Annotated in this window: 54 protein-coding genes (1 of these 54 cut by a window edge); 8 read left to right on the top strand and 46 right to left on the bottom strand. The window is 41.2% G+C overall.

Annotated features, from left to right (window positions below):
* The 4 genes from infC to IHE35_RS02650 form a co-directional block, all read right to left on the bottom strand.
* Positions 1-445: the 5' portion of a translation initiation factor IF-3 gene (gene infC, locus IHE35_RS02665; protein WP_242789937.1), read on the bottom strand. Its footprint begins 107 nt before the window's first position; only the first 445 of its 552 coding nucleotides appear in the window; its start codon is at positions 443-445; its stop codon lies beyond the left edge, outside the window.
* A 5-nt stretch (positions 446-450) separates the two neighbouring features.
* A complete protein-coding gene (gene thrS, locus IHE35_RS02660) occupies positions 451-2,373 on the bottom strand; it encodes a threonine--tRNA ligase (protein ID WP_242789177.1) in 1,923 nt (640 codons plus the stop codon).
* A 238-nt stretch (positions 2,374-2,611) separates the two neighbouring features.
* Positions 2,612-3,769 carry an alanine racemase gene (locus tag IHE35_RS02655; protein ID WP_242789170.1) on the bottom strand — a complete coding sequence of 386 codons (1,158 nt, stop codon included), beginning with the start codon at positions 3,767-3,769 and terminating at the stop codon, positions 2,612-2,614.
* Between the two features lie 22 nt (positions 3,770-3,791).
* Positions 3,792-5,072, bottom strand: coding sequence for a D-arabinono-1,4-lactone oxidase (locus tag IHE35_RS02650; protein ID WP_242789168.1), 1,281 nt, complete (start codon positions 5,070-5,072; stop codon positions 3,792-3,794).
* Between the two features lie 482 nt (positions 5,073-5,554).
* Between IHE35_RS02650 and IHE35_RS02645 the strand changes: the two genes are divergently transcribed.
* A complete protein-coding gene (locus IHE35_RS02645; RefSeq protein WP_242789166.1) occupies positions 5,555-7,195 on the top strand; it encodes an acyl-CoA synthetase in 1,641 nt (546 codons plus the stop codon).
* A gap of 62 nt (positions 7,196-7,257) precedes the next feature.
* Here the strand turns inward: IHE35_RS02645 and IHE35_RS02640 are convergent, their stop codons facing one another.
* The gene (locus IHE35_RS02640; RefSeq protein ID WP_242789164.1) at positions 7,258-8,721 is read right to left on the bottom strand and encodes a phospholipase D family protein; all 1,464 of its coding nucleotides are present in this window, start codon (positions 8,719-8,721) and stop codon (positions 7,258-7,260) included.
* 106 nt (positions 8,722-8,827) lie between these two features.
* Positions 8,828-10,972: a zinc piracy TonB-dependent receptor ZnuD gene (gene znuD / locus IHE35_RS02635; protein ID WP_242789162.1), complete on the bottom strand. Its 2,145-nt coding sequence runs from the start codon at positions 10,970-10,972 to the stop codon at positions 8,828-8,830.
* Positions 10,973-11,113: 141 nt separating this feature from the next.
* Between znuD and IHE35_RS02630 the strand changes: the two genes are divergently transcribed.
* From IHE35_RS02630 to IHE35_RS02615, 4 genes are all read left to right on the top strand, one after another.
* Complete coding sequence (locus IHE35_RS02630; RefSeq protein ID WP_242789160.1) at positions 11,114-11,878, top strand: DUF4184 family protein; 765 nt, start codon at positions 11,114-11,116, stop codon at positions 11,876-11,878.
* Between the two features lie 162 nt (positions 11,879-12,040).
* Positions 12,041-13,825, top strand: coding sequence for an aspartate--tRNA ligase (gene aspS, locus IHE35_RS02625; protein WP_242789159.1), 1,785 nt, complete (start codon positions 12,041-12,043; stop codon positions 13,823-13,825).
* 274 nt (positions 13,826-14,099) lie between these two features.
* Positions 14,100-14,966 carry a lysophospholipid acyltransferase family protein gene (locus IHE35_RS02620; RefSeq protein WP_242789157.1) on the top strand — a complete coding sequence of 289 codons (867 nt, stop codon included), beginning with the start codon at positions 14,100-14,102 and terminating at the stop codon, positions 14,964-14,966.
* A gap of 117 nt (positions 14,967-15,083) precedes the next feature.
* Positions 15,084-15,302: a hypothetical protein gene (locus IHE35_RS02615; RefSeq protein ID WP_242789155.1), complete on the top strand. Its 219-nt coding sequence runs from the start codon at positions 15,084-15,086 to the stop codon at positions 15,300-15,302.
* 10 nt (positions 15,303-15,312) lie between these two features.
* Here IHE35_RS02615 and IHE35_RS02610 read toward each other — a convergent pair whose 3' ends face one another.
* The 12 genes from IHE35_RS02610 to IHE35_RS02555 form a co-directional block, all read right to left on the bottom strand.
* Positions 15,313-16,530 carry a glycosyltransferase family 61 protein gene (locus tag IHE35_RS02610; protein ID WP_242789153.1) on the bottom strand — a complete coding sequence of 406 codons (1,218 nt, stop codon included), beginning with the start codon at positions 16,528-16,530 and terminating at the stop codon, positions 15,313-15,315.
* Between the two features lie 16 nt (positions 16,531-16,546).
* Positions 16,547-17,404: a glycosyltransferase gene (locus IHE35_RS02605; protein WP_242789152.1), complete on the bottom strand. Its 858-nt coding sequence runs from the start codon at positions 17,402-17,404 to the stop codon at positions 16,547-16,549.
* A 4-nt stretch (positions 17,405-17,408) separates the two neighbouring features.
* Complete coding sequence (locus IHE35_RS02600) at positions 17,409-18,524, bottom strand: DegT/DnrJ/EryC1/StrS family aminotransferase (RefSeq protein ID WP_242789150.1); 1,116 nt, start codon at positions 18,522-18,524, stop codon at positions 17,409-17,411.
* A 7-nt stretch (positions 18,525-18,531) separates the two neighbouring features.
* Positions 18,532-18,948 carry a MaoC family dehydratase gene (locus tag IHE35_RS02595; RefSeq protein ID WP_004813054.1) on the bottom strand — a complete coding sequence of 139 codons (417 nt, stop codon included), beginning with the start codon at positions 18,946-18,948 and terminating at the stop codon, positions 18,532-18,534.
* A complete protein-coding gene (locus IHE35_RS02590; protein WP_004889958.1) occupies positions 18,949-19,497 on the bottom strand; it encodes a GNAT family N-acetyltransferase in 549 nt (182 codons plus the stop codon).
* A complete protein-coding gene (locus IHE35_RS02585) occupies positions 19,487-19,894 on the bottom strand; it encodes an FdtA/QdtA family cupin domain-containing protein (RefSeq protein WP_004813056.1) in 408 nt (135 codons plus the stop codon). The genes IHE35_RS02590 and IHE35_RS02585 overlap by 11 nt, the downstream gene beginning before the upstream one ends.
* Complete coding sequence (gene rfbA, locus IHE35_RS02580) at positions 19,891-20,775, bottom strand: glucose-1-phosphate thymidylyltransferase RfbA (protein ID WP_242789148.1); 885 nt, start codon at positions 20,773-20,775, stop codon at positions 19,891-19,893. Before rfbA ends, IHE35_RS02585 begins: the two co-directional genes overlap by 4 nt.
* Positions 20,775-21,833, bottom strand: coding sequence for a dTDP-glucose 4,6-dehydratase (rfbB, locus tag IHE35_RS02575; RefSeq protein ID WP_242789146.1), 1,059 nt, complete (start codon positions 21,831-21,833; stop codon positions 20,775-20,777). Before rfbB ends, rfbA begins: the two co-directional genes overlap by 1 nt.
* A gap of 87 nt (positions 21,834-21,920) precedes the next feature.
* Positions 21,921-22,691, bottom strand: a complete 771-nt coding sequence (locus IHE35_RS02570) for a glycosyltransferase family 25 protein (protein ID WP_242789144.1) — start codon at positions 22,689-22,691, stop codon at positions 21,921-21,923.
* A 10-nt stretch (positions 22,692-22,701) separates the two neighbouring features.
* On the bottom strand, positions 22,702-23,466 hold the full coding sequence (locus tag IHE35_RS02565) for a glycosyltransferase family 25 protein (protein ID WP_242789936.1): 765 nt from the start codon (positions 23,464-23,466) through the stop codon (positions 22,702-22,704).
* A 9-nt stretch (positions 23,467-23,475) separates the two neighbouring features.
* Positions 23,476-24,447 (bottom strand): stealth family protein, encoded by a 972-nt coding sequence (locus IHE35_RS02560; protein WP_242789142.1) that lies wholly within the window; start codon positions 24,445-24,447, stop codon positions 23,476-23,478.
* Positions 24,448-24,500: 53 nt separating this feature from the next.
* Positions 24,501-25,274 (bottom strand): glycosyltransferase, encoded by a 774-nt coding sequence (locus IHE35_RS02555; protein WP_242789935.1) that lies wholly within the window; start codon positions 25,272-25,274, stop codon positions 24,501-24,503.
* 185 nt (positions 25,275-25,459) lie between these two features.
* On the opposite strand from IHE35_RS02555, the gene IHE35_RS02550 reads away from it, so the two are divergent.
* Positions 25,460-26,629, top strand: coding sequence for a nucleotide sugar dehydrogenase (locus IHE35_RS02550; protein WP_242789141.1), 1,170 nt, complete (start codon positions 25,460-25,462; stop codon positions 26,627-26,629).
* The gene (locus IHE35_RS02545) at positions 26,626-27,648 is read left to right on the top strand and encodes an NAD-dependent epimerase (RefSeq protein WP_242789127.1); all 1,023 of its coding nucleotides are present in this window, start codon (positions 26,626-26,628) and stop codon (positions 27,646-27,648) included. Before IHE35_RS02550 ends, IHE35_RS02545 begins: the two co-directional genes overlap by 4 nt.
* 58 nt (positions 27,649-27,706) lie before the next feature.
* Here IHE35_RS02545 and IHE35_RS02540 read toward each other — a convergent pair whose 3' ends face one another.
* From IHE35_RS02540 to mazG, 12 genes are all read right to left on the bottom strand, one after another.
* A complete protein-coding gene (locus IHE35_RS02540; protein WP_108619521.1) occupies positions 27,707-28,633 on the bottom strand; it encodes a branched-chain amino acid transaminase in 927 nt (308 codons plus the stop codon).
* Between the two features lie 24 nt (positions 28,634-28,657).
* Positions 28,658-31,408 (bottom strand): bifunctional [glutamate--ammonia ligase]-adenylyl-L-tyrosine phosphorylase/[glutamate--ammonia-ligase] adenylyltransferase, encoded by a 2,751-nt coding sequence (glnE, locus tag IHE35_RS02535; RefSeq protein WP_242789125.1) that lies wholly within the window; start codon positions 31,406-31,408, stop codon positions 28,658-28,660.
* 78 nt (positions 31,409-31,486) lie between these two features.
* Positions 31,487-32,764: a HAMP domain-containing sensor histidine kinase gene (locus IHE35_RS02530; RefSeq protein WP_242789123.1), complete on the bottom strand. Its 1,278-nt coding sequence runs from the start codon at positions 32,762-32,764 to the stop codon at positions 31,487-31,489.
* Positions 32,765-33,394: 630 nt separating this feature from the next.
* A complete protein-coding gene (gene yjgA, locus IHE35_RS02525; RefSeq protein ID WP_242789121.1) occupies positions 33,395-33,928 on the bottom strand; it encodes a ribosome biogenesis factor YjgA in 534 nt (177 codons plus the stop codon).
* Between the two features lie 2 nt (positions 33,929-33,930).
* Positions 33,931-34,200: an HPr family phosphocarrier protein gene (locus tag IHE35_RS02520; protein WP_008303424.1), complete on the bottom strand. Its 270-nt coding sequence runs from the start codon at positions 34,198-34,200 to the stop codon at positions 33,931-33,933.
* The gene (gene rapZ, locus IHE35_RS02515; RefSeq protein WP_242789120.1) at positions 34,197-35,048 is read right to left on the bottom strand and encodes an RNase adapter RapZ; all 852 of its coding nucleotides are present in this window, start codon (positions 35,046-35,048) and stop codon (positions 34,197-34,199) included. The genes IHE35_RS02520 and rapZ overlap by 4 nt, the downstream gene beginning before the upstream one ends.
* A 14-nt stretch (positions 35,049-35,062) precedes the next feature.
* Positions 35,063-35,914 carry a pantoate--beta-alanine ligase gene (gene panC, locus IHE35_RS02510; protein WP_242789118.1) on the bottom strand — a complete coding sequence of 284 codons (852 nt, stop codon included), beginning with the start codon at positions 35,912-35,914 and terminating at the stop codon, positions 35,063-35,065.
* A gap of 1 nt (position 35,915) precedes the next feature.
* The gene (panB, locus tag IHE35_RS02505) at positions 35,916-36,725 is read right to left on the bottom strand and encodes a 3-methyl-2-oxobutanoate hydroxymethyltransferase (RefSeq protein WP_242789101.1); all 810 of its coding nucleotides are present in this window, start codon (positions 36,723-36,725) and stop codon (positions 35,916-35,918) included.
* A gap of 52 nt (positions 36,726-36,777) precedes the next feature.
* A complete protein-coding gene (gene folK / locus IHE35_RS02500; RefSeq protein ID WP_242789087.1) occupies positions 36,778-37,263 on the bottom strand; it encodes a 2-amino-4-hydroxy-6-hydroxymethyldihydropteridine diphosphokinase in 486 nt (161 codons plus the stop codon).
* Complete coding sequence (gene pcnB, locus IHE35_RS02495; protein ID WP_242789084.1) at positions 37,260-38,729, bottom strand: polynucleotide adenylyltransferase PcnB; 1,470 nt, start codon at positions 38,727-38,729, stop codon at positions 37,260-37,262. The genes folK and pcnB overlap by 4 nt, the downstream gene beginning before the upstream one ends.
* Before the next feature lie 136 nt (positions 38,730-38,865).
* A complete protein-coding gene (locus IHE35_RS02490; RefSeq protein ID WP_242789082.1) occupies positions 38,866-39,291 on the bottom strand; it encodes a ComEA family DNA-binding protein in 426 nt (141 codons plus the stop codon).
* Positions 39,248-40,063: a nucleoside triphosphate pyrophosphohydrolase gene (gene mazG, locus IHE35_RS02485; RefSeq protein ID WP_242789080.1), complete on the bottom strand. Its 816-nt coding sequence runs from the start codon at positions 40,061-40,063 to the stop codon at positions 39,248-39,250. Before mazG ends, IHE35_RS02490 begins: the two co-directional genes overlap by 44 nt.
* An 89-nt stretch (positions 40,064-40,152) precedes the next feature.
* On the opposite strand from mazG, the gene IHE35_RS02480 reads away from it, so the two are divergent.
* Positions 40,153-40,926: an SDR family oxidoreductase gene (locus tag IHE35_RS02480; protein ID WP_242789077.1), complete on the top strand. Its 774-nt coding sequence runs from the start codon at positions 40,153-40,155 to the stop codon at positions 40,924-40,926.
* Between the two features lie 8 nt (positions 40,927-40,934).
* Here the strand turns inward: IHE35_RS02480 and IHE35_RS02475 are convergent, their stop codons facing one another.
* The 16 genes from IHE35_RS02475 to IHE35_RS02400 form a co-directional block, all read right to left on the bottom strand.
* The gene (locus tag IHE35_RS02475; protein WP_242789072.1) at positions 40,935-41,591 is read right to left on the bottom strand and encodes a 4'-phosphopantetheinyl transferase superfamily protein; all 657 of its coding nucleotides are present in this window, start codon (positions 41,589-41,591) and stop codon (positions 40,935-40,937) included.
* Between the two features lie 108 nt (positions 41,592-41,699).
* Positions 41,700-43,112, bottom strand: a complete 1,413-nt coding sequence (gene der, locus IHE35_RS02470; protein WP_242789069.1) for a ribosome biogenesis GTPase Der — start codon at positions 43,110-43,112, stop codon at positions 41,700-41,702.
* Positions 43,113-43,289: 177 nt separating this feature from the next.
* A complete protein-coding gene (gene bamB / locus IHE35_RS02465) occupies positions 43,290-44,438 on the bottom strand; it encodes an outer membrane protein assembly factor BamB (RefSeq protein WP_242789067.1) in 1,149 nt (382 codons plus the stop codon).
* A complete protein-coding gene (locus tag IHE35_RS02460) occupies positions 44,435-45,133 on the bottom strand; it encodes a tetratricopeptide repeat protein (protein WP_163172127.1) in 699 nt (232 codons plus the stop codon). Before IHE35_RS02460 ends, bamB begins: the two co-directional genes overlap by 4 nt.
* Before the next feature lie 30 nt (positions 45,134-45,163).
* Positions 45,164-46,459, bottom strand: a complete 1,296-nt coding sequence (hisS, locus tag IHE35_RS02455; RefSeq protein ID WP_242789066.1) for a histidine--tRNA ligase — start codon at positions 46,457-46,459, stop codon at positions 45,164-45,166.
* Between the two features lie 3 nt (positions 46,460-46,462).
* A complete protein-coding gene (ispG, locus tag IHE35_RS02450; protein ID WP_242789064.1) occupies positions 46,463-47,584 on the bottom strand; it encodes a flavodoxin-dependent (E)-4-hydroxy-3-methylbut-2-enyl-diphosphate synthase in 1,122 nt (373 codons plus the stop codon).
* Between the two features lie 23 nt (positions 47,585-47,607).
* Positions 47,608-48,399 carry a RodZ domain-containing protein gene (locus IHE35_RS02445; RefSeq protein ID WP_242789062.1) on the bottom strand — a complete coding sequence of 264 codons (792 nt, stop codon included), beginning with the start codon at positions 48,397-48,399 and terminating at the stop codon, positions 47,608-47,610.
* Positions 48,390-49,190 (bottom strand): type IV pilus biogenesis/stability protein PilW, encoded by an 801-nt coding sequence (pilW, locus tag IHE35_RS02440; RefSeq protein WP_242789060.1) that lies wholly within the window; start codon positions 49,188-49,190, stop codon positions 48,390-48,392. Before pilW ends, IHE35_RS02445 begins: the two co-directional genes overlap by 10 nt.
* Before the next feature lie 14 nt (positions 49,191-49,204).
* On the bottom strand, positions 49,205-50,440 hold the full coding sequence (gene rlmN, locus IHE35_RS02435; protein WP_242789058.1) for a 23S rRNA (adenine(2503)-C(2))-methyltransferase RlmN: 1,236 nt from the start codon (positions 50,438-50,440) through the stop codon (positions 49,205-49,207).
* 122 nt (positions 50,441-50,562) lie between these two features.
* Positions 50,563-50,994 (bottom strand): nucleoside-diphosphate kinase, encoded by a 432-nt coding sequence (gene ndk, locus IHE35_RS02430; protein WP_122900270.1) that lies wholly within the window; start codon positions 50,992-50,994, stop codon positions 50,563-50,565.
* Positions 50,995-51,105: 111 nt separating this feature from the next.
* The gene (gene iscX, locus IHE35_RS02425; protein ID WP_242789057.1) at positions 51,106-51,306 is read right to left on the bottom strand and encodes a Fe-S cluster assembly protein IscX; all 201 of its coding nucleotides are present in this window, start codon (positions 51,304-51,306) and stop codon (positions 51,106-51,108) included.
* Positions 51,307-51,395: 89 nt separating this feature from the next.
* Positions 51,396-51,947, bottom strand: coding sequence for a phosphatase PAP2 family protein (locus IHE35_RS02420; protein ID WP_242789055.1), 552 nt, complete (start codon positions 51,945-51,947; stop codon positions 51,396-51,398).
* 70 nt (positions 51,948-52,017) lie between these two features.
* Positions 52,018-52,428, bottom strand: a complete 411-nt coding sequence (locus IHE35_RS02415) for a hypothetical protein (protein ID WP_346015087.1) — start codon at positions 52,426-52,428, stop codon at positions 52,018-52,020.
* Positions 52,429-52,440: 12 nt separating this feature from the next.
* Positions 52,441-54,774, bottom strand: a complete 2,334-nt coding sequence (locus IHE35_RS02410; RefSeq protein WP_242789049.1) for a fimbria/pilus outer membrane usher protein — start codon at positions 54,772-54,774, stop codon at positions 52,441-52,443.
* A 44-nt stretch (positions 54,775-54,818) separates the two neighbouring features.
* Positions 54,819-55,520 (bottom strand): molecular chaperone, encoded by a 702-nt coding sequence (locus IHE35_RS02405; protein ID WP_242789045.1) that lies wholly within the window; start codon positions 55,518-55,520, stop codon positions 54,819-54,821.
* A 115-nt stretch (positions 55,521-55,635) separates the two neighbouring features.
* On the bottom strand, positions 55,636-56,157 hold the full coding sequence (locus IHE35_RS02400) for a hypothetical protein (RefSeq protein ID WP_242789044.1): 522 nt from the start codon (positions 56,155-56,157) through the stop codon (positions 55,636-55,638).
* Positions 56,158-57,671 lie beyond the last annotated feature (1,514 nt).

Raw genomic sequence — 57,671 nt, 5'->3', positions numbered from 1 at the left:
ATTGAGCCAGACCCAACTGCTGGTGAGCCATCTCACGACCACGGAAACGAAGCGTGATTTTTACCTTGTTACCTTCTTCAAGGAACTTGATAATTGCACGTAGTTTTACGTTGTAATCACCTACATCAGTACCAGGGCGTAGCTTGATTTCTTTCACCTGTACTTGATGTTGTTTTTTCTTCGCTTCTTTCTGCTTTTGTTTAAGATCAAACAAATGCTTGTTAAAGTCCATGATTTTACAAACAGGTGGCTCAGCATTTGCTACGATCTCAACCAGGTCAAGATCAACGGCTTCTGCTGCACGTAAAGCTTCAGTTAAGCTTACGATACCTTTTTGCTCACCATTTTCGTCTACAAGACGGACTTCTTTAGCACGAATTTCATCATTCAACGCAGGACGGTTTGATTTGTTACCGCCCTGTTGATTACGGTCAGGCTGTTTAATCGCTGTTACTCCACAATGTACCGGCCGCGTTCGGCAACGGCTGTTTTTACCAGGTCAACGAAAGCATCGATTGACATGGTACCCAAATTTGTTCCTGAGCGTGTACGGACATTCACCGTACCTTCCTCTACTTCACGGTCCCCAAGTACCAGTAGATAAGGAATACGCTCTAAAGTACGTTCACGAATCTTAAAGCCGATTTTCTCATTTCTCAAGTCAGAAATCGCGCGGATACCGCTTTCTTTAAGTTTTGCGACGATTGACTCACAAGCCTCAGCTTGAGAATCGGTAATGTTCATGACACACGCCTGAATTGGTGATAACCAAGGTGGCATAAAGCCCGCGTAGTGTTCAATAAGTATACCAATAAAACGCTCGAAACTGCCAAGAATTGCACGGTGCAACATTACTGGCTGATCACGGTCGTTGTCTTCGGTCACATAAGATGCATCTAGACGTTCTGGAAGGTTGAAGTCACATTGAATCGTACCGCATTGCCATACACGGCCCAAGCAGTCTTTCAATGAGAATTCGATCTTCGGACCGTAGAATGCACCCTCACCTGGTTGCAGTTCCCACTCCAGACCAGCAGCATCTAAAGCATCTGCCAAAGATTTTTCTGCCATATCCCAAAGTGCATCATCACCCACACGTTTTTCAGGACGAGTCGACAACTTCATTTGTACTTCTTCGAAGCCAAAGTCTTTGTATACGTCTAGTGTCAATTTGATAAAATCTGCAACTTCTTGACCAATTTGCTCTTTGGTACAGAAAATATGCGCATCATCCTGAGTAAAACCACGAACACGCATAATGCCGTGTAAAGAACCTGATGGCTCGTTACGGTGACATGAACCGAATTCTGCCAGACGTACAGGAAGATCACGGTATGATTTTAAACCCTGATTGAACACTTGTACGTGACAAGGACAGTTCATTGGTTTAACCGCGTAGTTACGATTTTCAGAATGTGTCGTAAACATGTTGTCTGCATAGTTTGCAGCATGCCCTGACTTTTCCCAAAGCGTGAAATCAACCACTTGTGGTGTGCGGATTTCTTCATAACCATTGTCTTGCTGAACTTTACGCATGTATTGTTCAAGCACTTGGTAAATGGTCCAACCGTTCGGATGCCAGAACACCATACCCGGTGCTTCTTCTTGCATATGGAACAAGTCAAGCGCTTTACCAATTTTACGGTGATCGCGTTTTTCTGCTTCTTCGATACGTTTTACATAAGCAGCAAGCTGTTTTTTGTCCGCCCACGCTGTACCGTAAATACGTTGTAACTGTTCATTTTTCGCATCACCACGCCAGTAAGCGCCTGACATTTTGGTCAGTTTGAATGCTTTTAAGAATTTAGTATTTGGAACGTGCGGACCACGGCACATATCCAGATAATCTTGATGGTAATACAAGCCCATTTGTGTTTCTTCAGGCATGTCTTCGATCAAACGTAATTTATAGTCTTCGCCACGTTTGGTGAATTCTGCAATCACTTCATCACGTGGTGTCATTTTTTTGATGACATCGTAGTCTTGATCGATGAGCTTTTTCATACGCTCTTCGATTGCAACCATATCTTCTGGTGTAAATGGCTTTTCACTGAAGATGTCGTAGTAGAAGCCATCTTCAATAACAGGACCAATCACCATTTTTGCTTCTGGGAACAATTGCTTAACCGCGTGACCCACAAGGTGTGCACAAGAGTGACGAATGATGTGAACACCATCTTCATCTTTAGGCGTAATGATTTGTAGGGTTGCGTCTTCAGTAATTAAGTCAGATGCATCTACAAGTTGACCGTTTACACGGCCTGCAACTGTATTTTTTGCAAGACCAGGACCGATGCTTTGAGCAACTTCCATCACAGATACGGCTTGATCAAATTGTTTTTGATCGCCATTTGGCAAAGTGATAATTGGCATAAAAAATCCTTAAGGAGTGATGCCCCGTACAATAGAGCATGTCACCGCGAGATTATGATCGAGGAGAACCTCAAAAGATAAAAACGGTGGATAAATAAAAAATCGCCTAGAATTTTACACGTCTCGGACCGTTTAATAAACCGTTAATCCTTTTTTCTCGGCGGGAAACATACTTTACTGCCAATCCTTTGCAGGATATTCAGGATGACTTGGGAAATAATTGCCATGATCCATCCTGTTATTCCCTAAAATTCTCCCACTTTTGATATTGGCCCTGTTCATAAGCATACAGCGAAGCAAATTGCGGCAAAATCGATTCACTTTGGGCCGGCCGGAAAAATACATAATCATCGACCTGAATTCGGCAACTAGATGGAATCTGCAACAATTCCTGATTACTACTACGTCCATACAGTAAATGCGGCTTCGCACCTGGCGGATAGATACATTTCCCGCGCCAGTAACCGCCATAGATACATACTGCCCGTTGCCGTGGTTGAAACCGCTTTAATCGCTCTAGCCCAGGCAACTGGATTTGGTCCAACACTTTTAATACTGGTGCAGCAATCCACAAAGCAGGCTGCATCGGCTCTAGCCCTTCCAGATCAAAATCAGTCGGTTTAAGCAGCATGGAACCGAAGGACACATCATTACAAACTGTCTGAATAAAGTGGTGATGCAAAGTGCCACTTCCCGCTCCATTCAGACAAAGTGTAGACAGATCCAGTTCAGGCAGCATCTGGCACATAACCTCAATGAAGTTCATATAACATTGCTGGGATTTCTGATAACTCTGAATGGGAGGAAATAACGCACTAGGCAGTTTGGAGATGTGAGCATCGTAACCCATCAGCCCACTCAAAATCAGATGTTCAGAATGGCTTTTGATAATGGCCAGGCAATGCATAAATTGTTCCAGATCTGACAGGCCACCGCGATGCAGGCCAATATCAATTTCCAGATTGATCCGCAGCTGTAAATTCCGCTCCTTGGCATATGCCAGATAATTTTTCAGACGTTCAGCTGAATCAATGAGCCACTGCACTTTGGGCAGATGTTCGGCCTGATCCTCAATAAAGCTTTTCAGGCATTGCAAAGGCACAGGCTTGCCCATCAGAATATCTGCCTGTGTATAGGCTTGCAGGATATGCACCGCATGCGGAAGATGAAACACCATAAAAGACTGGGTGTTAAAGGCTTTCGCAATTCGTTTTAACAACATTGAATTGGCTAATGATTTCACCACCAGACGCGGTTTCAGATGTGCCGGGATCTTATGCTGCAACCAGTCAACATTTTGCTCTAGCGTAGACAAATCCAGAATCAGTTGTGGTTGCCCATTTCCTTGCTGGTGCAGACTTTTCTGGAGTTCCTGAAAATAGTCAAAATATACCATGCTGTATTCCTCCTCAGCTCATTCAAGATGGAATGAACAGGCGCTCCAGATAAGGATTGAGCCATTTATCCAGTGGATCAAGGGATTTTCGTAACTGCATAAACTCATCCCATTTTGGATAGAGGTCGCAAAGTTGTCGGGCTTCCAGTGAATGCAGCTTGCCCCAGTGCGGGCGTCCACCGTATTTCCTGAAAATCGGTTCTACCAGGTCAAAAATCACCTGATAGTCCTGCTTGTGAAACTGATGTACCGAGATCGAGACTGAATCCTGTTGATAAAACGGACTCAGCCAGATATCGTCCCCGCGTACATAACGAAATTCAATTGGAAAAAAGACCGGCGCTTTCTGCTGTTGCAGGACACCCATGACCTCCTCAAAGCATGCCAAACCCTGTTTCACCGGCAGCTGGTATTCCATTTCATTAAAACGGGTATTACGCACACTAGGAAAAATACGGCTGGACCAGTCCACTACTTTCGATGGTCGGATCGCTACATTTAACAGACGCTGCAACCAAGGATTTAGCCCTGGCCATATTCGGGTCAACTCACAGCACATGTTCAACATAAAGTCTTCATCCAGCCACCCATCCAGCCTCGCCTGTGCTTCTTCCTGAGTTTCATCCAGACTTTTTAGAATGACATTATCGCTATGGGTAAAGGCCCAAAACTCTATATGACGGTGCTGATGCTTCCATTTCTCGATGTTTGCATACAGGTCTGTGAGTGAGCAAAGTCGAATCTGCTCCTGCAACCGGTACATGGGCCGGTTTTGCAGCTGGATACGGGTCATAATGCCGAGACTGCCACATGCCACCCGTCCTGCAGTAAAAATGTCTGAATTCTGCTCAGGATTACAGCGTAGCAAGTTACCGTCCGCAGTCAGCAATTCAAATTCAGAAACCAATGCGGACAGACAAGGTAACTCCACGCCAGTTCCATGCGTGCCTGTAGCAATCGCACCTGCCAAACTTTGTCGGTCGATATCGCCTTGGTTTGCCAGTGCCTGATCAACGGTGGCCAGCTTCTCGCCCATATCATACAAACGGGTCCCCGCCCAAAAGGTACTGCGGCACTGTTCTCGATCGTAGTCACACATCCCTTTAAGCTGATCCAGACAAACCAGTACATCACTGGTTTTTGCCAAGGCACTGAAAGAGTGACCCGCGCCCACAACACGTAATTTTGGATAGACATGCACAAGCCCCTGCAGCATCTCAATACTGTAAGGATGAAAAATACTGGGACTGGATCGTTGGGAACCTGACCAGTTGGCCCACATCTCCGCGTGTGCTATCTCCATAGCGATTTCCTTTTACCCGATTTAAGTCAATAAAACCCGGGCTTGTATGATTGCTCTTATTCTTGTTGTTATGAACATCTTGTTATTTAAAAAATATCATGCGGCTATTTAGAGAAAGAAGTCAACTTGCTTGTCTTTATAAATTTGTAAAACTTGTTTTTTTATAAATACTTGCAAAATAATTTGATTTTATCAGTCACTAATCCACAAAAATAAAAACCAATAACTTTAGCTACTTGTGCTGGTCTTTGAAACTAAACTCCCCACCGGATTCTATCTAACCTAACTCTATTCTGTTTATTCTGATGACCGACATGGAAAGTAACAGTTCATTTTACATATTAAATTTTAATAAAAACAAAAATATAGCATTAAAATTTCTATCTATCATTGACACTCGACTAAAGCATAAATGTCAAAATAGCTAAAAATTGCTAAATTTAGAGCAATTACACAATAATTATTTATTCATGGAGTGGAACATGGTCAGTGCATATGATGAATTACCACGCACACCAGCAAACTTTGTAGCGCTTTCACCTTTACGCTATCTAGAACGTGCAGCCTATATCTATCCCAACCAGAATGCCATTATTCATGGCCAGCGTGAAATCACCTGGCATGACACTTATCAGCGCTGCCGTCGTTTCGCTCATCAGCTGCAACAACTTGGTGTAGGCAAGAATGATACTGTATCTGTCCTTTTACCAAACGTCCCAGCCATGATTGAAGCGCACTTTGCCGTACCAATGGCGGGTGCTGTACTCAATACTTTAAATACCCGTTTAGATGCCAAAACTTTGGCATTTATGCTGGAACATGCGGAAACTAAAGTTTTGCTCGTCGATCCTGAATTTACTGCGGTGGCGCACGAAGCGCTAGCACTAATCAAGCAGGATATTTATATCATCGATGTAGCAGATGAGAACTATGAACAAGCTGCTAACAGCATTGGTCAGATTGAATATGAAACCTGGCTGGCTCAAGGTGATGCCAATTTTGAATGGCACCTGCCACAAGATGAATGGGATGCGATCAGCCTGAACTACACGTCTGGCACGACTGGCAACCCGAAAGGCGTGGTTTATCATCATCGTGGTGCATATATTAACGCAGCAAGTAACATTATTGCCTGTGGCATGATGCCACGTGCAACTTATCTCTGGACCCTACCATTATTTCACTGTAATGGCTGGTGCTTTGCCTGGACCATGGCTGCCAACGGCGGCACCAATATCTGTCTGCGTAAAGTTGATCCTGAACTGATCTTCCAACTGATTGCTAAACATAAAGTGGATTATTTCTGTGGCGCACCGATTGTCCTGTCGATGCTGATCAATACACCGGAACAGAAAAGAACCAAATTCGATCACCGTGTGGAAGTCATGGTGGCCGGTGCTGCACCTCCAGCAGCCATCATTGAAGGCATGCGCAATATTGGGATCAATGTAACTCACGTCTATGGCCTAACCGAGACTTATGGACCTTCTGCGCTATGTGCATCTCAAGCTGGCTGGTCCGATCTCTCTATTCAGGAACAGGCCCAGTTGCACTCACGTCAAGGCGTACCGTATCCATTACAGGATGGTATGAAAGTGCTTGATCCTGAAACCATGCAGGAAGTGCCACATGACGGTAAAACGCTGGGCGAGATCATGTTCCGCGGTAACATCGTCATGAAAGGTTATTTAAAAAATCCGGAAGCTACGGCAGAAGCCTTTGCCGGTGGCTGGTTCCATACCGGTGACCTCGCTGTTTGCCAGCCAGACGGTTATGCCAAAATCACCGACCGCTCTAAAGATGTCATCATTTCTGGTGGCGAAAATATTTCTTCGCTAGAAGTGGAAGAAGTGCTGTATCAGCACCCTGCAATTCTGACTGCGGCAGTAGTGGCAAAGCCTGACCCACGCTGGCAGGAGGTTCCATGTGCGTTTGTAGAACTTAAAGAAGGTCAAACAGCCACCGCTGAAGAACTGATTGAGTTCTGCAAGCAGCATCTGGCACGCTTTAAAGTGCCTAAAGATGTGGTGATTACGGAAATTCCAAAAACATCGACCGGCAAGCTGCAAAAATTTGTGCTGCGTGAATGGGCCAAAGAACGCTCAACCGGTGAATTTAGTTAATCCATTGTTATGCGATTAAAAAAGGAAGTCATCTCGACTTCCTTTTTTAATATTGCAGAGTATTAGAACGTCGACCAGCCACTCCATTCCATAAAACGATACAGCCAATATTTAAAGAGCGAGTTTTCTGCATATTGTGTATAGTCCACACTCATGGAACGACCATTCAGATTTGACCATGCACCCTCAAAATATTGCTGAGCATCCTTGAACACTTCGGCCTGAGGCTGCCCCACTACGCGCATATTGGTTTCCAGATTATAGTTTTTCAGATTCCGTGCGGTGGAATTGGCCGAGCCTAAAATCATTTCAGCTTGCTGAGCATTGCGCTTGATCAGTATTTTACTATGGCATTGTTCACCCTGAGTATGACACCAACGTACCTCGATACCTGCCTTATGCAATTCTGAAGCCACTTGCCGATTTGGAATCCCATTCTTCTCACGGCCAAAGGCATCTTTATTGGGGTCAAGTAGAATCCGAACTTTAACACCGCGTTCATATGCTGCAATCAGACTCTTGATAATTTTGCGCTCGGACAAATAAAACATCGCCAGATCAATCTGCTCATTGGCTTTGGCTGTCTGAATCAGCTTTAGAGTCGCATCATAAATAGCTTTTTCAGTCAGCACCTGCACCTGTGGTTCAGTTTTCGCGGCCTCAAACTCACCGGCAATGACTGTCGGCATATTGGCACCCGACATCATCCCCACACTCTGTTCGGTCTGCAGGATATCCAGCGCCGTTTTGCCTTTAACAATCAGGGCGATATTGGAATGACGGGAACTGCCATCATGAGGGTTCATGGAAGTGACCAGACCTTTCCAGCCTTCATCAGTATCGACTACTAAAGTTTTGCGGTGATTGGCCTTAAAGTTCAGCAGGTTAAAATAGCTGCGCAGGGTAATTTTTTCATCGCCAAATGGATTGGGTAGCCAGCCTTTTTCCGGATTATTGCCAATCCCCTGACAGCACAGGTACCAGAACCCAGACCACATTGGATTGGAGGCGCGTAACGGTGTTAGATCAGTTTCAATCACATCGATACCATGCTGGCGCAATTGCCGGTAATGTTCAGGCACAATGCCCCCATAGACGGAATTAATCGGATCAGTAATAAACTTGATTTCGACTTCAGGTTGCAACAGACGTTTACTGATTAAAGCATCCGTGAGTTGTTGACTTAATGCCTGATGTTCCTGCGTAGATGCCCCTGTTTGCTGATTAAATAAAAACATATCAAGCACGATCAGCGATTTGGCTTCTTCAATCATTTTCAGCATTTCATTAAAAATGCGATGATCTAGCTGCTGCTTGCCTTGTGCATCCAGATAAGTCTGATCAGCCAGAAACTTGACTTCGGCATGACGCAGCTTGCCCGTATAATTCAGACCTTCCGGCAAAGGCTTATACGTGTGGTAGATCGCTGAAGCCAGATAACCCACGGCCAGCATACTAATGATCAAAGCCGCATAACGGCGATTCGACCAGTTCAATTTATTGTGAATTCGTTGAAAGATACGCATAAGAAAAAACCTAACCCAATAGGCTCAGGCTAGGTTTAATCTTATGATTTTTCAAGTAGATTTCAGTGACATCTATTTGATTTAGTCGATTATTTCATCTAGCTTATTAGAAATCATACTGTACGCCAACAGTAAAGTTACGCCCGACCTGCGGAATATTTGACAGGAAAGAGGTATGAGAATAGACCTGATCATCCAGCAAGTTATTGGCTTTGAAATACACCCGATAAGCATTTTTATCGGCAATCGTATTGGCATAGCTTAGGCCAAGATTAACCATATTGTAGCCTTGGGTTTCATCTTCATAACTGGCGATCTTGTCCTGATTAAAGACATGATAATACTCAGCCAGACCTGACCAGCCATCGGCAAAGTCTGCTTCGACTTTGGTGCCTAAGCGACCTGCCGGTACACGTGGGGCATTCTCGCCTTCGATTTTACCGCGCACATAGTCACCAAAGACACTGAGCTTATACATGTCATTGATCTGATAACCAGCTTGTGCTTCCGTACCATAGAATCGAGCTTTGTCTTGTGTATAGTCGACCAAGCGGAAGTCACCTTCACTATCAGTCGTTGAACCATAAATGTAGTTATCAAACCAGTTGTGATAGACATGCACATGATAGTCTAGCTTATCGCCTTCATAATGCAGACCTAATTCAAGATTATTTGATTTCTCAACATCTAAATCCTGATTCCCACGCTCATAAGTATTGGTGGCAAAGTGAACCCCATCTGCATAAAGTTCTTGCGCCAAAGGCAAACGTTGCTGATGCGAGCCAACCACAGAAAGCTTATAGTTTGGCGCAAATTCCCAATTGGCTGCTGCTGAACCTGAAACACCGGTATCTGAGTAATTTTTTTGAGTTGAATCCACATCAATTTTTTGATGTTCTACTCGTGCACCGAGTTCAACATGCACATCCCCGATCTGTTTGTGCTCAAGACCAAATAAACTATATTTTTCAGTTTTGGTATCTGCCATCAGAACACTACTATGGGAATGGCCCTCATGTTCCTCTGTACCACCGGCAAGATTAATTTTTTGCTGGCTATATTGAGTACCAATGACCCCTTCCCAACCAGCGACTGGTTTATGCACAAGTTCTAAACGAGCATCATAACCTTTACTTTTAAAGTTACTAATGACTTCATTTTCTTCCAGTTCATCGTGCTCATAGTCAGTAAAGCTGGCATGGGCACGCAACTTGTCAAAACCGGCAAATGGGTTATTTAACTCAGTGCGCATATCATAACGATGTGATTCCAGATCAACCCATGGACCACCATGTGCGTGTTCTTCTTCAACTGCATTTGGATCTGGTTGCGGTGCTGGGCCATGTCCGCCACAGTGCAATTCATTACCATGTGGATGACAGTCATGATATTCATGACTATGCCCTGGCAAACCATATTGGTCTTGACGGTTGCTATAAGATAGACCAACAAAACCACGATCATGAATCCATGATCCACCAATATTGACTGTTTGTCCTTCTGCAAAGGTATTATCTACACGGCGGGCTTTTTCACGATGAATTTCTTCAATTTCATTTCCATTTTCATCTTCTTCATGATGAGAATGTTCTGTGAAATAACCTGCATGAGCAATATAGTTATTAGCTTTACGTTTTGAACCTTCTACACGTAGAGCAAAGTTTTCACCAATACCCGCTGTCACACCAGCACTTGCCAGTTTTTCGTCACTACCTGAGTTATAACGCAGGCCGACTGTACCTTCCAGACCATCTGCCGGCATTTGGGTCGGAATTTTTTGATCGGTGACATTCACCAACCCACCGACTGTACCGGCACCGTAAAGTAATGTAGATGGACCGCGAATCACTTCTACCTGTTTCGCCAGAATCGGATCAACGGTGACAGCATGATCCGGAGACAAGGTCGAAACATCAGCAGTTTCTGAAGCATGCTGCAACACTTTCACACGTGGGCCATCCTGACCTCGAATGACCGGACGACTTGCACCTGTACCAAACTGATTTGAATAGACACCCAATTCATCTGCCAAGGCATCACCAATGGTGGTAGCACGTTCAGACAACGCTTTCTGATTCACGACCTGATCTGCAACCGCAAAATCTGCTGCGGTTTGTATCAATGGATGGGCCTGAACCTGGATGGTTTCCAGCGTTTGTACAGCTACTGTCGCTTCTTCTTGTTGTGCGAATGCTGATGGCGTAATAACCGCAAAAATAGAGAGTGTTATTAAATTCTTATGAAAAGACATGACCCAAGCTCAAAATGACTAAAATAGAATAATGTTATAATATAACATTTCATTATTTTTGCAATCGTTTACGATAACCAGTGATATATTTTATTAGAATGCTTTTTGAATATTTTTTTATTACATTAAAACATTATTTTTATGCCCTTTACCTTATCGCATGCTGTGCTTGCTCCACCTATTTCACGTTTAAGCGGTAATCGGCTACCGATTGCTGCGATGGCGATTGGCTGTATGGTGCCCGATTTACATCGACTCTTTACTTCGAGCAATTCAAATATCACGCATTTATGGTCTTCGCTGATTCATCCAGACCTCTGGATTGGGCTGGCTTTCTGTAGCATCTGGTATCTGGTTTACCGGCCAGTAATTTACCGTTTCATCGGCATTCAGCATGATTTAAAGATTCACAATATACTTTCAGTTATAAGATTTATCTTGGCGATGTGTCTGGCACTGATCATCGGCACAGCCACTCATTTAATCTGGGATGGTCTGACCCACGTCGATTTTCGGACTTTTGCCTTCCATGAAATCTTAGCGCAACAGTTTCAGTTATTTGGACAAAGTTATCCGCTGCACCGGATTTTACAGATCGGTACGTCCGTGATTGTTTTGCCGTTTATGCTGTGGATGAGTGTGCACTACTATAAAAAGCATCGCCAATATCTCGCAGTCAGTCTGAAAATCAAATCATTTGCCGGAGGCTTATTTTTCTTTTCTATATTAACCGCTCTGTTTTCAGTCTGGGATTATGCACGCTATATTCCTACAGACGTCTGGCAATCAGATCTCTACTATTTTACTGGACGATCTATTAATGAATTTAGTCAGGGCTTCCTAATCACATTCAGCCTAGGCTGTTTACTGTTTTTATTTTTAGACAGAGGTCGCAGGATGGGTTAGATAAAGCGCTGGCTTTTCGTCTATTCACTTTAAAATAATATTGTTTTTGACCCAGGTTCTTGTGACTATATGCCCAAAGAGGCATAATCCTACCTTTACGAAAAGCGGTACGCTGTTTACGTATTCGCTGACCTTAAACCATATAGTTGGATTTTTAACGCTATGATGCGAACTCATTACTGCGGTTCATTAACCGAAGCTCAAATTGACCAAACCGTAACATTATGCGGTTGGGTTCACCGTCGCCGTGACCACGGTGGTGTAATCTTCCTTGACATGCGTGACCGTGACGGTCTTGTTCAAGTGGTTATTGACCCAGATACTCCTGAAGCATTCGCAACTGCCGACAAATCACGTTCAGAATTTGTATTAAAAATTACAGGCCGCGTACGTCGTCGTTATGCAGGGACTGAAAACGCAAATATCACCAGCGGTCAAATCGAAGTTCTTGGTAAAGAAATCGAAGTTCTTGCTGCTTCTGAAACTCCGCCATTCCCATTGAATGACGAAAATACCAACATTTCTGAAGAAGTACGTTTAAAGTACCGTTTCCTGGACATCCGTCGCCCTGAAATGTTAGACCGTTTACGTTTCCGTTCTAAACTGACTAACCTGATTCGTAACTACTTCGAAGAAAATGGTTTCCTAGACGTTGAAACTCCGATCTTAACTCGCGCGACTCCTGAAGGTGCACGTGACTATTTAGTACCTAGCCGTGTATCAAATGGTAGCTTCTATGCACTTCCACAATCTCCACAGCTATTTAAACAGTTGTTGATGGTGGGTGGTATTGATCGTTACTACCAAATCGCCAAATGTTTCCGTGATGAAGACTTGCGTGCAGACCGTCAGCCTGAATTCACCCAGATCGACGTTGAAACATCGTTCATGAGTGACGATGACATCATGGATTTGATGGAAACATTAACCGTGAAGATGTTCAAAGAACTTCTAAACGTTGAATTCGACAAATTCCCACGTATGACTTATGCAGATGCCATGCGTGACTATGCATCTGATAAACCGGATATGCGTATTCCTTTGAAACTGGTTGACGTTGCAGACATGATGCAAGACGTTGAGTTCAAAGTATTCGCAGGTCCTGCTAAAGATCCTAAAGGCCGTATCGTTGCGCTTCGCGTACCGGGTGCAGGTTCATTACCACGTAGCCAGATTGATGAATACACTAAATTTGTAGGCATCTATGGCGCGAAAGGTTTGGCGTATATCAAAGTCAACGAACTTGAAAAAGGCATTGAAGGTCTTCAGTCTCCAATCGTTAAATTCATCGAGCCAATCGTGCTTGATTTGTTGAAACGTGTTGGCGCTGAAAATGGCGACATCGTATTCTTTGGTGCGGACAAAGCAAAAGTTGTAAATGATGCGATGGGTGCACTTCGTGTAAAAATCGGTCATGACATGAAGCTTGCAACTTGTGAGTGGGCACCGCTTTGGGTGGTTGACTTCCCAATGTTCGAAGAAACTGATGATGGTAAATGGACGTCTGTTCACCACCCATTCACGCTACCAAAATCAAGCGTGGAAGAAGTGAAGAACAATCCAGGTGCTGCGCTTTCAGTTGCTTATGATATGGTATTGAACGGTACTGAAATTGGTGGTGGTTCACTTCGTATTTATAACCTAGAAATGCAAAAAGCGATCTTTGAAGCGCTTGGTATTGGTGAAGAAGAAGCAGAAGAGAAATTCAGCTTCTTGTTAAATGCGTTGAAATTCGGTGCGCCTCCTCACGGTGGTTTGGCATTCGGTCTTGATCGTCTGGTAATGTTGATGACAGGTGCATCTTCAATCCGTGACGTAATTGCTTTCCCGAAAACCAAAACTGCTGAATGTCCATTGACTCAAGCTCCAGCGCCAGTTGAATCAACTCAATTGCGTGACCTTGGTATTCGTTTACGCGAAAAACCAAAAGCTGAAGAAGCAAAATAATTTTTAGCGACTGATGTGAAAAGCCCTGCTCTGTGCAGGGCTTTTTTATCGCGATTTTAGCAATTCATTTTTTGATAGTTTTAGCCAAAGCTTTGAGCATAAAAAATATTATCATTTCAATATGAAAATATAGATGAATTTTCCTAAGCTAATTATTTCACCTTATTTTATTTAGCCATTAAGTTGCTTTGCTATTTTTGATAATCTCTTAGATTTTTAGGCACTTATATAATTTTTACTAACAAAATTGCCTAACAAAAGAGTCTTCTTTAACATGTATTTTCTATTAACTTTTTTAGCTCTATTACCTTTACGCATATTACAATCGCTTGGGTACCTGGTTGCTTGGCTTCTATATCAAACCAACTCATCTATTCATCGTATAACACAGATTAATATCCAACTGGTTTATCCTGAACTGAATCCAAAACAACAGAAAAAAATCATTCGAGAAAGCATTCAAAGCCAATGTTTAAGTTATTTAGAATGCATTAAGTTTTGGGGAATGCCTATTGATTACGCTCTTTCACGTATCAATAAAATTCATGGAATTGAGCATTTCAATAATGCTATCAATGAGAAAAAAGGCATCATTGTTATTGTGCCACATTTGGGAAGCTGGGAATTACTTAATGCGTGGCTTTGCACACAAACACAACCCATGATTATGTATAAGCCGAATAGAAATAAAACTATCAATCGTTATATTTTGGAGGCTCGCCAAAAAACAAATGCAATTTTAGTCCCTGCAGATGAAATTGGGATAAGAGCAATATTTAAACATTTAAAACAAGGTGGCCTCACTGTTATTTTGCCAGATCATCTTCCTAAGCCTTCGGGGGGCATCTATGCAGATTTTTTTAAGCAAAATGTTCTCTCAGGAACCATTGTTCCTAAGCTAGCTCAAAAAACACAATGCAATGTTGTAGGTGTAAGCTGCCTTCGAACCAAGCGTGCTGGTCATTTTGATATTCACTGTAGTGCTGTATCAAAGGATATTATATCTAAAGATATACAAACTAGCGTACTCTGCCTGAATCAACATATGGAACAGATGATTGCAGTAGTACCGGCACAGTATATTTGGTCTTATAAACGCTTTAGAAACTGTTTTGGTAATCGCAACCCCTATAAAGCTTAAATCAAATTTCATAAGCATTTGTTAGCTAACTCTTAATTCTGGAAAATAGATTAAATTGAGATTCCGCCCTAAAAATGGCATAATCTTAACGTTCTTTTAAGATAGGGATTGTCTCCCATGGCGATGCGTCCTGCTGTCCGTAATCGTGGCATCATGCTAATTGTGTTTTCAGTCGTTCAATGGCTATTTATGCGCTATATCCTTGCCAACAATCTGTTCTCCTTAGATACCAATGACCGTATTGTCTACTTCTGCTTAAGTAGCATTATTGGTGCTTTCCTGATTTTTGTTGGTTTGATTTATATGGTATTAAAAGGGAATCCTGACAAAGAATAAATTTTAAACTTCAATTTACAGTTGTCATCTGTGTATAGAGCTCAATAAGTTTATTTATATTAATCACATAATTCGAATGAATATCTTGTTTGTTCTCAGATTGATCAGTCAAAATAAATTTTAAATCACAGCCAAAAATTTTTGCCAGTGAAGAAAAAGCTGAAAACTCTGATAAGCGCTCAGGTAACCAACTCATTCCTTGACACCCTTCTTTGCAGAAAATGATATTTGACCATGCAGCACCACTCGGTCCTACGATAAAGTCAGCATGCGTAAATAATGAAATTTGTTCCTCAAATGAATATTCTTCTAGATAAACAGGTTTAAATCCCTGAGAGATAAAATAACTTAGCACCTCAGCTTGATTATAAAAACGTACTTGACTCTCTTTTCGAGCCAAAAATATTTTTTTATAACCCAAGTCTTTTTTATTCACTGCATTAATAAGAATTTTTCTAAGTTTTTTTAAACTATTAATATAAAAATGAGAGTATTCGACACCAGATAAACGAATCTTACTATTAAAAACTAGGTTATTAAAATTATTAACATAAAGTATACGTTGTAATTCAATATCATTTTTTCTATTTACATATTTGATTGGAAGATCAATACCTTTCTCTGTCAAAATTATATTTAATATCTTTCCAAAAGATTCTATTCTTTGAGCAGATATATCACATAGAATACTGTCTATTTGATACTCAGCAAGAATATCATTGTTGAGATATAAAAGTTTAGGGATAATCTCAATAAGCCAATGATAATAGTTAAAACAACCGTTTCCCCCTAGGTAAAGAACGTTATTCATTTTAATTCTTTTTTGATTTAACCTTACCAAGGCTGTATCAGAATTATGCTTTTTAACAAAACCTGCAGAATAATCTGAGTATTCTATAGGTGCTTCTTCTACTCGCTCGACAATCATCTTGTTGTTGGCTCGTAATAATATACAAGATGAAGTAATATTAATTAAAACATGATCAAATTTATATAATTGTATCGATTTTTCAGTAAATTTAAATAACTCTTGCTGTTCAGGCAATTGAGGAGAATAACTCACACACCTCTCATCGCCTGCTAGCATCTGTAGGTTATCGTTGGGCAATTGATCTAACCAAACAATTTTTTTAATATAAATTTTTTTCAACTTGAGTAAAGTTACAAAAAAGCCTGATAAGTTAAAATCTTTCGATGCTGCATAATTCAATAAAATTTGTCTAATCATGAGAAATTGATCCGACTTATTTTTTTTCGCAAATAGATTTAATTAAATAACTTATAGAGTATTTAATTCTTAACAGAAGATAGTTTATATAACTCTTCTCCTTGGCAGGCCGTATTTTATAAAATTTATACACTTTATATTCTGCATAAGGATATCCTTTCTTATCCTTATATTGTTGCAAAATTTTAAATACTTCCTCAAACATGAGTGATTTATCTCTACTAAGATTCGTCTCATGCATTCGATAACCAACGATTATTTCAGGGAGATAAATTAATTTAGCATCATGCTCAGTGAGTCTGAGCCATAAATCCCAATCTTCAACTTTAGTATTTTCATTATAACCTCCTATTTCTTTTAGAAGCTTTAAGTCAATGAGCTGGGACGAAGCTGGAATATCATGTTGATGAAAGAAGATTTCTTGAAATGTGAACTCACGGTAACGCGCATTCTCTTTTACTTTTACAACATCCCCATCATCATTGATAAGCTGATGCGCTCCAAAAATTGCAGCAATATTTGTATTTTTAGTAATTGCTTCAATTTGGATAGTAGTTTTTTCTGGCAGCATAATATCGTCAGAAGCAACTGTACTAAAAAATTCTCCATTAGCTAAAGCAATACCTTGATTGAGAGTTTTGCTCAGCCCTCTATTCTCACGAGTGATAAATAGAAATCGCTCAAAGCGTTTCTCACATAACTGTCGCATTACCTCAATACGCGCAACAGAATCATCCTGCGAACCATCATCAATGACTATTAATTCAATGCGAGCATAAGTCTGATCAATAACAGACTGAATACTTTGTTGAATATATTTAGAATGATTATAACTTGGAATAACAACTGTCACCAATGGTAGTGATGTATTCATTATCTCATCCTTCAAAAGTATTGCATACTGCAATAATTTTCTGTACTTCATCAGCCTGTAAAGTAGGTCCCATAGGTAAACTCAGGACTTGTTCATGAATTTTTTCAGTAATTGGGAAACTTAAATAATTAAGTCCAGAATATGCCTGTTGTTTGTGCGGAGGAATTGGATAATGTATGAGTGTTTGAATGCCTGCCTGTTGTAAATATTCTTTTAGCTGATCTCTTTTCTCACTTTTAATGACAAAAAGATGCCATACATGTTGTGAATATTCCACAGCACTGATATTTTGCAATGGTAGTGAAATTAAAGGATTATCGATTCCTTCAATATATTGCGCTGCAACAGCTCTACGACGGCGAACTTCATCGTCTAAATATTTTAATTTTACGTCAAGCATCGCTGCTTGAATTTCATCAAGACGACTATTTACGCCTACAAATAAGTTTTTATATTTCTCATAGGATCCATAATTACGCAAAGCTTTTAAAGTTTGCGCTAACTCTGCATCATTAGTAGTGATGGCACCAGCATCACCTAATGCACCTAAGTTCTTCCCTGGATAAAAACTGAAACCTGCTGCATCTCCCCAATTACCCGCTTTTTTACCTTCAACTTCAGCTCCATGTGCCTGAGCTGAATCTTCTAATACTAACAAATTATGCTGTTGTGCAATTTGCATAATTGCAGACATATTTGCTAATTGTCCATATAAATGAACAGGTAAAATCACTTTTGTTTTTGGAGTAATTGCTGCTCGTATTGCTTCAATCGAAATATTAAAACTATTTTCATCTGGCTCTACCAAAACAGGTATTAAATGATTGGCTGTAACTGCGAGAATACTTGCGATATAGGTATTCGCCGGCACAATGACTTCATCACCATCTTTGAGTTTGCCCAACTCTTTCCATGCTCGTAAGGTAAGAATTAGAGCATCTAAACCATTGGCAACACCAATAGCAAATTTAGTCTCACAATAATCTGCAAAATTCTGTTCAAATTTCTCTAATTCTTGACCACCAATATACCATCCAGAATCAATGACACGATTACATGCAGCCTTTAGCTCTTCGGCGTACTGATGATTAATTTGCTTTAAATCTAAAAATGAAATCATAATTCAATTATTCACCTGGAATATATAACTCTGCTGTACCTGATATGCATTTCTTACCGTCTATAAATGCACCAGTTTCAAATACAACTTTTTTTCTCTCTTTTATTACGTCGACAACCTCCACGTAATAATCAACAAAATCATTAAGATAAATAGGCTTAGTAAACTTATTCTCTGACTTTAAATATATACATCCAGGACCTGGTAAAGTAGTTGCAAAAATAGTTGAGAAAATACTAGATGCTAATGCTCCATGTACAATTCTAGAACCAAATATAGTGTTCTTCGCATACTCCTCGTTAAGATGCACAGGATTAGTATCTCCAGAAAGTCGTGAGAATCTTTGAACATCCTCAGCAGAGAAACTTCGCTTTAATTCAGCTCTATCGCCTACTTTAATATTTTCAATATTTAGTGTTTGCATTTATTGGCCTAGAAACTTTTGATAATCATTCAGAATTTCATAATATTTTGATGAAAAATAAATATAAAAATTATCTAGCTCATTTCCATCAATATGTTTTGCCCCCAATCTCATATGGAAATTATGTACACTTATATTTTCTTTACGCACATCAAAATGAGATTGATCGAACTTCAAGTGATCAAAAGCTAATTTATATACTAGCAATGCACTTTCAATAGCAGCATAACGAGTTTTATTTTCATTCAAAATCCAACTTCCCCAACAAAAAGAATTAGAAGAAGATTGAAAGTCATATAAGCGAACAGTACCAATAGGAAGATTATTATCATTTCGACAAATAATAAAATAATACTCCTGACCTTTTTTTTCTCTATCCTTATAATTCCTAATCCATTTTTTTTGCTCTTCAACTAAAGTAGAAGTTTGAGAAATATGTTTATTAAGATTAGGATCACTTCTTAACTCACAAATAAAGTGAGCATTACTTTCCTCTACTAAACGAAAATGGACTGTATTGGCTTTAAGTTGATTGATATCAAACTGCATTTTGCACTGCCTTTAGAAAACTTGAATAATTACGTATATAATCCGCTTCACTGAAATGCTCACTAGCTAATATCAAAAGAACACAATCCTCTGAAAAATCATACATTTCTCGCCACATCAAACTTTCGATCAAAAGTCCTTTGGTTGGCGATGACAGTACAACTTCTTCTTTATGATAACCGTTGTCTAAAACAAAACGACATTGACCATGCAAACAGATAGCCACCTGTTTTAAATTTTTATGTGCATGAAATCCACGGGGAGAATTTTGCGTATTATTAAAAATATAATACACACGTTTCAATTCAAAAGGGATGGATTGCATTGATTCAAGTGCGACAAGCCCACCTCGTTCATCACTTAAATCCGGTAAATCAATTAATTGCACAAGACTCATAAACTTTCACGCACTAAAGACATCAAATATTGCCCATAATCATTTTTACTCATGCTTTGACCGATTTCTAACACTTTTTCTTTGCTTAACCAGCCATTATTCAAAGCAATTTCTTCTAGACAGGCAACTTTATAACCCTGACGCTTTTCAATGGTTTCTACAAACTGAGCTGCTTCCAATAAACTTGAATGTGTGCCTGTATCCAACCACGCAAAACCACGTCCAAGTAGTTCCACATTTAAATCCCCACGTTCCAAATACATTTGGTTCACAGTGGTAATTTCTAATTCGCCACGCTCAGAAGGTTTGACCTGTTTAGCAATTTCAACAACATCATTGTCATAAAAATAGAGTCCTGTCACTGCAAAATTTGATTTTGGATGTTTAGGTTTTTCCTCTAGTGACACCGCCCGCTTGTGTTCATCGAATTCAACCACACCAAAACGCTCAGGATCTTTTACTTGATAACCGAATACTGTTGCACCTTTAGCTCGGCTAACAGCCTTTTTTAGCATTGGGGTAAAACCTTGGCCATAGAAAATGTTGTCGCCTAGAACTAGACAGACATTACTATCTCCAATAAATTTTTCACCAATAATAAATGCTTGCGCTAAACCGTCTGGACTTGGCTGAATCGCATACTCTAATCGAATACCAAACTGTGATCCATCACCCAGCAAACGTTTAAACCCATCAATATCTTCTGGTGTACTAATCACCAGAACTTCCTGAATTCCTGCAAGCATAAGTACCGAGAGTGGATAGTAAACCATTGGCTTGTCGTAAATTGGTAATAGCTGCTTGGATACCCCTTTGGTAATTGGGTATAAACGCGTACCTGAACCACCAGCTAATATGATTCCTTTAGTTTGATTTGACATTATATATTTACACCTAATCTTTCACGCTGGTAACTGCCATCTTGCACACGACGGCACCATTCCAGATTATTCAGATACCATTCAACAGTTTTTCGGATACCTGTTTCGAAGGTCTCTTGAGGACTCCAGTTTAATTCTTTTTTGATTTTACTGGCATCAATTGCATATCTCAGATCATGACCTGGGCGATCCTTCACAAAAGTGATCAAGGATTCATATAATTGCCCATCTGCTTTAGGCTTTAATTCATCCAGTATAGTACAAATGGTTTTTACTACTTCTATATTTCTTTTTTCGTTGTGACCACCAATATTATAAGTTTCTCCCACCCGTCCCTCAGTCACCACTTTATATAAAGCTCTTGCATGATCTTCCACAAATAGCCAGTCTCGGATTTGTTGGCCATTACCATAAATTGGTAATGGCTTTTCATCGAGTGCATTCAAAATTACTAATGGGATTAACTTTTCAGGAAAGTGAAATGGACCATAGTTATTTGAACAGTTAGTCAATATTACAGGCAAACCATAAGTTCTGTGCCATGCGCGAACTAAATGATCTGAACTTGCTTTACTTGCAGAATACGGCGAACTTGGCGCATAGGGAGTTGTTTCAGTAAATAGATCTGTGGTTCCTTCCAAATCTCCATAAACTTCATCTGTCGAAATATGATGAAAACGAAAATTCTTTTTTGTTTGTTCATCAAGATTCAGCCAATATTTTCGGGCCACCTCAAGCAAAGTATAAGTACCGATAATATTGGTTTGCATGAAGGCTGCCGGACCATCAATAGAACGGTCCACATGCGATTCAGCAGCGAGATGCATTACAACATTTGGCTGAAATTCATGAAAGAGTGCTTCAATTGCAGTCTCATCACAAATATCAGTTTGACTAAATTGATATTGATCACTTTGTTGAACTAGGCCTAATGACTCTAAATTTCCAGCATAAGTAAGTTTATCTACATTTAAAACATGATGATGAGTGTTTTCAATAATATGACGTATTACAGCTGAACCAATAAATCCAGCACCACCAGTTACTAAAATACGCATTTCAAGCTATTCCTATCATTTCATCACATTTATATTTAATGCTTTTAAACAAGTCTATCCAAACCTTCATTTTCTGTTGGCTTAACTTTATTTAAACTCTACTCGTTGACCAACTAAAGCATATTTCACTTGCTTCAGCACACGCAAAATCTCAAGCTGAATTTTCGCCCAGCCTTTTTTCTTTTGCTTACGCATACGTGCTTTACGTTCAGCAAGCAAATCACTTGAGAGTACAGTTTTCTTTTCAGGAAAAAGCATCATTTCCTGAATACATAATGCTGGTGTCATCTGGTAAACAGGATGAACTTCCTCTCGGATAAATTCATCAAACATGACTTGATCCAGAGGAATTAACTGAATCTGATGCACATAGTCCAAATATTTTTGTGCACCCTTCAGACTTAAAATATAGCCTGCTGTACCCAAATTTTTTCCTTTTAAACGGACAATCTGACGTGCTCCATGAGTAACATCAGCCTTATTACCACTTAAAAAAACTTTATCAGCAAAGGCTTCTGTTTTAATGATGTCCCAACTTGCATGAATCCAATCTGAATCATTTAATAAATCAGCAGCATTCTCTCCCAAATACACATCATCTTCAAATACAGCCAAATAAGGAATCTGCTCATCTACCATTTTTTGCCAGATCGATACATGACTCATAAAACAGGCTAACTCGCCAGAAGTCAGAAAATCTTCGTGCACTTTTAGTGCCATTTTTTCAGCCAGCGGTTTTGCTAAATCCGGTGTCAATGCATCAAAAAATTCAAAACCGATATTCTGTTTACCAAATTCTTTCTGAATATGCTCACGACGAGCATCAGCTGTTTTAAGACTAATTACAATGTTTTTCATACAGATTTACTTACTTTGAAGCCATTAAGTGTTTAAGGGCATAATAGCGGTCACGCCACATCCGCTTCTGCTTCTTTAAACCATGTGATAGGCCACGATTTTCTTTTGCCTTACGCGATACACCTTGTGAGGCTACGGTACCCAGAATATCACTGTCTAAACCTGCAGGTTGAACTAACGCAGGCCATACACCTAATCCCTTTCCATTTTTACTCAACCAGGTCTGAAAGAAAATATCGACAGGCATATTCATGTTCTTACCTGCTTCTATAAATGCTTGAGCACCCTGACGTGACCAGATTAAACCTAAACCACGGATCGGGAAATAGAATGCATGCCATACACTCATATCTTCGATCTGGGTAATATCCTTCGCCAGTTTTTTCTTTTTAGCTGCAATATTGATTAAATACCAGTCTAAATCCTGATGCTGTTCAAGATACGCAAACAGACCATCCAGTTTTAACTTGAAATCTAAATTGATCTTCATGTCATCTTCAAGCACAACCAGATAATCTGCATCAGTATTCAGAAATTTCTCTGCACAGCCATAATGACTCAAATAACACCCTAATTCCGAGTTCATCAGGCTACGACCTAAAATCTGTTGCGCACCTTGATCATCATAGTTGGCAAATTCAGTTAACGCTTTACCACGACCATCGACCGCAGAAAAACGCTCGAAAGGCCAGTTTACAGCCTCTAGCTGCTGCGTTGCCCGCTCAAGCCGTTCATGACTACCATCCAGATTTATCAGATAAGTGATTACTTTCATCATGAACCTCTAAACCAAAAGTGAATTAGGTAAATAACCAGCCAGTTTTTGCTGCATGGCATCACTTACCTGTTTTGCTTCTGCTGGATTCAATTGATCCAGGCTCTGAATGCAACCATATTTTATTGCAGGATTATCTAGAGCTGAAACGAAACTGTCGAGACTACTTTCATTTTTCAGATAAGCCAATTCAATATCAGGCTTCAGCTCAGCTTGCTGCTTTTGAATCTTGATATGATTCATCAGTGAAATGGGATTAAGCTGCTCTACACTGCGGAACTTGTATTTAATCTGGGTTTCCAGCAACTGTGGATGAGCCAATAAATAATCCTTTAAGGCATGACGATCGACGATATGCGGGTAATGATGAATTTCAAAAAACTTTTTAAAACCCAGGATATCCGCACCCAGCATTTGTGCAATCATATGCTTGGGCTGAATCGGCTTGCCAAATTGGCGCTGCAAAAATTGACGATATTTCAACTTTGTCTTCAGCGCAAAACTGCTTTGCCAGTGACCATAAATCACCAAACTATTACCGTTTAGAAAATCTTCTGGCTGCGCAGTTGAATTAAAGAAAAAATCATCATTTAAATAAATAAAGTAGTCTGATAATCCTTCAATATTCCACAACATACTTTCGATCGAGCGGGTATTGAAAGTTGGCAAATGCTGCTCATAACCTCTAAAAATTTCACGATGATCGACGACACGAATTTTATCGGAAGAACATAAGCCTTGCGCAGCAAATTCATCAATAAATTCTGGACGCTGATTATCAGTTACTACAAAAATATGGCGGCAAAAAGGTACATATTTCAGGATTGAAGCAATGTTGTAGTAGATTTCATTATCACTGGCGAAACGGGTATCACTGACTGCGTCTGATGCATCTTCTCCAGTCAGATATTTATGCCGTTTCTTTTTTAATTCAAGATCATTGCCATCCACCCAGGCAATTACAATATCAATCTGCTGCATTCACTTTATCACTTAAAATAGGTACCTGATTGCTTAATTATTACATCTAATAATTATTGCCATGCATCTTTGATCCATTGCGATGGCAACACATAACGGTACCATTTGCCCCCGCCACCATTAATGGCATCTGGTGGATTGATTTCACCATGAAAAATAATAATTTTGACACCTTCAGGCTTCACCGGTGGCTTAAAATAAGCCATAGGAATTTTTTGCAGACAGTGATATTTATAGCTCTTACACCAAGAATCCGGCCAATAACTCAGTTTCTTTTCCTGATCAACATACCAGGATAAATAAGCCTGCTCGTTACGAAACTTCTGACGGATTTCATCAAAATGTTTACGGAAATATGGCATCAAACCAGGGAAAGCTCCCAGCTTGAAACGATAAACCGAGCTATTTCCGGTAATACGCCATGGACGCTTCCAGTCATGAATAATCAGGAAATCACCCGGATGGGTAAAGAAGCTATCGATATTATCGACAATCACGACATCTAAATCGAGGAAAAGCGCATTCCCCTTTAAGCCATATAAATCAGGCTCAAAGGTTGATAACTTATTCCAGCCACGTTCAGGGCTACCTGCTGGCAGGGCTAATGGTGGAATGGGAAAACATTCAACTGCAGGATCAATCCCTTCAGTACGGTCTGTCAGGCACACCATTTTAAAGTCAACCGTAGTATGACGCTTGACCATATTGTATAAACGATTGACGTACTCTGCTCCATATTTGGTGCCCCACTTCATACATAGCACAATATTCTGTTCAGACGGTGTATTCGTCTGACCTGACAGTGAGTCGTTTACGTTTTCCTGCATGTATTCATCTTCCACCAGCATTCTGCGCCTTATCATACCATCTCTAAAGCAAAGTTACTCCCCTGCTTTTCAACACCTTCATCATACTCAAAAATACTTTATGGTATGATGTGAAATCGCCTTGAGAACACCCAATATTGGCTTGAGCTCTGGCTTCCCTATTAAAAACACATAATCAGGTTGATATGAAAATAGCAGTTGCAGGCACCGGTTACGTCGGCCTTTCCAATGCCATGATCTTCTCACAACATCATGAAGTCGTGGCATTAGATATTATTGATAATAAAGTTGAAATGTTGAATCAGAAGATTTCCCCAATTCAGGATCCTGACATTTCAACTTTTTTAAGTGAAAAGCCACTGAACTTCCGTGCAACAACTGACAAATTTGATGCCTATCAGAACGCAGATTTTGTCATTATCGCAACACCTACTGATTACGATACTAAAACTAATTATTTTAATACCCAAAGCGTTGAAAGCGTCATTCGTGATGTGACCGAGATCAATCCTCAAGCGGTCATGATTATTAAGTCCACCATTCCGGTAGGCTTCACCAAAACTATAAAAGAGAAATTTAATACAGAAAATATTATTTTCTCTCCCGAGTTCTTGCGTGAAGGCAAGGCATTACACGATAACCTTTATCCATCACGTATTATTGTTGGAGAGAAGTCAGAGCGTGCTCAACAATTCGCAGACATGCTGATTGAAGGGGCAATCAAAAAAGACAGTCCTGTTCTGTTTACTGACTCAACCGAAGCTGAAGCAATCAAATTATTTGCCAATACCTATCTCGCTATGCGCGTGGCTTTCTTCAATGAACTGGATACCTATGCACAAACTTTCGGTTTGGATACTCAGCAAATTATTGAAGGTGTCTGTCTGGATCAGCGAATTGGCAACCACTATAACAACCCCTCCTTTGGTTATGGCGGCTACTGCCTACCAAAAGATACCAAACAGTTATTGGCGAACTATAGCCAGGTACCTAGCAATCTGATTCAGGCCATTGTGGATTCTAACCGCACCCGTAAAGACTTCATTGCCGATTCCATTTTGGCAAGGAATCCATCTGTGGTCGGGATTTATCGACTGGTCATGAAAAGTGGTTCAGATAACTTCCGCGCCTCAGCCATTCAAGGTGTGATGAAGCGTCTTAAGGCAAAGGGGGTTGAAGTTATTGTTTATGAGCCGACATTAAAGGAATCTGAGTTCTTTAAATCTAAAGTGATTACTGATTTAGAAGCTTTTAAACAGCAAGCGGATGTGATTATCACCAATCGTCAATCCAAAGATCTGAGTGATGTTGAGGATAAAGTTTATACACGTGATATTTTTGGAGGCGATGAATGAAAATTCTGGTAACTGGATCAGCAGGTTTTATTGGATTTCATGTTTCTAAAAAGCTTTTAGAACGTGGTGATGATGTCGTCGGTTTCGACAACATGAATGACTACTACGATCCAGCTTTAAAACAAGCACGTGTAGATCTGCTAATTCAAACTGCAGAACAGCAGTCAGGGCAGTTCAATTTTATTCATGCCAACCTTGCAGATAAAGCTGCTGTCGAAAAGTGTTTTCAGGAACATCAATTCGATCGCGTGATTCATCTGGCAGCACAAGCAGGTGTACGTTATTCAATTGAAAACCCGATGAGCTATGTGGAAAGTAATATTGTCGGTTTTACCAATATTATTGAAGCCTGCCGCTATGCTAAAACGCCACATCTGACCTATGCCAGCACCAGTAGTGTCTATGGTGCCAACACTACTATGCCTTTTAGTGAAAAGCATGGGGTCGACCATCCAATCCAGTTCTATGCAGCAACAAAGCGCGCCAATGAATTGATGGCACATAGCTATAGCCATTTATTCAAACTACCAACGACAGGGCTGCGCTTCTTTACCGTATATGGTCCTTGGGGCCGTCCGGATATGGCATTATTCAAGTTCACCAAGAATATTATTGAAGGCAAATCCATTCCAGTCTTTAACCATGGCAATCATACCCGTGATTTCACCTTTGTCGCAGACATTGCTGAAGGTGTGATCCGTTCCAGTGACCAGATTGCTGCACCAAATCCAGACTGGGATAGCAATTATCCTGATCCATCAACCAGCAATGCCCCGTTCCGTATCTTTAACATCGGAAATAATTCGCCAGTCAAACTGATTGAATATATCCGTGCCATTGAAAAAGCAGTCGGTAAAGAAGCCATTCTAGACTTACTTCCACTGCAGCCAGGCGATGTACCAGATACATTTGCAGATAGTTCTGCTTTAGAACAAAGCGTAGGTTATAAACCTTCAGTTTCTGTTGAAGATGGCGTAAAGCAGTTTGTTGACTGGTATCGGGATTTCTATCAGGTTTAATAGATTTTTCCAGCCATAAAAAAAAGGACTCAAACGAGTCCTTTTTTACCTGTTTAACTTATTTTACGTAAGTTAACCAGTGTGCATATTTAGGATCTTTACCCTGAACTGCATCAAAGTATGCTTTTTGGATTTGTGTTGTGATTGGACCACGAACACCTTCACCAATTTGACGATCATCGTATTCACGGATCGGTGTTACTTCTGCCGCTGTACCTGTGAAGAATGCTTCATCAGCGATATAGAATTCGTCACGTGTAATACGGCGTTCAACTACTTCATAACCAAGGTCTTTGGCAATGGTAATAATGGTTTGACGGGTAATACCATCAAGCGCACCACCTGCGATGTCAGGCGTATGAATCACGCCATCACGTACCAAGAATACGTTTTCGCCTGAACCTTGACACACATAACCTTGTGGATCAAGAAGCATTGCTTCGTCATAACCTGAGTGTGCAACTTCTTGGTGTGCAAGAATAGACAGCGTGTAGTTACCTGACGCTTTTGCTTTACACATGGTCACGTTAGGGTGGTGGTGAGTAAATGAAGAAGTTTTTACGCGAATACCCTTCGCCATTGCTTCATCACCCAGGTAAGCACCCCAGCTCCATGCAGCAACCACTGCATGAATCGTATTGTCAGTTGCAGCAATACCCAGTTTTTCAGAACCAATAAAGATAATTGGACGTAAATAGCAAGATGCTAATTTATTTTCACGAACAACATCAATTTGAGCTTGTTCTAACGCTGCCTGATCAAATGGAACTTTCATTTGATAAATTTTTGCAGAATTAAGTAAACGTTTGGTGTGTTCTTTCAGACGGAAAATAGCCGTTCCATTCGGGGTTTCATAAGCACGGACACCTTCGAACACGCCCATGCTGTAGTGCAAGGTATGTGTTAATACGTGAGTTTTTGCCTCACGCCAATCTACCAGTTGTCCGTCTTGCCAAATGAAACCATCACGATCAGCCAAATTCATGCCACAAACTCCAATTTTTCACAATTATTCACTATCCAGTGCAAATACTGCACTTGGATCAATCAGTCTTTGCCATAACTTGCAAACGGTCTTTCGGGTATCGTGCCAGTCGCTTGCAGACACTTGCATGGATTGATTTGCAAGGGCTAAGCGGTGGCTCTCGGCGCGTTCACGGAGATAAGCTTGAATCAGAGCAGTCGCATCGTCGCTGGATAAGCAACCTGATTTTGCGGCATCCTCAAGGATTCTTACATTGTCGGAGTAATGGGCGAGATCTTTATTCGTCCCACTCCAAGCTAACACCGCATACTGTGCCATAAATTCGATATCTACGATACCACCTGCATCCTGTTTTAAATGAAAAATCCCATCTTTTTTTTGCTCTTTTGAAGAACCCAGATGATCTTTCATTTTCTGACGCATTTTTAGTACTTCTTCACGCACATGACAGATATCCCGTTTTTGGGTCAAGATATCACAGCGCAATATCTCGAATTTTTTACGTAAACTCATTTCACCTGCGATTGAACGGGCACGTACCAAGGCTTGATGTTCCCAGAGCCAGGCACTCTTAAACTGATACTGTTCAAAGGCTTTCAGACTGGTAACCAATAAACCTGCTTCCCCTGAAGGACGTAAGCGGGTATCAACCTCATAGACCCGACCATCTAAGGTTTGCGTAGTCATCAGCGACATCAGCTTTTGTGCCACACGCATGGCAAACTCAAAACCACTAATTGGCTTCAAGCCGTCTGTGTCGGCCTGTTCATTCATAAAGTGTATAAATACTAGATCCAGGTCCGAGCCATAACCGAGCTCGATACCGCCTACTTTGCCATAACCAATCACGGCAAAAGCAGTATGGTCGACTGAACAACGCTGACCCTCTGCATCTAATGGGAAACCATGCTTTTTCGCCACGATCTGATAGGCTAAATGCAAGGCAGCATTCACAGACACTTCTGCAATATCAGTCAAAGCATCGGATACTTTCATCAAGGGACTTTCTGCCAAGACATCACTGGCAGCAACAGCAAGCACATTGGATTTTTTAAACAGGCGCAATACCCGCATCTGATCTTCCATCTGATCCAGTTCAATACGCAACAACTGCTGACGTAGAGAATCTTCAAGATCCTTGCGCTTTGGTAGCTCAAAATCCATAGACAGGAATTCATCCAGCAGCACCGGATAATGGGTTAATTCTTCACAGATCCACGGACTGACAGTTGCCATCTTGACCAGACGCTGAAGTGCACCTTTACTCTCAATTAACATTACCAGATATACCGTACGGCGCATTACCGATTCCACCAAGGGCATCAGTCGTACCAGTGCTGTCTGCGGATCATCTGACTGCAAAACTGCTTCGATTAAATGTGGCCAAAAAGTTTTTAAACGCTGTAAGGCTTTGGCTGGCAGTTTTTTTAAGGTATTGCTGTTCCAGAACCCATACACCAGATTCCGGGCATTTTCATCTAGCACTGCACTTAACTGCTGTTCTAGTTGGGTAAAACTTGAGAGCTGAGTTTCTGGACCATTCTCTTTAATCAGATGTTCAAACTGGTAAATCACTTTGGCACGTTTCTGATCCAATACCTCCATAAATGCTGCCCAGTCAGCAAAGCCCAATGTATCAACAATGCGTTGGCGAGGATCATCTTCAGTAGGTAATAATTGAGTTTGCTGATCATTCAGTGCCTGAATCGCGTGTTCAACCCGACGCAGGAACAGATAAGCATCTTCCAGTTCCTGTACTGCCTGCTCATCCAGCAATTCAGCATCATCCAGATGATTCAGATTCACCAGACACTGGCGATCCTGCAATTCAAGCTTGGCTCCGCCGTAAATCAACTGGAAAACCTGCACGATAAACTCGACTTCACGAATTCCGCCAGCTCCGAGCTTGATATCATCTTCTATATTCCGGCGTTGTACTTCACGCTCGATCATGGCTTTCATTTCGCGCATGGCTTCAAAAGCACTGTAGTCGACGTATTTACGGAATACAAATGGTCGGGTCATCTCCAGCAATTCATCGCCTTCCGGACTTGGATTGACTATCCGTGCCTTGATCCAGGCATAACGTTCCCATTCACGGCCATGCTGACTGAGATATTTTTCTAGAGCCACATGACTGATTGCTAAGGGTGAACCATCTCCCCAAGGACGCAGACGCATATCAACACGGAAGACAAAACCATCCGAGGTAATATGATCCAGCAGGTAAATCAGCTTTTGTCCCCACAAAATGCAGAACTGCTGCACATCAATACATTTACGCCCATCTGTTTCGCCCTGCTCATCAAAAGCAAAGATCAGGTCAATATCACTAGAAAGATTGAGTTCCTGAGCACCGAGCTTACCCATAGCAATTACGATTAACTCTTGTACCTTGCCGTTATAGCCAATCGGTTGACCATATTTGGCAACTAAGGGAATACGGGCAAAATCTTTGGCGGCACAAATGGTGGCATCAGCAAAATCAGAAAGTTCACGCGTGAGAGTAATAACATCAATGAGCTGATTGGCATCCTGCCAGATCCAGCGAAACATCAGGCGGGCACGCAGAGTACGTAATGTACTCATCCATTGATCTTCATCACTAATATTAGCAAGGGTATCTGTGACAGATTGTTTGATTTGTGCAGGACTTAAAGCATGCTGAAAATGATCAACTGCATAGTCCTGCTGCAACAAGGCAGCGTGTCTGGACAATACCTGCTCGGCATATTGGCTTGCCCTTAAAGTCTTCTGCAATTGTACTTCGTTCATTTCCAGTCCTTGTCACCTGCAAGATTTTTTCTAGTTATAACAGGTGACTGGCAGCGCTGTGAATGCCTTAAATGGAAATTAATTTTTTTCTTTTAATGCACCTGCCGGTTCTGCAAGCGCCAGTGCCTGATGTTCGTTGGTGGCTTTTGGCAGCAATACACTAAAGGTCGTGCCCTGACCTTCTTTAGAGTCTACATAAATTTGACCATGATTCAGGTCGACAAATCGCTTACACAATACCAGACCAAGACCTGCACCTTTTTCATTATCGGTACCTTTCACACTCACCGTCAGATTTGGCTTAAACAGATTTTGAATCTGTTCTTCGGTCATGCCTAGTCCAGTATCCCGCACGCTGATTCTGACCAGTTCGTCTTCAGCTTCAGCTGTCAAAATGACCTGCCCTTGCTGATTGGTTGGGGTAAATTTCAATGCATTGGAGACCAGATTTTGCAGCACTGAAGTAATCATGTTGATATCGGCACTGACTTTGATGCCTTCAGGAATATGATCAATCAGGTCAATTTTTTTCTTCAATGCCAGACTTTTCAGTACATCGCAAACAATTTTACTGGACTGTTTTAGCTCAAAGTTGATCGGATGGTAAACAAAGCGTCCACCTTCGGCCATCGCCCAAGTCAGCAGGCTTTCCAGCAAATTATAAGTCGACTTGGCGTTTTCACAGAGATAATCAGCAATATTTTGGATACTCGATTCATCTAAACTGTCTCGCTCTTCAGCCAAAACTTCAGAAAATCCAAGTAAGCCATGGAATGGTGCACGTAAATCATGTGCAATGATTTGGAAAAATTTAGTCTTACTATAATTTTGCGAGCATTGCTGCTCATATAATTCTTTAAGCTCATTATAGTCCTCATGTAATTTGATCAATCCAACCAAACCATCTGCAAACTCTTGCACGAGTTTGATATCTTCGGGGTCAAATGATGTGTGTTGATGATCAAAAAAGACGGCATGACCAATGGAATGAGTTTCGTCCACCATTAAATTAAAAGAGATAATTCGATTGTGACTTACCCCTAAATTTCGAACGTAATTTGACATCCCCATATATTCAGGGTGGCTTGCATCGATATAAGGTTCAGTATTTAAATAATTGAGCAAATGTAAATCTTTGGGGGTATCAAACGCCCAAAAACCACTTGAGGAGCTATACCAAATATAAGGCTCTTTATGAAAACCTAAAAAGCTTTTTTCAATTTTTAAAATTCGGCGTGCAATTTTGACAAAAGTATCAATCAGGTTATTCGAGGTATACACCCCTAAAATCAAAGACAAACGACAAGCACTCAGCTTTTCTGTATTTTGACCCACCTCTAACAGGTTAAGTTTCATAGACGCCTCTCTTTGAGTTTTAGTAGTTGCATCAGCGACTAAATTTGTACAATCAATAACAAAGTTTATAAAGAGCCTCAACCACAAAATATATCAAGGTGATGAAATTTTCCATACTCGGTATTTTTTTTAATTTCACCTAAAAATCAGTTTTTAGCTAATCTCTTTCACTTTAATTATTCGCTCAATGAATATAAAGCCATGTGCTTTTTCTCTATTTTTTCATGTTGAATTCAATCGCAATAGCCTAAAAATGGGATATCTTGCCAAAAACACAAGAGAAAACCTGAATTATTTCTTAAAGATAGCCTCCTGATCTCATGTTTAACCCCATGCAGCACCCAATGCATTTAACACTTGAACTTAAAAGCGTGCACAACAAAATCTGTTTATTTTGACTCAAAATTTAACATTAAGTCAAAAAACAGGTCCTTTATAAACAGAAACACTACATTGGCAAAAAATGACACGCACATAGTTTTTGTCCAACAATACGACCGATTTAAGTGTAAAAACCTGCTACAAGGTCTCTTTAAATATTCACGTATTCCCAACAACAAGGCATCATTTTCACAACTCTATCATCAAAAAAACGACCCGATAAGGTCGCCTTCCGGATGGAGTTTAAGATTAGTGATCTGAAATTAATGCCACTTGCTGTACATAGTTAAACAGCTTTAGCTTCGATGCTGCAACTTCTTCTTCAGGTGCCTGATTTTTTAGATCACGATGTACGCGCAGATAATGCTGACGTAAGGTATGACGTTCTGTTGCATTATAGGTTTTGGTAAATTCATTAATCGCCGGATCACCATCTTTGACAATACGGTCAACCCAACGTTGTAATTGTGCTGTCTTTTTCAAACCTTGTTTAGGGGTCAGATAAGACAGAATCACGGTTTCATTTTCGTTACGTAGTAATTTACCAATACGGGAGAATTGGCGACGACGTGCTTCATGTGAACTAATTTGCTGAACATCCAGCAAGGCTTCAATCAAACGCTCTTCAACAGGAAGGTTCTTGATTTGTTTCGCACTCAGTTCTGCCAACTGTGCGCCTAAAGCTGCCATTCGCTGAACTGCTTTTTTCTGTTCGGTTTTACTTGCGCGTCCCTCTAAAGATTCGAAATCTTCTTCAGTTAAACTGCTCGGTCGACGTGCCACGATTAATCTGCCTCATAAAATTTTGCCGCAAACAGTGCCTGAATTTCAGATAAAGCTTTTTCTTCATCTGCTCCTTCAAGCACCAAGCGTAATGTTGTGCCTTTGCCCGCTCCTAGCATGAGCAAGGACATGATATTTTTTGCATCAACGAGCTTGTCACCCTTACCAATCTGAATATTGGAACGAAATTTGGTGGTGACTTCAATGAGCTTACCCGATGCACGCGCATGTAAACCCAATTTGTTAATTACGTCAACCGTCGTATCAATCATGACCAGTGCTTCATTTCTCGGTGGAGGACTTGAACAGACCATTTTGCCTCAAGCGCTTTTTTTAGTCTATCCACAATATAAACAGAACGATGTTGACCACCGGTACAACCTACAGAAACTGTGATGTAGTGACGGTGCCCTTCAGAAAAAGCCGGCAGCCATTTTTCCAAAAAATGGTAAATATCCTGGAACATGTCTTCCACCTGCTCACTCTTTTGAAGGAAAGTCTGTACAGGCTGATCCAGTCCGGAAAATTTACGCAGTTCCAGATCCCAGTGTGGGTTGGGCAGATGACGCACATCAAAGACATAATCGGCATCCAATGGAATACCATGCTTGTAACCAAAGGACTGTAAAATCAGAATCAGGTTATCTGTCTGACCGAGCTTATGCAGCAGGGTATGCTTCAGGTCATGCACACTTTTGTCAGAAGTATCGATATGTACCGTTGAGCGCAACTGGATCGGAAGCAAAAGTAACTTTTCTTCCTGAATGCATTCATTCAGACTTTTAAAACGTGCAGCCAGTGGATGTGGACGGCGTGAAGCACTGAAACGTGCAATCAGCTCCTGATCCTGGGTGGTCAGATAAATGACATCGACTGTGCCATGCTGTTGCAGCTGTTCGAAGACATGATCAAACTCTTGCAGATCAGCCCGGGTACTACGAACATCCACCCCTAACGCCAACTGTTCCAGATTATTTTCCTGATCCAGTTTCGCTACAATTTCAGGAAGCAGTGCCAGCGGCAGGTTATCGATACAGTAATAACCCAGATCTTCCAGCACCTGCAAGGCAGATGACTTACCTGAACCAGATTGGCCTGTCACAATTAAGATGCGCTTCATGCACTGCTACCCTATTAATGACTTGCAGAATATTTCACCTGCAAATTGTCGATCAAACGTGTCTTACCCAGTTTCGCCGCAATGAATAACACAAGATCCTGATTAAATTCATTAATCTTTTGTAATTCTGGCGTACGTACCTCAATATAATCTACCACAAATCCGGCATCAGTGAGTGTCTGACGAATGTCAGTCAACACTGCATCCAATGCTGCACCTTCATGCAACTGCTGCTCCGCTGCTTTTAAGCTACGGTAGATAGTTGGCGCAGTCTGGCGTTCCTGCTCAGTCAGATAACCATTCCGTGAACTCAACGCCAAACCATCTTCAGCACGCGCAATCGGCACCCCAATCACTTCCAGTGGAATATTCAAGTCTTGTACAAATTGGCGAATCACTGCCAGCTGCTGGTAATCTTTTTCACCGAAGAAAGCATAGCTTGGCTGAACTATGTTAAACAATTTTGTCACAACGACTGCCACACCATCAAAATGACTTGGACGCTGCAAACCACACAGGTCATTGGTGATATCAGATACGCTGATATTGGTCAGACGTGGTTTATTGCCATACATCTGTTCGACGGTTGGTACAAAGACGATGTCACAACCTACTTCAGCGAGTAATTGCTGATCCTGCTCCAAGGTACGTGGATAGTTATCAAAATCTTCGTTTGGCCCAAACTGAATCGGATTCACAAAGATACTGACCACCACCACATCACATAATTTACGCGCTTCACGCACCAGATTTAGGTGACCTTGGTGCAGATTCCCCATAGTAGGTACAAAGCCAATAATTTTACGTGCTGAACGAGCCGGGTTTAACGATGCTGCCAAACCCTGGATTGTAGTTTCTGTTTTCATCTTATAACTCAACCTGGAAGGTATGTTCAGGTGCAGGGAATGAGCTGTCTAGTACGGCAGCATGATAGGCCTTAAATGCATCCAGGATTGCATTGGCACCTGATTGTTCTTTCATAAAGTTACGTACAAATTTGGCCGTATGACCAAAGTTCAGGCCCAGCATGTCTTGCACCACAAGTACTTGGCCATCTGTATCTACACCCGCGCCAATACCAATCACTGGAATTTCCGGGAATAGCTCAGCAACTTCTTTACCAAGTTGTGCAGGCACACATTCAAGCAATAACAAGGCAGCACCCGCCTCAACCACAGCCTTACAGTCAGCAAGCAGCTGATCAGCCGCTGCTCGGCTACGTGCCTGTAATTTATAACCGCCAAAAACATTCACCGATTGTGGTGTCAAACCGAGGTGTACACAAACTGGAATACCATTACGTGTCATGACCTGCACGGTTTCAGCCAGCCATGCACCACCTTCCAGCTTGACCATCTGAGCACCAGCCTGCATCACAGTACGGGCGCTTTGCAATGCATCATTCAATGTGGCATAGCTCATGAATGGCAGATCCGTCAGAATAAAGGCATGCTGATTCGCACGGCGCACTGCAGCAGTATGATAGGCCATATCAGCGACTGTCACTGGCAAAGTAGAATCATGACCCTGAATGGTCATGCCCAGAGAATCCCCGATCAGAATAGTATCTACTTCGGCAATTTCCATGGCTTTGGCCATGCTGGCATCGTAGCAGGTCAGACAGGAGAATTTACGGCCGTCCGCCTTGAATCGTCTTAAGTCACTCAGACTGATCATGAAGCTGTTCCTCTCTTATTGACGTTCTCGCGAACATACCAATAACTAAAAATTAAATATTTGCCCAATTCGTGCGATCAAGGATCGTCAAGGTTGATTGTTTTACGATGTTTAGGTCTTTTAATGCTTGTCCATTCAGCTGTAATTCAGTATCAAGATCCAACAACGGCAATAATACAAAATCGCGTTCCATTACACCGACATGCGGCACAGTCAAACGCTCATTCTGAATACGTTCATCACCGTAGATGAGCAAGTCCAGATCTAGCGTACGTTCACCCCAGTGACGTAAACGTACCCGGCCTGCTTCCTGTTCCAATGCCTGTAGACGATCCAGCAGATCAAGTGGTGCCAGATCCGTGATCAACTGCACCGCAGCATTATGATAATTCGGCTGATCCTGTGGACCCATTGGTGGACTTTGATACAGATGTGAAACTTTTACAGCGCCCAGTGTTGCCAGCTTTTGTACCGCTTCGGCCATAATCTGGCGTGAATCACCAAGATTACTACCTAAGCCAATATAAGTAATAGTCATTGTGTCGGTCCAAAAACAACTTGGCTTAAATCACGCTGTACACGCTTACGCTTCATAATTGGATGATCTGGTCCAATCTCACCGTTGGCACTGGCTGCTGCATGGGAAACCGATCTGGTTTCTGCTGCCTGTTTAGGCTTACGGGTACGACGACTACGTGGTTCTGGCTCATTGACCAATGGCTCAATTTCAGTGGTTTCCTGAGCAGCCAGACGCTGTTCCAGATGCTCTTCCTGAGTCGCTTTACGACGGCTCTTGGCTCTCTGACGGTTATACTGTGCAATCGCACGTTCTTTTTCATCACCGCCCATTTGCTGATAAGCATCCCACCAGCTGCCCATGCCCTGCGCCGTTTCATCACCTGATTTTTCACGGAGTAACAGGAAGTCAAAGCCGGCACGGAAACGCGCATGACCAGACAGCGCTTCAATTTGCTGTGGTTTTGGATTCAACAGACGGGTCTGCATTTCCCAAACCTCACGAATAAAGGTTTCCGCAAAACGTGGAATGATGGTACGGGTTGCCTGACGCTTTAACACGTCCAAGCCGGCTTGAGCACGTGCTTCAGCAGGTATAATGCCTTTACTCAGGTAGAAATCACAACGTTCCAGGAAGGGCTTCCATAATAATACCGCATAGAAGAAAGCTGGATTAATCGTCTTGCCAATCGAGATGCGTTGATCGGTATTGGTCGCAGCACGTTCAATAAACGGCGTGATTTCAGGTTTAATCTCTGCAAACAGCTGACGCCAGATCCCAAAGTCAATCAGCATTGGTAATACGCGGTTTAGATGGCCCATGGTGAACAGCTTCTGCGACTCATCATAAAGACGATGCGGAGAGACATCACGAAGCAGCTGGGTCATCTCTGGCGTAAAGATATCCAGAATCGCTTCATCAATATTGAAGTTTAATTTTGCTGCAAAACGCAATGTACGCAGCATACGGACTGGATCTTCTTCAAACCGGAGCGTTGGATCACCCAGCAGACGCAGGGTTTTGTGTTTAATATCATCTACTGCATTGCAGAAATCCAGCACGATGCCTTTACGTGGCTGGTAATACATTGCATTAATCGAGAAATCGCGGCGAGCAAAGTCCTGCTCAATCGTACCCCAGTTATTGTCACGCAGAATCATGCCTTGAGCCGAAGTCACGGCCTTTTTCGGCGGTGCACGGAAAGTCGCAACTTCTACCAGTTCGCGACCAGAATAGACATGAGCCAGTTCAAAACGACGTCCGATAATACGGCAACGTCGCCCGAATACTTCTTTGACCTGAGCGGGAGTTGCGTTAGTGACAGCATCGAAATCTTTAGGGTTCAAGCCCAGCATCAGATCTCGTACACTACCACCAACAATATAAGCTTCATAGCCAGCCTTGTTTAAGGCATCAATCACATCGAGGATATAAGAAGGTAATTGAGCGGTTGATAAACCACATTTTGACGCGCGCAAAGTTTGCAAAAGACGCTGTCTCCTACGTCTGAACGTAAAATTCTAAGATGACGCTAATCATATCGCTTACACAGCTAAAGGGCAATTTGATTATGTCAATCCTGCGCATAGCAATGATTGAGAATTCACTTTAAATTTACATGATTTACAGTGCCAGTCGAGCCTGATTTTTAGCAAATAGTACCGGGCCAATTCCCTTGACCAGCTGAATATCTTCAACACGTTTAAACTTGCCATGCGTGTTGCGATATTCAATGATCGCTTCTGCTTTCTTCTGACCAATGCCATGCAGCTGCTGCAACTGCTCAACCGTAGCGGAATTCAGTCGAATCTTGTCTGCACTGGAAACTGCGGAAAGCTCTGGTTTTGCCAGATAGTGATTGCTATGCTTTTGAATAGTCTGATTCTGCTGTTGCTTAAGCCGGGCATCGTATTGTTGCTGTTTAGCCTTCCAGTCGGCATAACTTTCATTCTGAGCAGCCGCTGCAAACGAACTGCCCAGTACAGATAAAATTGTGAGGAGGATGCTAATCAGTCCTCTGCTGATTGGCTGAAGTTTTATTATTTTCATGCGTGGCCCGTTGTTTTATTTCTTGTTTCGCCTGTTCCCACAACTGATCCAATTCAATCAGTGACAGGTCTTCTATATTCAGATTCTGTTGTGCTGCCTGATGCTCCATCAAGGCAAATCGAGTACGGAATTTATGGATGGTACCTAATAACGCCATCTCACTCGAGATGCCAAGTTTACGACCAACATTTACCAGTGAAAATAAGCAATCACCAAATTCTTCCAGAATTTCGTCGGAATTCTGTCCCGCCCTTGCCTCTTTGAATTCACCCAGCTCTTCTTCAAGCTTAGCAAATGCACCCTCTATATCAGGAAAATCAAAGCCAATCTTCGCGACATTTTTCTGGATTTCATCCGCTTGTACCAACGCCGGTGCATGTTTCACCTCATCCAGACGGGAACGCGGCTTACCCTGTTTTTCTTGTGCCTTAATCTGCTTCCAGAGTACAGATACATCTTCAGGACTAAGTTTGGAAAACTGTTCAGCCTGAAATACATGCGGATGACGGCGGATCAATTTATCACTAATAGCCTGTACCACATCCTGAAAATTAAAGGCCCCTTGCTCACTGTACATCTGCGACTGAAAAACCACTTGTAACAACAGATCACCAAGCTCATCACGTACATCTTCGGCCTTACCGGAACGAACAGCCGCTTCAACTTCATACGCCTCTTCAATTGCATAACGCGTTAATGATTCAGGCGTCTGCTGCTGATCCCAAGGACATTTTTCACGTAGTTCACGCATGATGCTCAGTAATTGTTCCACCTAAAAACCTCTTTATCTTATCGGACCATAAATAACTTTTGCTCAATGTTTGTTATGCTCTAAAAACAATCAACATGGAGGTGAGCTCAATGCACAGTATCTTTATTAGCGGTGCAGCACAAGGAATCGGTGCTGCGGTTGCTACCCTATTTTGCCGCGAAGGTTATAAGGTTGGTATTTATGATCTGAATATGAGCCTTGCCGAACAACTGGCTGAACAGCTTGGACCAAATGCACACGCTGGCCATCTGGATGTTGCCAGTTATGAGTCCTGGCAAACCGCCTTACAGGATTTTAATGCCTGGGCAGGTAGGATCAATATTCTGGTCAATAATGCCGGTATTCTCTATTCAGGAAATTTTGAAAAGACCCCTATTGAAGCACACCACCGCACAGTCGATATTAATATTAAAGGTGTCATCAATGGCTGTCATGCGGCTTTCCCTTTTCTGGAGCGTGCTGCCTTTGCCCGGGTCATTAACCTTTCCTCTGCTTCTGCGATCTATGGTCAGGCTGATCTTGCTTCCTATGCCACCAGTAAATTTGCCGTACGAGGACTGACTGAAAGTCTGGATATTGAATGGCACAAGCATGGTATTCGGGTCATGGATGTGATGCCACTTTTTGTGAGCACTGCAATGGTTCAGGATATGCAGGCAGAAAGCATCAAAAAAATGGGCGTGCATTTGAGTGCGGAAGATGTCGCCCAGGATATTTTAAAACTGGTACAGCGCAAGGACAGTTTACTGGTGCCTACCCATCAGCCCGTCGGTTTTAAAAGCCAGTTTTTATACCATCTGTCACGTTTAAGTCCGCAGTTTGTGAATCGTATGAGTAATCTGCTGATTGCCCGGAAATCCTGATTTTTATATCACCCTGTTGATGTTACAGGATGCTGGTAAATCTGAATCTGTGGAAAACTAAAACCACGACAGGACTGCTCAGCCTGCCATGCCACGCTGAGCACACAATCACCAAGTATATAATTCTGAAATGCAAAAACACCAAGCTGCTTATGCTGACACAAACCGCCCTGCTGCTGTGGATGCACCAGAGTATTAAGCTCATTCAGGTTCATACGAATACCCAGACCATGTGCTTTTAACACCGCTTCTTTGGTGGTCCAGACCTTAAACCAATATTCAGGATCACAGTCCAATTGTTGCCAGGTCGCATATTCTTCAGGGTGAAAGGCATGCTGTGCCAATGCATCAAAACGAACTTTACGGCTGAGCTCTTCAACATCCACTCCAAGCTCTTTGACAGTCTGGCTCATGGCAAGTGCATAAAAATTCTGGCTATGACTATGATTAAAGGCAATATCTGAGTGGTCTTTGAGATAAGGTTTACCATGGTCTGTACGTGCAAGATCATGATCGCAAATCGAGAAATTCAAAGCACTGGATAAATACTGATTTCGCAACTGAACAATGTGTTGTTTACGTTGCTGGAGATATGCTTGACGCGTTAGTCCGTCAGATGCGGCTTGAACCGGCAGTTTGTTTAAATCAATTCGAATCTGACGCATTACATGGTCCTTTATTGCTAAAGTGAATTATAAAACAGTTCACACCTCAATGGTTAAAGCATAAAAAAGCCTGCTATTGCAGGCTTTTTTATTTCATTCAAATACAGATTAACCGCGTTTGAATTTTTTCTCAGCTTTCTTGAATTTCTGAACATAACGACGCTTACGCGCTGCAGTACGTTCGTCCACTTGTGACTTACGGCCTTCAAATGGGTTTTCAGAAGTTTTAAATTCGATTTTTACTGGTGTACCTTCAAGTTTATACACTTTACGGAATACGTTCTCCAGGTAACGACGGTAATCCGCAGGCGTCTTATCAACTTTGTTACCATGAATCACAATTGTTGGAGGGTTTTGACCACCAATATGCGCATAACGCATTTTAATCGCACGGCCACCCACTTTTGGTGGATGATGCGCTTCAGTGGCATCTTGCAGAATCTGGGTGATTTTTGCAGGAGATACTTTCAAATGCGAAGAATCATAGGCGCGGTGGATAGAAGGATAAAGCTCACCAACACCAGTACCATGTAACGCAGAGATCAAGTGAATCTTCGCCCATGGAATGAAGTCAAAACGACGTTCAACATCCAGCTTACACTGCTTACGATCATATTCGGACATGTTGTCCCATTTGTTGATCGCAATCACCATGGCACGACCCGCTTCAATCGCATAACCGATCAAGTGCAAATCCTGCTCTACAATGCCTTCACGTGCATCAACAACGACAACAACCACGTGAGCATCTTTCATCGCCTGCAAAGTTTTCACGATTGAGAATTTCTCAATCATCTCATCGACTTTACCTTTACGACGTACACCTGCGGTATCGATCAAGGTGTATTTACGGCCATCGCGTTCGAATGGGATGTAAATCGAGTCACGTGTTGTACCTGGCTGGTCAAATGCAACCACACGCTCTTCACCGAGTAAACGGTTGACCAGAGTTGATTTACCAACGTTTGGACGACCAATAATTGCTAAACGCAAGCCAGTATTCTTGTCGTGCTCATCTTCAGCCTCATCTTCAGGCACATCAACAAGTACTTCTTCAAGCATCTGCTGCACACCACGACCGTGACTTGCCGCCACCTGCATTGGCTCACCCATGCCGAGTTTATAGAACTCAACTAGTGCTGCCTCTGCGTGTACGCCATCCACCTTATTTGCAACAAGGAAGACTTTTTTACCCAAAGTACGCAGCTCACGGGCAATCTGTTCATCCGATGCCAACAATCCGGCACGTGCATCGACCACAAAGATGATCATATCTGCTTCATGAATTGCAGTTTTAGACTGCTCTGCCATGTAAGAGTCGATACCACCTTCGTTCTCACCGATACCACCAGTATCAACGACAATGAAGGATTTATTTTGATAGACAGCATCGCCATATTTACGGTCGCGTGTCAGACCTGCAAAGTCTGCCACCAATGCGTCACGGCTCTTGGTTATCTGGTTGAACAGAGTTGATTTTCCGACGTTCGGACGACCAATGAGCGCAATTACGGGTTTCATAGATTAACCTTTATTCAATATCAGGCTGTCTAAAAATGGCCTGAACATCAGAAAGTTCTGGAAGAAAATGGGAATAGGATTAAAGCCTAAAATAAATAAAAACACGGGGCATTGAATATTCAATCACCCCGCGTAAAAAAATACGGTTGGCTTATTTTAGCATAAGCCACAGAAAAATTAACGATTCTGCCAGATACTGTAAGCACCCTTACGTGTCGATACATAGAGCTGGTTGTCGATCACACGCAGTGTGCGAACTTCACCAGAAGTCTTGGAACGACCAATAATCTGCCCAGTAGATGGATCAATCAGATGTAATACACCATCCAGGTCACCAACTACCAGATCACTACCTAGCATTACCGGGTTGCTCAACTGACGGTTTAGCAACTGGTCATTTTCCCAGAGTTTTTGGCCTGAAGTAATTTCATAGGCGGTGATTTTACCATCAGTCTGGGCAACAAAGACACCATTACCCACCACTTCTGGACGCTGGATACTGCTGGCATCTTCACTCCAGATGACCTGTTGTGAAGCCAGATCAAGCACAGTCACCTGACCTTGATAACTTGTCGTTACTGCAAACTGTCCAGCCACTACCGGTTCACCATCAATGTCATTCAGACGTTGAATATCGGAGCGACCATCAGACACCGCCACACGGCGCTGCATTTTTGGCACACCCGTAATTGCATCTAGCGCATAAATATAGCCATTCGCTGAGGCAATCAGCACATGACGTGGGTCAAGTGCTACAGGTGCCGCCATACCACGGAGGCTGAATTGTACATTAGGTAGCTTATAAGTCCACACCTGTTTACCAGTGCTGACTTCATGAGCGAAGACCATACCATCATTCGCTACGGTAATCACACGGTCTGCATGCACTAAAGATTGCGCAATAATAGCACCTGATAATTGAGCTGCCCAACGTTGTTCGCCAGTCTGCTGATCTAAAGCAAACAGCTGACCTTTGGTATTGCCGGCAATCACCAGACCAGAAGCTGCTTCCACACCTGCGCTTAAGCCCGCCTTAGACACTTTCTTCTGCCAAAGACGTTGTTTGCCTTGATAAGCAGAAATTTCACCATTTGGATTAACGGCAAAGACCACACCGTTGTCTGCATCGAGGCGTAAACGTAATGGATCTGCTTCATCAGTAGAAGAAACACTGCTAGAAAATACAGGAACCAGTGATTTTGACTGTGCAAGTTTAGGGAGTGGATTTGGCTTGGCTTCTTCCACTTTAATGGTTTTACCCGCACAACCTGCCAGGGCAAGGGTCAAGACGGTTAAGGCACAGGTGAGTTTGTATTTTCTATTCATTCAGTTTCTTCCGCTTGTGTATCTATAATCGGGCGCTCAATTTCAGGATCATCGACCAATACGCCAACACTTTCTAGTTTAATTTGTAAAATCTGACGTTCTTCTTTGCGTTCTACCAAAGCATCCCATGCACTTTGATACACTTTCTTGGCATTTTCAATATCATTTTTGGCAACGTAGATATCTCCACGTGCTTCATCCGCAGTTGCTTTAAAAGCAGGCTCATTCACCGCCTCTAAAGTTTTCAGTGCTGCATCATATTTTTTCTGTGCCAGCTGGGCATAGGCCAGACGAAGTTTAACCACCTGTACCAGACCTGCATCATCCACCTTGGAGTTCTCAACTTTCTTCAGTGCACGTTCAGCTGCTGCATAATCTTCTTTGTCATATGCCAGTTTTGCCATCACTAGCTGCGTCTGAATCGCTTGTGCTGAGTCAGGTGCTTCCTTGACAATCTTGTCCGCAGTATCAGACAGTTTAGCAAATGCATCGCCCTGAGTAGAACCTGCATCATCCATTAACTGCTGTACCTTGGCGGTTTGCTTCTGCGACTCCGCCAGGTTTTTCTTCTGCCAATATTCCCATCCAAAAAAGGCAATCAGCGCAACCAGAATCCCGGTAATGATTGAAGAACCATACTTCTTTGTGAAGTATTTCAAACTTTCAAGTTGATCATCACCACCAATTGCGCTCATGTGATTACCCCTTTCCTTATGTCTTATCGATTATTTTGAAGAAATTTTAGTTGTGAAGAATGCCACAAAATCAGTAAATGGAACATCTGACTGCTCTGCCGTTGCCAGCTCTTTTACGGTAAAGGTCTGAGCTTCAAGTTCACGCTCACCGATAATTGCAGCATAGATCGCACCAGACTGATCTGCCTTTTTCATTTGTGATTTCATTGAACCTTGTGAGCCAACTTTCAGACGAATGCTGCTTCCTGCCGCTTCTAACTGGTCACGGATCTGCTCAGCCAATACCAGTGCCTTACCTTGAGAAGCAGGATCTGCCACCAGGAATACTTCGCAATCACGTACAGATGTGTTGTCTTCAACTTGCTCAAGTAGAAGTAACAAACGCTCCATGCCCATTGCAAAACCAACTGCTGGTACAGACTGATCTGCCTTACCTTTTAACTGACCAACCAGACCATCATAACGACCGCCGGCACAGACTGTACCTTGAGAACCCAGATGAGTCGTCGTCCATTCAAATACGGTTTTGTTGTAATAATCCAGACCACGTACCAGCTTCTGGTTAATGACAAAGCTCACGCCTGCATCAGTCAGGTATTGCTGTAACTGGTTGAAGTGCGCCAGTGTTTCTTCGCCCATAAAGTCATGCAGTTTAGGTGCATTTTCCAGAATAGACTGGGTTTTAGCATCTTTAGAATCCAGAATACGTAACGGGTTTGTGGTTAAACGGCGCTGAGAATCTTCATCTAAATGAGTTTTATGCGCTTCCAAAAACTCAACCAATGCCGCACGGTATGCAGCACGTTCATCCGACTCGCCTAGTGTATTGAGTTCCAACTGAACTTTATCGGCAACGCCCATACGTTTCCATAAACGCGCAGTCATCAGAATCAGTTCAGCATCTTGATCTGGTGTCGCCACACCAAAAGTTTCCACACCAAACTGGTGGAACTGACGGTAACGACCTTTTTGTGGTTTTTCATAACGGAACATTGGTCCGATATACCACACTTTCGGCGTTGCACCACGCAGTAGATTATGCTCCAGCATGGCACGTACACAGCCTGCAGTTCCTTCAGGACGCAGCGTCAAAGACTCAGGCGGATTGCCTTTGTCCAGGAAGGTGTACATTTCTTTTTCAACGATATCCGTGGCATCACCAATCGAACGTTTAAACAGATTGGTCTGTTCAACTATCGGCAAACGAATTTGTTGATAACCATAGGCATCCATCAGGCCTGACAAATACTGTTCAAGACGTCTCCAAGCTGGGGTTTGCGTTGGGAGAATGTCATTAAAACCTTTGATTGCGACGATTGAACTCATGATCTACTCAGGAAAACTTGTACGAATAATTTCTTTAGATTTAGCTTCTTCAAGCTCGGAAACACGTTGACGAACCATAGCTTCGATTTCATCAACCAGTTGATTGGTATCAATTAAGTGGCTCTTTTCACCATTACGATACACCAGTGAGCGTGGACTTGCACCTACTACACCAATGTCGGCTTCTTTGGCTTCGCCCGGACCATTTACTTTACAACCAATCACCGATACGTCCATTGGGGTACGAATATCTTCAAGACGTTCTTCAAGTGATTGCATCACTTTAATCACGTTAAATTCCTGACGTGAACAGCTCGGACAGGCAATAAAGTTAATCCCGTTAGAGCGAAGACCCAGTGATTTCAGAATATCAAAACCAATTTTGACTTCTTCTTCAGGTTCAGCAGCCAGAGAAATACGCATAGTGTCACCAATGCCTTCCATCAGCAAACCACCCAAAGCAATCGCAGACTTCACCGAACCTGTACGGTAGATACCGGCTTCAGTTACACCTAGGTGGAGTGGGTTATCAATTTGTTGTGACAACAAACGATAAGCATCCATGGTCAGAAACACATTCGATGCTTTGACTGACACTTTAAATTCATGGAAATCTAAACGGTCTAAAATATCGATATGACGCATGGCCGATTCAAGCAGTGCTTCACCCGTTGGCTCACCATATTTCTTTTGGATATCTTTTTCCAGTGAACCGGCATTGACACCAATACGCATAGAAATATCGTTATGACGCGCAGCTGCCACAACTTCACGAATCTTCGCTTCAGAACCGATATTACCTGGGTTAATGCGCAAACAATCTGCGCCCAAGTCAGCTACTGCTAAAGCAATTTTATAATCAAAATGAATGTCTGCCACCAAAGGTACATTCACCTGCTTACGGATTTCACCAAAGGCTGCCGCAGCTTCCATACTTGGTACAGAAACACGCATGATGTCGGCACCAGCATCCACACAACGCTGGATCTGTGCAACCGTTGCAGCTACATCACAGGTTTCGGTATTGGTCATACTCTGGATGCTGATCGGCGCATCACCACCGACATAAACAGAACCAACACGAATCTTGCGAGTTGGACGGCGTTGAATCGGATTCACAATCATGATTTGCTTCTACTCTCTTGCCATTAACGTGATAAACGGAATTCTGCTTTTCCGTTTACAGTATATGGTGACAATGAAATATTTTCGTTGTTCAGGGTCATGGTCACAGCAGTTGCATCATCTAGGCGGATTTGAAATGGTGTTTCACCATTTAAATCTAGCGTTGATGCCTGACGACCAGTCGCCAGAACCTTACCTGTTGAGTCAACAATATGAACTGAAGTAGGACGGCTAAATTCAAGTTTTAGCTGATCACCAGACACTGCTGCATTAGAGTCCAAATTAATGATTTCAACGTCAGATACCTGAGTGATCACTTCTGGTTCTACTTCAGCGCTACTATTGCCTGACCAGTTCTGGATCATCGCAACTAATGCACCTAAAACTGCTAATGCTACTAATGCGATTAAACCGCGTTTCAACCATTTACGGTTACGGTCACGATTAGAGCCTGGCAATTTACCCATAATCTTGATTGGGGAATTATTCAGGGCATGATTCGGCAACAGACCGGTATCATTGGCATAAATTTCATCAAAACGCTGAATGATATTTGATGCATCCACACCTAAGAACTTCGCATAAGTACGATAATAACCCTTGATAAAGGTCGCTTCCGGTAAAGCTTTATAATCATCCTGTTCCAGCGCAGTCAAAGTTTTGACTGGAATATTCAGTTCACTTTCGACATCTTCCAGTTCAAGTTTCTGGTTGATACGAATCTGGCGCAAGTACTCACCTGGACGTTGAACATTTCCTAACGCGTTTGGCGCTACGCTCGAATTATTCGATGGTGAATTAGGATTTACTTCCATACGGCCTCAGTACTGTACTGTAATTGCAAATAACGTTGGTATTCCGGGCTTTCAGGGAATAAGGCACGTAATTGGTTCACCAATACTTGCATGCCCATTTGATCACCCTCGGCACGCGCAGTACGAATGCCGATCCAGAGCGCACGGGCACCCTGGTTTTTCTGTCCCACTGAACGTACAAATTGTTGATACATATTCGACGCTGCCGGGAACTGCTGATTCAGATAAAAAATCTCTGCCAACTCTAACATTGAAAGATAAGAATCGCGATTGGCTTGCAGGGCCTGTTTGAATGATTTTTCGGCATTTGCCAGATCACCCTGTTTCAGATAAATCCGCCCCATATTCTCAAGTGCAAGATAACGCTGATCATAGCCTAGAGTCGCACCTGCAATTGCAAACTGCTCAATCGCGTCATTATAGCGTTCGAGCTGATACAAATAGGTGCCGTAATTGTTACGTGCCTGTGCATTTTTAGGTTCAGCTGAAATCGCGCGCTTAAAATAAGTTTCGGCACGATCCAAATTCAGCTTACTACCTTCCTGCTGCAGTAAAACGCCCATCATAATATTAGCTTGAGCATCACGTGAATTAATTTTAAGCGCCTCATCTAACGCTCTTTTTGCTGAATCCAGATCACCGGTCTTCAAATATTCGACTGCCAATTGAGTACGCACCTGGGTCGCTTTTTTAGGATCCTTTTTACCCACTTCTGCTGTTTGACAGCCAGATAAAGCAATAGAAACACATACTGTTGAAATAAAAGCAATTTTAGATGTCAGATTTTTCAATTGGCGACCTCTTGTTATCCTTGCGAGCGCATAATCTCATTGGATTGCGCGATTTTTTTCTTCCATTGTTCAGCACGGCGAGTCCGGTCAGCAACCTGCCCAACCAGCTGTCCACACGCTGCATCGATGTCATCACCACGTGTCTGACGAATCGTACACACAAAACCGGCATCAGACAAAGTTTTTTGGAAAGAAATAATGCGGTTACGGCTTGAGCGGCCATATGGCGCATGCGGGAAGGGATTAAATGGAATTAAATTAATTTTACTTGGAAGATTTTTCAATAATTTAATCATTTGCTGTGCGTGCTCTGGATGATCATTCACACCATCAAGCATCACATATTCAATCGTGACGTGTTTACGTGAACTTTCATTGCCATCTTTCGCGATATAACGCTGACAAGCGGCAATCAACTGCTCTAGCGGATATTTTTTATTGATTGGAACAAGTTCGTTACGCAATTCGTCATTTGGTGCGTGTAAAGAAATTGCCAAAGCAACATCAATATCTTTGACCATTTGATCAATTTTCGGCACAACACCTGATGTAGACAAGGTCACACGGCGTTTAGACATACCATATGCGAAGTCATCTAACATGGTACGCATTGAATTTAACACGGCGTCGTAGTTCAAGAGAGGTTCGCCCATTCCCATCATCACCACGTTCGTTACCGAACGTTCACGCTCAAGGACTGGCACATCTTCCATGTACGAGTAGTTTGCCATCCACAGCTGACCAATGATTTCAGCTTGAGTTAAGTCACGTTGGAAACCCTGTTTACCAGTTGAACAGAATGAACAATCCAGCGCACAACCCACTTGTGAAGAAATACACAAGGTACGACGTAAACCACTGCGGTGTTCGGCAGGAATTAAAACAGTTTCGACCAGTGAGCCCTCGCCTTCACCGACACGGAATACCCATTTTCGAGTACCGTCTTTAGAATAATTTTTATGCACTACTTCTGGTGCTTTAATTTCACAAATCTTTTCCAGTTTTTCACGCAGCTTGCCTGAGATATTGGTCATCTCAGCAAAATCAGTCACAAAAAATTGGTGAATCCACTTCATCACCTGCCCGGCACGAAACTTCTTCTCACCCATATCTTCGAAGAATTTTTCCATTTGCGGACGTGACATGCCAAGTAAGTTCACTTTCTCGACAGCCTGTTGCTGTGCTGGAGCGGATGGAGTGTGTTGCTGTGCCTCAGAAACTGCTGATACAGCGACTGCTTCAGTACTCATGTGTATTACCTAAACCATGTCTAAAGATGAAAGGAGAAGCTCAATATCTGAGCAAAGAATTATTCAGGGAATAAAAAAACCAGATAAGTATAATAACACTTATCTGGCTTGAATACTGCGAATTAACGAGTACGTGGAGCAATCTCAGTTTGAGCGAAGAAGTAGTTAACTTCACGGTCAGCAGATGCTACAGAGTCAGAACCGTGAGCAGCGTTTTCGTCGATGCTTACAGCGAAGTCTGCACGGATTGTACCAGGAGCAGCTTCTTTAGGATTCGTTGCGCCAAGGATTTCACGGTGAGCAAGAACTGCGTTTTCACCTTCAAGAACTGAAACAACAACTGGACCAGAAGTCATGAATGCAACTAGGTCAGCAAAGAAACCACGCTCTTTGTGCTCAGCGTAGAAGCCTTCAGCTTCAGCTTGAGTCAAGTGTTTCATTTTAGTTGCAACGATTTGAAGGCCAGCTTTTTCAAAACGAGCGAAGATTTCGCCTACAACGTTTTTAGCAACTGCGTCTGGTTTTACGATAGATAAAGTACGTTCGATAGCCATGATAGGCTCCTTGAGTCATATTGTTGACAGAAATTTTGGCGCATTATACCGAGATAATGGGCAATTTTCTGCTTTTCATCTGTAAAAAAGTCGGTTTTTTGAAAGCCGCGCTTAACGTGCTTCGTCAATCCATGCCATTTGAATGGCTTCTAAAAGTCCTTCAGTAGACTTGGTCGGGTCATCTTCAAATTCAGGCAAGGCACACACCCAAGCATGTAAATCAGTAAAACGAATCCATTGCGGATCCACGTCCGGGTATGCTTCATACAGTTCAATTGCGATATCGAGAGTATCAGTCCAACGTAAACCCATATCTATTCCTAATAGCCATTTGCTTCGATGTGGTACTTTAGCAAATCTGGCAGAATCTGCGAGTGTTTAGCGGTTCCAGATCTATATTTTTACAACACAATATTCAAGAAGGGGGCTAGAGATATAAAACTTACCGCCACAGTTACACCAATAACAGCCCCCATCGCTACATCACTCGGATAATGCAGACCCAGTATCATTCGTGAGGCTGCGACCAACACAGTAAAAGGCAGCATTAAAATCAATAGAAATGGAACTGCATAACCCAGCATCGTCGTTGCCATGACCGCATGCAAAGTATGTCCTGAGGGGAAACTGTAATAATCTAGAGGATGATCACCGAGACGAATAAGCTGATGCACCTGATAAGGTCGAGGGCGTACAGTTTTGGTTTTTAGTACCTTGTAGATTACCGTACCTACAGTACTTCCCAAGATTAAATATAGCATTTGTAGACTGTATAATAAGCCTTGTAGCATCCAGGTAACGATGATCATAACGTACCAGAACATACCATTCCCAAGCCGACTGATAATTTTAAAAAAAGCAGCCACACGTCCAGAATGCGAAAGATGATTCAACACGACACAACCCTTTAAATCCATCTCCATTAATTTTTGTTTTGCATGATGGAATTTCACCGCTTGGCTTCCTATATTATTTTCAGTTTATTTTATCTTTTCTTAGCTACTGAATTATTTCAGATCAAATTTAGAAATTAATGTCGACTGAAATCCGATCACGATAAGTACCTGCTGGAACACCATTAAGAGGATTATCTACCAGTTGAACAGATACGATAAATTTCTGTCGCTGGGCCGCGCTCTGTTGGAGTGGTACTCCCCACGTATTACCGCTTGCTCCTCTTAAATTTAACTTAGTGCGAAGTTTATAGGCGCCATTAGATACATAACTCATACCATCAGGACTCACCAGATTTTGGCTATTAAATAAAATTGAATAACCCGTATCACAGCTAATATTAAAAGACGTGGCTGCCTGGCTACGCTGATAGCTTTGCAAACGAAGCTCATCATTAGCAAAGCCATCGATTGAACAATATTGAGCAGATGCGAGGGTGCTCATCACGGATACCGCTATTAAGAAAAAGAGCTGTTTCATTATAATTTACTCCTACTTGCAAACTGCTTCGAAGACATGCTTGCCCGCATTTTGGAATTGCGTTTCGTTGAGGTTAAATTGAGCCTGGCATTGCTTTCCGCCTTGAGTTTTAATTTTCAGGTTATATGCACCTGCTTTAAATAAATAAAGATAGACCATACCCTGGCTATCAACAAAAGAAGCTTCCTGACTTAGCCCATCTACAAGAACTTCAGACCCTGCAACCAGCGAATTTTGCTGTGCATCCTTAAGTTTGACAGCAATCCGTTTTGTTTTATAAATAGGAAAATCCAGACGATAGCCGCGTTGATCTAAGCCCACTAGCTTCTTAGAAGAATGCTCAAAGGTTTCATCCATTGCCAGCTGGTTATGATCAAAAGAAATATCATAATGAATATAAGGAATAAGATTATGAACAAACATATAACCTTGTTTATTGGTACTTCCTACGCGTGTTGCTGAGCGATAAATATCAAGATCTGGATGTTGGTCTACATTAACCAAGGCAAAAGCGTTATCAGCATATTTGGTCAGTGCAACTTTATTCCCCATCCAGACGAGTGCACCATCAAATGTAACTTGTGAATTGCGGCGATCTTCAAATTCATCATGTGACAACTGCAAATTACCCACACTGGTTTTCCATAAACCATACGCATTGTAATTGATTTCTTCATCACTTCGGTTTACACCCACTACATAATCAAAGCCATTCTGGGTCATGGTTCGATGGGCATAACTTAAACTTGTTTCATTGTCTGCGGTATCATGATCCAGAGAAATACGCCCTTTTTCGCCCCAGTTATAATAAAAGGCAATACGAAATCCCTGATCTCCGTCCTCACTAAAATCTTTATAATAGCCAAAATCCGTATATAAATTTCTAGTTAAACCCTTTGTCGCTCTAATATCAAAAAACTTACGGTCTTCTCTGGCAAAATTATCAACATCATCATAATAAGACTGATGAATAAAATTAAAATTTAGACCATCAATAATTTTAAGATTAGAAAAGTTAAAATATAAAATACTTGAAGTCTTGATTCCGGAATCATTTAAGTCAGTATTTAAATATTGATACTCTTGAGTAAAATATCGGCTATTTAAGCCAGCAGACCAGTATTGGGAGCTTCGGCTCAAGCCAACTGCAGCAGCATAACCCTGCTCATCTATACTATCCGCCTTACTTGCTGATACAGCGGTATCCAAAAGAAAATACTTACTGATGCCTTGGGTCCATAACACATCTACATTGCTAACATCTTCACTATAAAGTAAATCCAAGCCCAAGGTTGTGGAAGAGGTAATCCCGCGGCGGAAATAGAGTTTGCTAAAAAAATTACGGTAATCATCATCCACAAGATCATAGTTATAACGCAGCTTTCCTAACGAAATATTGTATTCATTTAACTTTGGCTTCAATAATCGGCTATTAATATAAACAGGAAAACTCCGAACAGTTCGGTTTCCAAGTATATCTTCCACCACAATTTGAGCATCACCTGCTTGATTAACAACTCCCCCTGCTGGTAAATTGTAATTACCTGGGGTAACTGAATCACGGTAAAGTCTTACCCCATTAATAAAAAGATCAACCGTAGAGGGTAAGCTGGCGCTGCCATTTAAGGCAGGGATATTCCAATACACAAAATCAGGACGATCAATATAATTGGTTCCAAAACTTAACCCACCAAAACGAAAAGAGTTATTTAGCAGGTTATAAGGACTGGTCGTATCACCAAGAGTTAGCTTTAAAAATTTTGTCGGAAAATCGATATCTAAGGTACTGTTTACGCGCAAAAACGCTTGTTCCGTTTCCTCAGGTTCATTCCGATAGAGAAACGCATTTTTAAACAACCAATAATCTTTAAAGATTCCAAACTCTGAGAACGTATTAAACTCCTGATCTTCTTCTTCCTTACCATAGAACAGACTATAGTTCACAAAGCCACCAAAGTTTGCTTTTTCCGGAACTTCTATTTCCAACTCATAATCGGTTCCTACGAAAAAATCTGCAGGAAAGAAGATTTTAATCGCCTGAAGACTATAATCATCCTCGACTGTAATTCCTGGCTGTGTTAATGAACAAAAATCTTTTTTAGTTAGGTGTCGTGAAATTTTTTCTACCCGTATTCCAATATCAGATAAAGCTTCACATTCAACAAATCTTTTCCCATTCTCAGAAAATGCTACAGTTTCAGTGTGATAATCCACACCATTGATCCATATATTAACGATCAGTACTTCTGGACTTTTCATTTGACTTGGTTGTTGATTAAGTTCCGCATTTGCATTTATCGCTCCCATACCACATGCAATCATTAGGAAAAGTTTTGTGGCTTTCATAGCATGATCCTTTTACTATTTCTTATTTTTCTGAGATAGAACTATCACCCTTTGACTGGAAACTCTAAATATCCTGCTTGTTCATCTAATTTAATTTTTAACTTTGCTATATTCCCAGTTTTTATCTCACCTAATTCAAATTTAATTTTATTACCACTTAATACATACAACGCTAAATCCTGTCGAAGTAATTCATTATTTTTATTATCGAGTACAATAACTTCAGTAATTTTCGCAAAAGAATTTGCTGAATTAATTATATTAAGATAGGCCGAATTATTCATCTTGTGTAAATCCACACTAAGCTTCGGCGGAACTATCTTTCCAGCAAAAAGCGGTAGAGAAAAATTAAATAAAAAGTTAATTACAGACTCCTCTGCAACTGGTGTTACTTCTTTAAAAACCACTCTCCAAGACTGTTGTTTTTCCAAATTTTCTGGAGGTTGACTAAAGCCTATACGTACTATCTGCTTACTTTCCGGCTTAAGTTCAAAAGTTTTTGGATTAAATAATAAAGTTTCATCTTCTACAAGTACATCTTCTCCTCTTTCATCCTGCTGCCATTTAAATGCATTAACTTCATAAATTTTAGATTTAGATAGACCAGTACTTTCGATATTAACCGTCGTACTTTTTTGTCTTTTAAAGTCTTGGATATTTAATTGTATCGGATTAAATTTAATTCCTGCAGACAAAGAAGCACTGTATAGGAGCATAATGAGCAACCCTATTAATTTTATATTCACCTTTGACTCCAAATATTTAAATATAATTATTATTAACTTTTTAAATTAAAGTAGGAGATGTTAAAAACATCTCCTAATTATTCAACTGTTTTATAAGAATAATTTTCTTATTTTTTTAGAATTTGACTGCCACTGTATAAGTACCACGGTAAGTACCAGCATCAGCGTTATTGTAATCATTTTGTGCAACAGTTGCAGTTACATTAAATGCCTGATCAGCATTACCTGTACTAGCTAAAGTGCCACCATTGTAGACATCAGCAGCGCCATTTTGACGTGTGCTCACTTGTACCGGTACTGCGCCACCCGCTCCAGTTAAGGTATTTGGTGCTGAGATTTGCAGTCTGTATGGTGCATTTGTACGTACATTAAATGTTCCTGTATCTGTCCAAGTACCATTTTGTGCTTGAGCCAGCGTTAAGGTTTCATCTACGATATCTAGATCGCAATGTCGAGCGACATCTAGAACTACATTAATTTTTCCATCACACTTATCACCACAAGCATGCTTGCCTGGTTTATGTGGCTTAGTCGGTTTAGATGGACCTGGGCCACGATCTGGGCCACCTGCATATATACTTACTGATCCTAAGCCAAGTACAACTGATGCTAATGCTGTTAGAACTATTTTATTCATTTTTTTCTCCATTCTTTTAAAAGAATATAAATATTTATTTCGAAGAACGGTTAATGCAAAACTCTTATTATTATGAGTGCAGCCACCTAACCGTAGACTTATCTTATTATCATTAGCTCAAAAACATACAAATGTGATACTTTTCACAATATATTTTATTATCTTTTAACAAAAGCACACATTTCTTGTAGATCATTATATTTTAAAAAGATTATTTTATAATCAAGGTAGTTTATAGATGGATTTATAAAAACCCAATTTCTATTAATATTGTTAATATAAAAAAATAATTAAAAATAAATCATTGTTTTTTAAAATTTATTTTTAAAAATTAAGACAACCCATCAAATCTTAAAACCTTACAAAACCTTACAATTTACAATCCAATATTTTAAAATAAAAAATTTACTAAATTTATTTTTTTGATTTTTCATTTATTTACATTATTCTTCTCAGCAAATACCCAATCAATATAAACAATTAACCTTTTACAATCAAAAACTTAATAAATTATTTTTCACTATTTTAATATTTGTATCAGAATTAATAACTTTTATTTCATTTCTATACAGATTTATCAGGCCTTAAATTTTATTATAATTTTATTGAATTAAAATTAGTTCAAATAATAATTCAATTAACTTCATATTAAAAAAATTAATTTATTTTTCATTTTAAATATAAAGATTACGATTTTTATTGATTTCTTAAAACCTCAGAATACTTAAAAAATCTTCACCTATCAATCAATTGTATAAGCCATTATCTTTTTATAATTTATTTTATCTTAAATTTAATCTTTCACTGCCTCATAATCCCTCTTAATCTAAGGGCTAGTATTTCTAAATCAATAAAAAATCAACACATAATAACTTATTTTTAAATCTAATAATTTACATTTTTTGAAACGAAAAATATGAAAAAACCACTCAAATTGAGTAAGTTTCCGCATTCAAATCAATCAAATAAAGAAATTAGTTTTTCTCTTTACCAACGATTATGTTTGCTTGGATCCAAGGTATGAACGAGTACAAAACACTGTTTTATACGAAGTGCAAGAAGTGAAAGTACTGCTTCGAATGAAGCGCAAGGAGCGAAAACTCTGTTTTGTGCGAAGTACAAGGAGTAAAAACACTGCTTTCACCTATTTGAGGTACGAAGTTCAACTCAAATAAGTCAGTTTTGTTTTTACAAGCATAAAAAAGCCCCTGTTAAAAACAAGGGCTTTTTGACTTAGAAATTAGAACTTAGTTCTTTTCTTTGTCTACGATTTTGTTTGCTTGGATCCAAGGTACGAAAATAGATGAAAGTAATGCTTTCATATATTTGAGGCACGTAACGATAAATATAAAAACCCACTCTAAAAGAGTGGGTTTCCGTATTCAAATCAATTGATTCGAGAAATTAGTTTTTCTCTTTATCAACGATTTTGTTTGCTTGAATCCAAGGTACGAAAATAGATGAAAGTAATGCTTTCATATATTTGAGGCACGTAACGATAAATATAAAAAACC

It is taken from the genome of Acinetobacter sp. ASP199, assembly GCF_022700675.1.
Taxonomy (GTDB): domain Bacteria; phylum Pseudomonadota; class Gammaproteobacteria; order Pseudomonadales; family Moraxellaceae; genus Acinetobacter.
Note: the sequence above shows the minus strand (reverse complement) of the source record. Positions and strands in the feature narration are given on the sequence as shown.

Excerpts from the sequence above, each read along its gene's own strand:
- thrS (WP_242789177.1), bottom strand. The coding sequence starts at position 2,373 with ATGCCAATTATCACTTTGCCAAATGGCGATCAAAAACAATTTGATCAA.
- IHE35_RS02655 (WP_242789170.1), bottom strand. The coding sequence starts at position 3,769 with ATGGTATATTTTGACTATTTTCAGGAACTCCAGAAAAGTCTGCACCAG.
- IHE35_RS02650 (WP_242789168.1), bottom strand. The coding sequence starts at position 5,072 with ATGGAGATAGCACACGCGGAGATGTGGGCCAACTGGTCAGGTTCCCAA.
- IHE35_RS02645 (WP_242789166.1), top strand. The coding sequence starts at position 5,555 with ATGGTCAGTGCATATGATGAATTACCACGCACACCAGCAAACTTTGTA.
- IHE35_RS02640 (WP_242789164.1), bottom strand. The coding sequence starts at position 8,721 with ATGCGTATCTTTCAACGAATTCACAATAAATTGAACTGGTCGAATCGC.
- znuD (WP_242789162.1), bottom strand. The coding sequence starts at position 10,972 with ATGTCTTTTCATAAGAATTTAATAACACTCTCTATTTTTGCGGTTATT.
- IHE35_RS02630 (WP_242789160.1), top strand. The coding sequence starts at position 11,114 with ATGCCCTTTACCTTATCGCATGCTGTGCTTGCTCCACCTATTTCACGT.
- aspS (WP_242789159.1), top strand. The coding sequence starts at position 12,041 with ATGATGCGAACTCATTACTGCGGTTCATTAACCGAAGCTCAAATTGAC.
- IHE35_RS02620 (WP_242789157.1), top strand. The coding sequence starts at position 14,100 with ATGTATTTTCTATTAACTTTTTTAGCTCTATTACCTTTACGCATATTA.
- IHE35_RS02615 (WP_242789155.1), top strand. The coding sequence starts at position 15,084 with ATGGCGATGCGTCCTGCTGTCCGTAATCGTGGCATCATGCTAATTGTG.
- IHE35_RS02610 (WP_242789153.1), bottom strand. The coding sequence starts at position 16,530 with ATGATTAGACAAATTTTATTGAATTATGCAGCATCGAAAGATTTTAAC.
- IHE35_RS02605 (WP_242789152.1), bottom strand. The coding sequence starts at position 17,404 with ATGAATACATCACTACCATTGGTGACAGTTGTTATTCCAAGTTATAAT.
- IHE35_RS02600 (WP_242789150.1), bottom strand. The coding sequence starts at position 18,524 with ATGATTTCATTTTTAGATTTAAAGCAAATTAATCATCAGTACGCCGAA.
- IHE35_RS02595 (WP_004813054.1), bottom strand. The coding sequence starts at position 18,948 with ATGCAAACACTAAATATTGAAAATATTAAAGTAGGCGATAGAGCTGAA.
- IHE35_RS02590 (WP_004889958.1), bottom strand. The coding sequence starts at position 19,497 with ATGCAGTTTGATATCAATCAACTTAAAGCCAATACAGTCCATTTTCGT.
- IHE35_RS02585 (WP_004813056.1), bottom strand. The coding sequence starts at position 19,894 with ATGAGTCTTGTGCAATTAATTGATTTACCGGATTTAAGTGATGAACGA.
- rfbA (WP_242789148.1), bottom strand. The coding sequence starts at position 20,775 with ATGTCAAATCAAACTAAAGGAATCATATTAGCTGGTGGTTCAGGTACG.
- rfbB (WP_242789146.1), bottom strand. The coding sequence starts at position 21,833 with ATGCGTATTTTAGTAACTGGTGGTGCTGGATTTATTGGTTCAGCTGTA.
- IHE35_RS02570 (WP_242789144.1), bottom strand. The coding sequence starts at position 22,691 with ATGAAAAACATTGTAATTAGTCTTAAAACAGCTGATGCTCGTCGTGAG.
- IHE35_RS02565 (WP_242789936.1), bottom strand. The coding sequence starts at position 23,466 with ATGAAAGTAATCACTTATCTGATAAATCTGGATGGTAGTCATGAACGG.
- IHE35_RS02560 (WP_242789142.1), bottom strand. The coding sequence starts at position 24,447 with ATGCAGCAGATTGATATTGTAATTGCCTGGGTGGATGGCAATGATCTT.
- IHE35_RS02555 (WP_242789935.1), bottom strand. The coding sequence starts at position 25,274 with ATGCAGGAAAACGTAAACGACTCACTGTCAGGTCAGACGAATACACCG.
- IHE35_RS02550 (WP_242789141.1), top strand. The coding sequence starts at position 25,460 with ATGAAAATAGCAGTTGCAGGCACCGGTTACGTCGGCCTTTCCAATGCC.
- IHE35_RS02545 (WP_242789127.1), top strand. The coding sequence starts at position 26,626 with ATGAAAATTCTGGTAACTGGATCAGCAGGTTTTATTGGATTTCATGTT.
- IHE35_RS02540 (WP_108619521.1), bottom strand. The coding sequence starts at position 28,633 with ATGAATTTGGCTGATCGTGATGGTTTCATTTGGCAAGACGGACAACTG.
- glnE (WP_242789125.1), bottom strand. The coding sequence starts at position 31,408 with ATGAACGAAGTACAATTGCAGAAGACTTTAAGGGCAAGCCAATATGCC.
- IHE35_RS02530 (WP_242789123.1), bottom strand. The coding sequence starts at position 32,764 with ATGAAACTTAACCTGTTAGAGGTGGGTCAAAATACAGAAAAGCTGAGT.
- IHE35_RS02520 (WP_008303424.1), bottom strand. The coding sequence starts at position 34,200 with ATGATTGATACGACGGTTGACGTAATTAACAAATTGGGTTTACATGCG.
- rapZ (WP_242789120.1), bottom strand. The coding sequence starts at position 35,048 with ATGAAGCGCATCTTAATTGTGACAGGCCAATCTGGTTCAGGTAAGTCA.
- panC (WP_242789118.1), bottom strand. The coding sequence starts at position 35,914 with ATGAAAACAGAAACTACAATCCAGGGTTTGGCAGCATCGTTAAACCCG.
- panB (WP_242789101.1), bottom strand. The coding sequence starts at position 36,725 with ATGATCAGTCTGAGTGACTTAAGACGATTCAAGGCGGACGGCCGTAAA.
- folK (WP_242789087.1), bottom strand. The coding sequence starts at position 37,263 with ATGACTATTACTTATATTGGCTTAGGTAGTAATCTTGGTGATTCACGC.
- IHE35_RS02490 (WP_242789082.1), bottom strand. The coding sequence starts at position 39,291 with ATGAAAATAATAAAACTTCAGCCAATCAGCAGAGGACTGATTAGCATC.
- IHE35_RS02480 (WP_242789077.1), top strand. The coding sequence starts at position 40,153 with ATGCACAGTATCTTTATTAGCGGTGCAGCACAAGGAATCGGTGCTGCG.
- IHE35_RS02475 (WP_242789072.1), bottom strand. The coding sequence starts at position 41,591 with ATGCGTCAGATTCGAATTGATTTAAACAAACTGCCGGTTCAAGCCGCA.
- der (WP_242789069.1), bottom strand. The coding sequence starts at position 43,112 with ATGAAACCCGTAATTGCGCTCATTGGTCGTCCGAACGTCGGAAAATCA.
- bamB (WP_242789067.1), bottom strand. The coding sequence starts at position 44,438 with ATGAATAGAAAATACAAACTCACCTGTGCCTTAACCGTCTTGACCCTT.
- IHE35_RS02460 (WP_163172127.1), bottom strand. The coding sequence starts at position 45,133 with ATGAGCGCAATTGGTGGTGATGATCAACTTGAAAGTTTGAAATACTTC.
- hisS (WP_242789066.1), bottom strand. The coding sequence starts at position 46,459 with ATGAGTTCAATCGTCGCAATCAAAGGTTTTAATGACATTCTCCCAACG.
- ispG (WP_242789064.1), bottom strand. The coding sequence starts at position 47,584 with ATGATTGTGAATCCGATTCAACGCCGTCCAACTCGCAAGATTCGTGTT.
- IHE35_RS02445 (WP_242789062.1), bottom strand. The coding sequence starts at position 48,399 with ATGGAAGTAAATCCTAATTCACCATCGAATAATTCGAGCGTAGCGCCA.
- rlmN (WP_242789058.1), bottom strand. The coding sequence starts at position 50,440 with ATGAGTACTGAAGCAGTCGCTGTATCAGCAGTTTCTGAGGCACAGCAA.
- ndk (WP_122900270.1), bottom strand. The coding sequence starts at position 50,994 with ATGGCTATCGAACGTACTTTATCTATCGTAAAACCAGACGCAGTTGCT.
- iscX (WP_242789057.1), bottom strand. The coding sequence starts at position 51,306 with ATGGGTTTACGTTGGACTGATACTCTCGATATCGCAATTGAACTGTAT.
- IHE35_RS02415 (WP_346015087.1), bottom strand. The coding sequence starts at position 52,428 with ATGAAACAGCTCTTTTTCTTAATAGCGGTATCCGTGATGAGCACCCTC.
- IHE35_RS02410 (WP_242789049.1), bottom strand. The coding sequence starts at position 54,774 with ATGAAAGCCACAAAACTTTTCCTAATGATTGCATGTGGTATGGGAGCG.
- IHE35_RS02400 (WP_242789044.1), bottom strand. The coding sequence starts at position 56,157 with ATGAATAAAATAGTTCTAACAGCATTAGCATCAGTTGTACTTGGCTTA.